Source organism: Streptomyces sp. Act143, assembly GCF_003143935.1.
Classification (GTDB): Bacteria; Actinomycetota; Actinomycetes; order Streptomycetales; family Streptomycetaceae; genus Streptomyces.
Genome location: NZ_QFRX01000001.1, coordinates 7722992 through 7780068 on the forward strand (window position 1 = coordinate 7722992; position 57077 = coordinate 7780068).

Below are 57077 nucleotides of genomic sequence, written 5' to 3' on the forward strand. Positions count from 1 at the left end.
CCCCCCCCCCGCTCCCCGCACTCCGCGAGCCCGCTGACGGCCCCCGGCGTCACCCCGGCACCGGCACACCGCTGCCGGTACCAGGCGGCAGGATCACCCCCGCCCGCCGCACCACATACCTCGCACGGGCCCGCACCCGCCCCTCAGCGCCCCGCCTAGTACGGCGCCCGGAACCCGCTGTACCCCAGCACCACGATGACCACCGCCACGATCCCGAACACGAGCGCCGCGGACCCCCAGCCGGAGCGGGGGCGGGACACGTGGTCCGGGTCGGCGCGGAACGGCTGCGGCTGCGGAGGGTTGTCCTTCCAGCGGGCGGCCAGCATCCGGGCCCGCGCCGAGGGCTCCTTCAGCTCGGCGGCATCGGCCCAGCGGATGTCGAACTCCCGTTCCTCGTCGTCCCGTTCGGGCATGTCCGTGACCCCCGTCAGCTTTCTTCGAACAGTCGTGCCGGAAACCATACGACGGCGCCCCCGCACCTGGAAAACAGGGGCGGGGGCGCCGGGGTGAAGCTCATGCGTGACGCATGGGTCCGATCACACGTCGAAGTAGAGCTCGAACTCGTGCGGGTGCGGACGCAGCTGGAGCGGAGCGATCTCGTTCGCGCGCTTGAAGTCGATCCACGTCTCGATCAGGTCGGACGTGAAGACGTCACCGGCGAGCAGGAACTCGTGGTCGCGCTCCAGGGAGTCGAGGACGGCCGGAAGCGAGGTCGGGACCTGCGCCACGCTCGCGTGCTCCTCGGGAGCCAGCTCGTAGAGGTCCTTGTCGATCGGCTCGGCCGGCTCGATCTTGTTCTTGATGCCGTCCAGGCCCGCGAGCAGCAGCGCCGAGAACGCCAGGTACGGGTTGCCGGAGGAGTCGGGCGCACGGAACTCGACGCGCTTGGCCTTCGGGTTGGAGCCCGTGATCGGGATACGCATGGCCGCGGAGCGGTTGCGCTGCGAGTAGACGAGGTTGATCGGCGCCTCGAAGCCCGGCACCAGACGGTGGTACGAGTTCACCGTCGGGTTGGTGAAGGCGAGCAGCGACGGGGCGTGCTTGAGGATGCCGCCGATGTAGTAGCGGGCGGTGTCCGACAGACCCGCGTAGCCGGCCTCGTCGTAGAACAGCGGGTCGCCGTTGCTCCACAGCGACTGGTGGACGTGCATGCCCGAGCCGTTGTCACCGAAGATCGGCTTCGGCATGAAGGTCGCGGTCTTGCCGTTGCGCCAGGCCACGTTCTTCACGATGTACTTGAAGAGCTGGAGGTCGTCGGCCGCGGCGAGCAGCGTGTTGAACTTGTAGTTGATCTCGGCCTGGCCGGCGGTGCCGACCTCGTGGTGCTGGCGCTCGACCTTCAGGCCGGCCCGGTCCAGCTCCAGGGAGATCTCGGCGCGCAGGTCGGCGAAGTGGTCGACCGGCGGGACCGGGAAGTAGCCCCCCTTGTAGCGGACCTTGTAACCACGGTTGTCCTCCAGCGCGCCCGTGTTCCAGGCACCCGCCTCGGAGTCGATGTGGTAGAAGCTCTCGTTCGCCGAGGTGGCGAAGCGGACGGAGTCGAAGACGTAGAACTCGGCCTCGGGGCCGAAGTACGCGGTGTCGGCGATGCCCGTCGACGCGAGGTAGGCCTCGGCCTTCTTCGCCACGTTGCGCGGGTCACGGGAGTACTGCTCGCCCGTGATCGGGTCGTGGATGAAGAAGTTGATGTTCAGCGTCTTGTCGCGGCGGAAGGGGTCGACCCGGGCGGTCGACAGGTCCGCGCGCAGCGCCATGTCGGACTCGTGGATGGCCTGGAAACCGCGGATCGACGAACCGTCGAACGCGAGCTCCTCGTCCGGGTCGAACGCCTCGACGGGCACCGTGAAGTGCTGCATGACGCCCGGCAGGTCGCAGAAGCGGACGTCGACGAACTTGACGTCCTCGTCCGCGATGAACTTCTTGGCCTCGTCGGCGTTCTGGAACATCCAGCTCCTCCTACTCCCGACGGTTCCGTGCCGGGGTGGTAGTTCGTTCGTGCGGCCAGTGCGGTGGCACACGCTGTTCCCGACCCTAGGGACGGGTGATTTCTCAGGCGTGACCCATTTGTTTCGCACAAGTTAACCGGACACCTTCCGATCCACCCCACCTGTCCGTATCGCGAAACACGGGCAGTACGGTGGACGGGTGGATAAGAGGGAAGCAATCGGATCGTGGCTCTCCGGCCCCCGTGCGGCCGCCGAGGAAGCCGGTGTGGACTTCGGATACCGCGGTCAGCAGCTGGGGCTGCCCGAGGAGGGGCCGGGCTCCGTCGCCCGGCCGGGTCGGCGCCTCGGCGCACTGGCTGTCGACTGGGGGATGAGCATCCTGATTGCATCCCAGTTGATCACTCAGGGCTACGAGACCCCGACGACCTCGAACTGGGCGCTCCTGGTCTTCTTCGCGATGAGCGTCCTCACCGTCGGCACCATCGGCTTCACCCCGGGCAAGCGCATCTTCGGCCTCCGGGTCGTCGAGGTCGGCACCGGTCAGGTCAAGCCCCTGCGGGCCCTGCTGCGCTGCGTCCTGCTGTGCCTCGCCGTCCCGGCCCTGATCTGGGACCGCGACGGCCGCGGCCTGCACGACCGGCTGGCCCGCACGGTCGAGGTACGGATCTGAAGCTCGTACGGCGAAGGGGGCGCCGGGATCAGTCCCGGCGCCCCCTTCCCTGTCGGAGGTCGCTCAGCGCGCCTTCGGCCCGCCCTTCGGCAGCTTCATGCCCTTCGGCATCGGCCCCTTGGGGAGCGGCATGTTGCTCATCAGGTCGCCCATCGCCCGCAGCCGGTCGTTGGTGGCGGTCACCTGGGGGCCGGTCAGCACGCGCGGCAGCTTCAGCATCGAGGTGCGGAGCTTCTTCAGCGGGATCTGGCCCTCGCCCGTGCCGACGATCAGATCGTGCACCGGCACGTCCGCGACGATACGGTTCATCTTCTTCTTCTCGGCGGCCAGCAGGGTCTTCACCCGGTTCGGGTTGCCCTCCGCGACCAGCACGATGCCGGCCTTGCCGACGGCCCGGTGCACCACGTCCTGGCTGCGGTTCATCGCCACCGCGGGCGTCGTCGTCCAGCCCCGGCCGATGTTGTCGAGCACGGCCGCGGCGGCGCCCGGCTGTCCCTCCATCTGACCGAACGCGGCCCGCTCGGCCCGGCGCCCGAACACGATCGCCGTCCCGAGGAAGGCGAGCAGGAGGCCCAGGATGCCGAGGTAGATCGGATGACCGATCAGGAAACCGAACGCGAGAAAGACACCGAGGATCAGGAGGAAGACACCCGCGAGCACCAGACCGATCTTCTTGTCGGCCCTGCGGGTCATCTTGTACGTCAGGGCGATCTGCTTCAGACGCCCGGGGTTTGCGGCATCCGCCGCGCTGTCACTTCTCGCCATGCCACGAAGTCTACGTGGCCCCGGGAGCGCCGACGACGGCAGTCTCCCGACGGCGGCCGGCGTCACGGACGGGAGGCGAGCGCCTTGTCCAGGACCTGCTGGGCCTCGACCCGGTCCTTCGCGCGGCGGCGGTCCTCCAGGACGGACGTCCAGGCGTTGCGGCGGGCGGTGCGCTGGCCGCTGCTCATGAGCAGCGACTCGACGGCACGGAGTGCATCGGTGAATGACGGGATGGCGGTGGCGCGAACGGGCGCGGCCTGCATGATGGAGGTCCCCCCTCAGGGAATGGCGGCTTTGGCGAATGGTGCACGGGCTGTACAGCCAGGGTCACTGATTGGTGTTACCAGGGCGTGACCGACCGGTCAAACACCAATGAAGCCTTGATGCGCGGCCGGAAAACGCTGACGCGGCCCTGACGGCGCCCCCATCTGCGGGGACGCCCGGGGCCGCGTCAATCGGCCACTACCGGGCGGTAGTTGCTTGTGCTCGGATTCACACGATGCGGATGGCACCGAGTGCCATCCAGTCGTTTTCGAGCGGGTCTCAGACCGCCTGCGAGGCGATGAACGAACCGCGCTTCTCGATGGCCATCTGGTACAGCCGCCCGGCGCGGTAGGACGAGCGGACCAGCGGGCCGGACATCACTCCGGAGAACCCGATCTGCTCGGCCTCCTCCTTCAGCTCCACGAACTCCTGCGGCTTCACCCAGCGCTCCACGGGGTGGTGGCGCACGGAGGGCCGCAGGTACTGGGTGATGGTGACGAGCTCGCAGCCCGCGTCGTGCAGCTGCCGGAGCGCCTCGCTGACCTCCTCGCGGGTCTCGCCCATGCCGAGGATCAGGTTGGACTTGGTCACCAGGCCGAAGTCGCGGGCCTCGGTGATGACCTTCAGGGAGCGCTCGTAGCGGAAGCCGGGGCGGATGCGCTTGAAGATGCGGGGGACCGTCTCGACGTTGTGCGCGAAGACCTCGGGGCGCGACTCGAAGACCTCCTTCAGGAGCTCCGGGACGGCGTTGAAGTCCGGGGCGAGCAGCTCGACCTTGGTGTGGCCGCCCTCGCGCTGCGCGGTCTGCCGGTGGATCTGGCGCACGGTCTCGGCGTACAGCCAGGCGCCGCCGTCCTCCAGGTCGTCGCGGGCGACGCCGGTGATGGTGGCGTAGTTCAGGTCCATGGTGACCACGGACTCGCCCACGCGGCGCGGCTCGTCGCGGTCGAGCGCCTCGGGCTTGCCGGTGTCGATCTGGCAGAAGTCGCAGCGCCGGGTGCACTGGTCGCCGCCGATGAGGAAGGTCGCCTCGCGGTCCTCCCAGCACTCGTAAATGTTGGGACAGCCGGCTTCCTGGCAGACGGTGTGCAGACCCTCGCTCTTCACGAGCTTCTGCATGGCCGTGTACTCGGGACCCATTTTCGCCCGGGTCTTGATCCACTCGGGCTTGCGCTCGATGGGGGTCTGGGCGTTCCGGACCTCCAGGCGCAGCATCTTGCGTCCGTCGGGTGTGACTGCGGACACATCGGCTCCCTGCTGATTGGCTTGCGTAGTCTTCGATTCTTCGGCGTACACCAGCGTACGCCCGTGCTTCTACAGCCCCGCTTCCAGGCCAACCCCGCTCACGCGGGACTGATTCCCGGTTCTCAGGCGGTCGCCTTCTCGATCTCCCGCGGTTTCAGCTCCGCGTTCTCCAGTACGTCCCGCAAGTGCCGCTCCACCACCGGCAGCACCTCGTCGATCGTCACGTCCCGGCCCAGCTCGTTGGCGAGCGAGGCGACCCCGGCGTCCCGGATCCCGCACGGGATGATCCGGTCGAACCAGGTGTTGTCCGGGTTCACGTTGAACGCGAAACCGTGCATCGTGACGCCCTTGGCGACCCGGATGCCGATCGCCGCGATCTTGCGGTCCTCGCGCCGCTGCCCGGCGTTGGACGGGGCGTACTCGGGCCCGTTCATCCGCGGGTCGAACTCCTCGTCGGTGAGACGGGGGTCGAAGTCCAGCGACAGCCCGCCGAGGGCCGGACGCTGCTCCACCGGGTCGCCGAGCACCCATACGCCACTGCGGCCCTCGACCCGCGTGGTCTCCAGCCCGAACTCCGCGCAGGTGCGGATCAGGGCCTCCTCGAGGCGTCGTACGTGCGCCACGACGTCCACCGGACGCGGCAGCTTCTGGATGGGGTAGCCCACCAGCTGCCCCGGGCCGTGCCAGGTGATCTTGCCGCCGCGGTCCACGTCGACGACCGGCGTGCCGTCCAGGGGGCGCTCGCTGTCCGCGGTGCGCCGGCCGGCCGTGTACACCGGCGGGTGTTCGAGCAGGAGCACGGTGTCGGGGACCTCGTCCGCGAACCGGGCCGCGTGCACCCGGCGCTGTTCGTCCCACGCCTCCTGGTACTCGACGGCGTCCGCGCCGAACCCCATCCGGACGAACCGCAACTCACTCACGGCAAGCGCCTCCCTAGCACGACCGTCTGTCGTAAGGCACGAAACGTGCCTACGCCACTGTACGACTCGCCGTCACGCGTCAGCCGTGCGGTCAATCCTCACACGATCGGATGAACGAGCGTCGAAGTGTGCGATCGTCTGCTCACTCTCCGCTACATTCACGCCGTTCTATAGAGGCCATAAGGGCTGCCGACAGGCAATCCGGGCAGGAGACACCACCGCAGATGACGGAACGACCCGCGCAGCGCACTCCCAACCGCCAGCTCGCCGCGCTCATCGCAGAAGCGGGGTTCTCCAACGCGGGACTCGCCCGTCGAGTCGACCAGCTCGGTCTCGAACACGGGCTTGATCTGAGATACGACAAGACGTCGGTCACCCGGTGGCTGCGCGGCCAGCAGCCCCGCGGCACCACCCCCGCCCTCATCGCCGAGGTCTTCACCCGCCGCCTCGGCCGCCGCCTGAGCGCCCAGGACCTGGGGCTGGACGCCTGCGCGCCGGTCTACGCGGGCCTGGAGTTCGCGGCCACCCCCGAGGAGGCCGTCGACATCGTCAGCGGGCTGTGGCGCAAGGACTCCGGAAGCCACGCCGAACTCCGCAAGATCGCCTTCACCCCGGCGGGCCTCGTCGTCCCCAGCCGCGACTGGCTGATCGGCCGGGCCGACGACAAGGTGGCCCGGGGCGAGCCCCCGCTCCGGGTGCCCGCTCAGGGCCGGCCCGTCGTACCCCGCCAGCGCGGCGCCGAACGCGGCCCCGGCCAGAAGGTCACCGGCGGCGACATCGCGGCGCTGCGCTCGGTCGGCGAGCTGTTCCGCTCCCTCGACGACATGTACGGCGGCGGTCACGCCCGCCAGGCCCTCGTGCGCTACCTGGAGCACGAGTGCGAGCCGATGCTGCGCGGCACCTACGGCGAGCAGACCGGCCGCCGCCTGTTCGCGGCCGCCGCCGATCTGACCCGGCTCGCGGGCTGGACGTCGTACGACATCGCGGCGCACGGCCTCGCGCAGCGGTACTTCGTGCAGTCGCTGCGGCTCGCGCAGGCCGCGGGGGACCGGGCCTACGGGTCGTACGTGCTGATCACGATGAGCCGCCAGGCGGTCTATCTCGGGCACGGGCGCGAGGCGGTGCAGCTCGCGCGGGTGGCCCAGCAGGGGCTCGGGACCAATGCCCCGCCGGTGGTGCAGGCGCTGCTGCACTCCGTCGAGGCGCGCGGGCACGGGGTGCTCGGCGAGGTGCGCAACTGCACGGCCGCGCTGGTCCGTGCCGAGCGCGCGCTGGAGGCGGCCCGGCCCGGTGACGAGGTCCCGTACTGGGCGCGCTTCTTCGACGAGGCGCAGCTCGCCGACGAGTTCGGGCATGCGCACCGGGACCTTCAGCAGTTCCGCGCGGCGGCGCAGCATGCCGAGCGGTCGTTGCAGCTGCGGGCACCGGCCTACGCCCGCAGCCGCCTGTTCTGCCGGGTCGTGCTGGCCTCCGCCCGCCTGGGCCTGGGCGAACTCGACCAGGCCTGCGCGCTGGGCGCGGAGGCGGCCGGTGCCGCCGCGGAGATGCGGTCGGTGCGGGCGATCGAGTACGTGAAGGATTTCGAGCGGAGGCTGGAGCCGTACAAGGACGCGGCGCCGGTACGGGGGTACCGGGACAAGGTCGCCGTGTTCGGGTAGCGCCGTGGCGCCGGCGGTCGGGTGCCGGGCGCGGGGGTGCTGCGGCTGGTCGCGCAGCTCCCCGCGCCCGGGGGTCTAGGCGGCCTTTGCCGCGGGGAGCGGGTCGGCCCGGTGCATCGAGCCTGCCGCGCCCAGGTCCGCCAGCAGCGCCGACGCGGCCCTGTGCGCCGAATGCAGCGCCCCCTGGACCGTGCTGGTGTCCCGGTGGTCGCCGCACACGTACAGGCCCGCCAGCAGGCGCACCGGGCGGCGCAGGTCGTGCGGGGCGCGCATGGTCGGGACCGCCTCCGGGGTGTGGTGCACGGCGAGGGTCTCCCAGCGGGCCGTCGAGGTGCCGTAGAGGCGGGACAGGTGCATGCGTACGGCGGTCTCGACGTCCGGCGGGGGCGGGCCCAGGACCGTCGACGAGATCAGGGCGCGGCCCGCGGGGGCGCGGCTCGGGTCCACCTGGCTGACCACCGCCGTGTGCGCCACGGGGCCGCCGCGGTCCGCGTCCAGCAGCAGCGCGGTCCCGGTCTCCGGCGGCTCGTCGGTGGTGTGGTGGACCACCGTCACCTGGTGGAAGTCCGGTATGCGCAGGCCCGGCAGCAGCTCCGCGGCGGCGCGCGCGTCGGTCGCCAGGAGCACCGCGCGGCAGCGGAACTCGCCGTGTTCCGCGGTGGTCACCGTGTTCGTCGAGACCGAGGTGACCCGGACGCCGGTGTGCACCGTCCCCGGCGGCAGCGAGCGTGCCAGCAGCTCCGGCAGGACCTCGGCCCCGCCCTCCGGCACACCCAGCCGGCCGCCCGCGAAGGCCCGCAGCGCGAGGTCGGCGCACCGGCTGGACGTCGTCAGTTCCGGGTCGCACAGCAGGGCGGCGAGCAGCGGACGCAGGAACCCGTCGATCGTGCGGGCGGGCAGGCCGCGGGCGGCGAGGGCGCGGGCGGCGGGGAGCTCGGGGCGGGCGAGGAGGCGTTCGACGGGCGCGTTCGCGATCCGGGCCAGGGCGGCGCCGAGACGGGCCTGGTCGACGGCGGTGCCCAGCGGTGCGGTGCCGCTCCGGGGGACCGCCGCCGGGCGGGACGTGGGGCGGGGCGTGGGGCGGGACGTAGGACGGGGGGCGCTCGCCAGGGCGCGTACGGCGTGGAGTGCGCCCCTCGCGCCCCGCGCGCTCCTCGTGCTCCGCATGCTCGGTGCGGCGCTCCTCGTGTTCGCCGGGGTGGCGCCCGCGCGATGGTGGCGTCCGTCGCTGTGCAGCAGGACGCCGGGGGCGAAGGGGCGCAGCACCAGCCCGTCGAGCCCCGGCGTCAGGCGCAGTTCGGGATACGCCGTGGACAGCAGCTGCCCGATGCGGTCGAGCCGGAAGCCGTCGACCTTCTCCGTCGACATACGGCCCCCCACGCCATGGGCGGCCTCCAGAACTGCGGTCGTCACTCCTGCGCTGGTCAGCCGATGCGCCGCGGAGAGCCCGGCGACCCCGGCTCCCACGATCACGACGTCCGCCTGGTACGCGGGCTCAAGCACGTGCCCCTCCTCGAGGTTTGCGCGGCCGGTGCAGACGTCATGCCCCCAACCGGCTCCGGGGATACCCGAGTTCGGCTTGAGGTTAAGGCCGTGATCGGTCAGGGACAGTCGCGCATCGACAGGGCACGGTCGCACAGCGGTCGCATACGGACGTCTTTTGTCAGTGCCGCGCTCCCGGGGTGTTTCACAGGGCGGCTTTCAGCGCCCCCTCGATCTCCGGGAACGCGAAGACGAACCCCGACTCCAACAGCCGCTTCGGCACCACCCGTTGGCTGCCCAGCACATCCCCGGCCATCTCCCCGAGCACGGTCCGCAGCACCGCCTCCGGCACCGGGAAGAGCGTCGGCCGGTGCAGCACGCGCCCCATCGCCTCGGTGATCTCCCGGTTGGTCAGCGGGGTGGGCGCGGTGAGGTTGAACGGTCCCGACAGGCCGTCGGTGTCGATGAGATGCCGGATGGCCGCCACCTCGTCGTGCAGCGCGATGAACGACCAGTACTGCCGCCCGTCGCCCAGCCGCCCCCCGAGCCCGGCCTTGAACAACGGGAACAGCCGCCCCCACGCCCCGCCCCCGCGCGCCACCACCAGCCCGGTCCGGGTGAACACCGTTCGTACGCCTGCCTCCTGGGCCGGAGCCGCCGCACCCTCCCACTCCACGCACACCTCGGGCAGGAAGCCCTCGCCGGGCGGCGCGCTCTCGTCCACGATCCGGTCGCCGGTCTCGCCGTAATAGCCCATCGCGCTGCCGTTGACGAAGACCCGCGGGGGCTCGTCGAGCGAGGCGACCGCCTTCGCGAGCGCCGCCGTGCCGTGCACCCGGCTGGAGCGGATACGGGCCTTGTACGCGTCCGTCCAGCGCCGGTCCCCGACCCCGGCGCCGGCGAGGTTCACCACCGCGTCGCACCCCGCGAGCCCGGCCGTGTCCACCTGCCCGCCCGCGGGGTCCCAGCGGACCTCGTCCTCGTCCCTCGGTGTCCGCCGCACCAGGCGCACCACCTCATGACCGTCCGCCGTCAGTGACTTCACCAGGGCACTGCCGATGAGACCGGACGCCCCGGCGACCGCGATTCGGGAAGGTTGCATGACGCCCATTCTGCGCCCGGCGTGCGCGGAAAACCCGTCGCCGCGGAGTGTTGTCCTCGTCATAGGGTGGCGGCCATGTCCGAGCCGTACATACGCTGCGCCCTGCCCGACGACGACGAGGAGCTGGGGCGTCTCGACCGCGCGACCTGGTCGCCGCTGCACGCGGTCATGCCCGAACCGCAGCCGCCCTACGAGCCGTTCTTCGACGAGCGGCACCGCCCCGACGACCATCTGGTCGCCGAGCTCGACCGCCGCATCGTCGGTTATGTCCGGCTGGGATTCCCCACCTCGCTCGCCGCGAACGCCCACGTCCGCCAGATCCAGGGCCTCGCCGTCGCCGAAGAGGCCCGCGGGCGGGGCGTCGGCCGGGCCCTGATCCGCGCGGTCACCGAAGAGGCCCGCCGCCGCGGCGCCCGCCGCCTCACTCTTCGCGTCCTCGGCCACAACACCCCGGCCCGCAAACTCTACGAGGCCGAGGGCTTCGTGGTGGAGGGCGTGCTGCCGGAGGAGTTCCTGCTGGACGGCGCCTACGTCGACGACGTGTTCATGGGGCGAAGTCTCTGACCTGGTCGGCTTCGGCGGCCGCGCGACGCCTGCGCACGACGCGGAAGAGCACGGCCCCCGCCACCAGCAGGGAGATCAGGAAGAAGACGGGCAGTGTCATGTGCCCAGGGGTACGCCGGTGCGGGCGCCCGGCCATGGCATTGGGCCGTACGAGGGCCCGGTCGGTCCGTCACCGGCCGGGTCGGTCCGTCAACAGGCGCATGCCGCCCATGAGTTCCCGCAGACAGCGCACGGCCAGCCCGGCGGGTGAGCCCGGCCCGGTCACGCCGGCGTCCGTCGCGGCCCAGGTCTCCAGCGCCACCCGGATCGCGTCGGTCGCCGCGGCGGCCGCCAGGCGTACCGCCATCGGGTCCGCGTCCGGCCCCGCGAGCCCGGCGATGATCCCGACGAGCTTCTCCTCCGACTCCTGGTTCACCCGGTACCAGACGGCCCGCAGCGCCGGGTCGGCCACCGCCGCCCGCAGCAGCGCCCGTGTCTGCAGCAGTCCCTCCGCCGCGCGTTCGTCGGACGCCGCCAGCGACTCCTCGACCGCCCGCTCCAGCGCGTCCGGGAGCCCCGCCCCGGGTTCCGACCCCGCCAGCAGCTCCCGCCAGCGGTCCGCGCCGCGCGCGAGCAGCGGCCCCACGGCGTCCTGCTTGTTGCGGAAGTACCGGTAGAAGGTGCGCAGCGCGACCCCGGCCCGCTCGGCGATGTCCTCCGCGGTGGTGTGGTCCGGCCCGCGCTCGGTGAAGAGTTCGGCGGCGGCCCGTGCGATGTCCAGCTGGGTCGCGGCCTTGCGGCGCTCGGTCAGTGAGGGCGGCTTGGTGCTCACCGGGGAAGCGTAGCCGTTGCGCGTTGAACGACAGATTCCGCAGCAATGGCAAAACGTGCCACCAAGGCGTACGGTGCACTCCATGAACCGTTACGAGAACCGACGCGCCCTCATCACCGGCGGCGGCTCCGGCATCGGCCAGGCCACCGTGCTGCGCCTGCTCGCCGAGGGCGGCCGGGTGGTCGCCGCCGACATCAGCGAAGCCGGACTGAAGGACACCGCCGAGAAGGCGGGCGCGCACGCCGGACGGCTGACCACCGTCGTCGTCGACATCGCCGACGAGACGTCGGTACGGGAGGCGGTGGCCCGCGCCGTCGACGCGCTCGGCGGCCTGGACGTGCTCGTCAACGCCGCCGGCATCCTGCGCTCCGCGCACACCCACGAGCAGAGCCTCGCCGACTTCGCCCGGATCGTCGCCGTCAACCTGACCGGCACCTTCCTGATGATCCGGGAGGCGATACCGGCCCTGCTGGCGGGCGACGCCCCGGCGGTCGTCAACTTCAGCTCCACCTCGGCGCAGTTCGCGCACCCGTACATGGCGGCGTACGCGGCCAGCAAGGGCGGCGTCCAGTCCATGACGCACGCCCTGGCCGCCGAGTACGGCAAGCAGGGCATCCGCTTCACCGCCGTGCAGCCCGGCTCCATCTCCTCCGGCATGACGGACGGCTCGGGCGCCAGCGGTCAGAGCGCCGGGCCCGGTCTGCCCGAGGACACCGACTGGAGCCTGTTCACCAAGCTCGCCCCGGCGCTGGGGGAGGGGTTCGCGGGCCCGGAGACCGTCGCGGGCGTGGTCGCGATGCTGGCGAGCGAGGACGGCCGGTTCATCACGGGCACGGAGATCCGCGTCGACGGCGGCACGCACTACTGACGTGCCGCCGCTCAGGAGGTGATCAGCTCACCCGTGTCCACCGGCGCCGTGGCGGTCGCCGCGCGCTCGGCGTCGGAGGCCACCTCGGCGGCGGTCAGGACGTACCCGGTCTCGTCGTCGGACGTCGAGCGGGCGAAGACCACGCCGTACACCTTGCCGTCCGTGGTCAGCAGCGGTCCGCCGGAGTTGCCGGGCCGGACCGTCGACCGGATCGAGTAGATCTCGCGGGTCACGCTCTCGTCGTTGTAGATGTTCTGCCCGTTCGCCCGGACCCGGTTGGCCACGGTGGCCGCCTGGAGGTCCAGGTCGCCGTCCTGCGGATAGCCGGCGACCACCGCGGAGTCGCCGCGCGAGGCACCGTCGTCGAACTTCAGCACCGGCGCCTTCAGGCCGGGCACGTACAGCACGGCCACGTCCTTGTCCGGATCGAAGAGCACGACCTGTGCCTCGTACGACCTGCCGACCCCGCCGATCCGCACGCTCGGCCGGTCGATGCCGGCCACCACGTGGGCGTTGGTCATCACATGCTCCCGGGCGTACACGAACCCGCTGCCCTCGCGGCCCTGGGTGCCGGAGGCGCCCTCGATCTTCACCGTGCTGACCTTGGCGGCGGTCGTGGCGGCGGCGGTCACGCTGTCGCCGGTGGGCTTGGCGACCCGGGCGGTGGACTCGTTCTCGAACGGGTTGAAGACCTGCGGGAAGCCCGCCTCGGTCAGCGCGGACGTGGCCCGCGAGAACCAGCCGGGCGTGGTGTCCGGCATCGCGTCCTGCACCGCGCCCAGCACCCGCGAGTCCCGGATCGAAGAGGTGAGCAGCGCCGACGAGGACGCGCCGAGCACGCTCGCGGCCACCCACGCCACGATCAGCACGGCGACCGAGTTGGCCGCGGCCCCGCCGATCCCGTCGGCGACCCTGAGCGGCCCCCGGTCCAGCTCCCGGCGCAGCCGCAGCGCCAGCCGCCCCGCCAGTTCGTGCCCCACCACGGCCGGGACCAGCACGGTCAGCACCGCGGTCACCGTCGCCGACGTGCTGCCCGGTGCCACCAGGTCCATCATCCAGGGCAGCACCCACACCCCGACGATCGCGCCGCCCACGAAACCGGCGAAGGAGACACAGCCGGCCATGAGGCCGCGCCGGTAACCGGACGCCGCGTAGGCCAGGACGGCCGCCACCAGCACGATGTCGAGCAGATCCACGGAGCCGCCTTTCTCTCGGACCCCTTATTACGGGCGGGACGGGCCCGGTGATCAGCCGCCACGCGCGCGTGGCGCCGGAACAGGCCACGCGTGCGTGCACACGGTGTCCGTGCCTCCGGAGAAACGCCCCGGACCAGGACGATGGTTCCACCGGGTGGCACACCACACATCGCGGACGCGGAAGATCGGGCCGAGAGTGGGACCATGCGTGTCCGAAGAGCACGGGGAATACGACGCCGCCGCCCGGTACGCATACCGGCCCGGCCGCGACGGCGAAGCCGCCGTGTGCCGCTCCCGCTGGCATGCGTGCCCGGCGTCGCGGCCGTGGCCGCCCTGATCCTCTGCGCGACCGGCGTCGACCACCGCCCCGCGGCCCGCCCCGCACACCCCCTCGCGGCCCGCCCGGCCACCCCGCACCGCGCACCGAAGCCGCACATCGTGCCGCGCTCGGCGTGGGCGGCGGGCACGGGCGAGGCGAACACCGCCGCCCGGACCCCGCCCCCCGCGCGGTACGACGACAAGGTCGTCGCCGTCTTCGTCCACCACACCGACTCGCCCAACGGCTACGACTGCGCGGACGCGCCCCGCATCATCCGCTACCTCGCGGCCGGCCAGACCGGCGCCCGCGACTGGGACGACATCGGCTACAACTTCCTCGTCGACCGCTGCGGCACCATCTACGAGGGTCGCGCCGGCGGCGTGGACCGCCCGGTCACCGGCGCCCACACCCAGGGCTTCAACCACCGCACCACCGGCATAGCGGCCCTGGGCACCTTCACGGCGGGCGTGACGGTGCCGCGGGCGATGACGGACGCCATCGCGGCCCTCGCGGCATGGAAGCTGGGCCTGGCGGGCATCGACCCGCGCGCGAGCGTGCGGCTGCTGTCGAGCAACAGCTTCAGCCGCTACGCCGCCGGCACCACCGCCACCCTCCCGGCGGTCGCCGGCCACGACGAGGGCTACATGACCAGCTGCCCCGGTGCCGCCCTCACGGCCGAACTGCCCCGCATCAGGGACGAGGCGGCCCGCCTGCAAGGACGCACGCCCCCGCGTCCCGCCGAGGACGGGGCGGCGCCCCGGCGGGCATGAGACCGGGAAAGAGGGGGGAACGGTTCACAGGCTTCTCGCAGCCGGCTCAACGGCCGGCCCGAGGCAGCCTCCCTACCGTCGACGCACACGCACTGACCGGAGGTGGGGAACATGAACAGCAGTCACACCGGCACCAAGACGTCCCGCGGCCCCTGGGCGGCGCTCTGCGCCGCCGCGGCCGTGGTCCTCGGCCCGGCCGCCGTCACGGCCTCGGCGCTCGACCAGGCCAACGCCGCGCCGATGCACCACGTGGTGCTGAAGGCCGACCAGACGCAGGCGTACCTCCCGACGGACACGGCCCGCCGCAGGACGGCGGCCTGAAGGGACGTCAGCCCCTGAACCGCTCCCACAGCTTGGGATACCGCTCCGCCAGCGCCGCGTCGTTCTCGAAGTCCACCGGCGTCCCCTCCGGCTCGGGCGCCGCCTGGGCGATGCCGAGGTCGGGGGCGACGGCGCCGGTGAGCTGTTCGTAGGCCTCGTCGGCGGCGTAGCCGAGCTCCTCCCCGTCGCCGTCGATCTCCTCGTCGAAGTCGCCGAGCAGGTCGGCCAGGGAGTCGGGCGCGTGCACGGCACCCTCGTACACCTCGCGGCCCTGCCCGATCAGCCAGCACCGGAAGGAGTCGAAGGCGTCGTCGCCGGCCCCGTCCAGGAGCAGCCAGGCGGCGCCCCACAGGTCCCAGGTGTACGCGCGGTTGTAGCGGGCCTCGAAGTGACGGGCGAAGTCCAGGACCATCTCCGGGTCCAGCTGGAGGAGCCGGTCCACGAGCAGGTCGGCCTGCTCCTCGGGGTCGCCCTCGGCGGCCTCGCGGGTGGTGTCCACCAGCTCCCAGAACTCCGTCTCGTCCATCACGGGTCCAGCATCGGCCCTGGACGGGTGGGGCGCACGTGGAGTGGGGCGGATTGTTATGTCCCGTACAGGCGCGCCATCCCGCGCGCGTCCGCCGCGAAACGCGCCCGCAAGCCCTCCGGAGCCAGCACCTCCGCCTCCGCCCCCAGCCCCAGGAGCTGGGAGTGCGCGACCTCCTCGGACTCCACGGGGACGGTCACGGTCACCCAGCCCTCCGCGTCCGGCGCCCCGGACCGGCTCAGCGCCTCCCGCGCGGCGACCCGGTCGAGGACGTGCGGCAGCCCGCGCACCCCAGCCGGGGACAGCCGTACCACCACCTCGGCCCGCAGGATGGCCCGCGCGAACTGCTCGGCCCGCTCCTGCCAGAACCCCGGCAGGTCGAAGTCCTCGTCGCGCGAGAAGCGGTCACCGGAGGGCTCCACCGCCGTGAACCGGTCGATCCGGTACACCCGGAAGGACCCGGTGGCCCCCGGGACCCGCGCGCACAGGTACCAGACCCCGGCCTTCAGCACGAGCCCGTACGGCTCCAGCTCCCGCTCGACCTCCGTCTCGCCCTTGCGATAGCGCGCGACGACCCGCCGGTCGTCCCACACCGCGTCGGCCACGGCGGGCAGCAGCTCGGGGGTCTTCGGCTCGTTCCACCACGCCGGGGCGTCCAGATGGAACCGCTGGGCGGCCGACCGCGAGGCGTCCCGCAACGACGGCAGCAGCGCCGCCGACACCTTCAGCCGGGCCGCCGAGGCCGCGTCCTCCAGCCCCATCTCGCGCAGCGCCCCCGGCAGCCCGGACAGGAACAGCGCCTCCGCCTCGCCGCGGTGCAGCCCGGTCAGCCGCGTCCGGTACCCGCCGATCAGCCGGTACCCACCGGCCCGCCCCCGCTCCGCGTACACCGGCACCCCCGCCTCCGACAGCGCCTGCGCGTCCCGGGTGACGGTCCGCTCCGACACCTCCAGCTCCGCGGCGAGCTCGGCGGCGGTCATGGACGGCCGGGACTGGAGCAGCAGGACCATCTTGATCAGGCGGGCGGCACGCATGGGGCCCATCATGCAACGAGGCCCCCGCCGCGGCGGGGGCCTCGTCACTCACCGAGCTGCTACAGCCCGTACTTCTCGCGCGCTTCCTTCACGGCCGTCGCCTTCACCTCACCGCGCTTGGCGAGCTGCGCCAGCGCCGCGACCACGATCGACTCGGCGTCGACGCCGAAGTGGCGGCGGGCCGCGTCGCGGGTGTCGGAGAGGCCGAAGCCGTCCGCGCCCAGCGACGACCAGTCCTGCTCGACCCACTGCGCGATCTGGTCCGGGACCTGGCGCATGTAGTCGGAGACGGCCAGGACCGGGCCCTCGGCGCCCTGGAGCGCCTGCCGGAGGTACGGCACCCGCTCCTCGCCGCGCAGCAGGGCCGCGTCGGCCTCCAGCGCGTCCCGGCGCAGCTCGGACCAGGACGTCGCCGACCAGACGTCGGCCGCCACGCCCCACTCCTCGGCCAGCATCCGCTGCGCCTTCAGCGCCCAGTGGATCGCCGTGCCGGAGCCCAGCAGCTGGATGCGCGGGGCGTTGGCCGCGGCCACGTTCACGCCCGCCGACTCGGCCGTGTTGAAGCGGTACAGGCCCTTGACGATGCCCTCGTCGATGCCGAGACCGGACGGCTTGGCGGGCTGCGGGAGCGGCTCGTTGTAGACCGTCAGGTAGTAGAAGACGTTCGGGTCCTCGCCCGGGGCCGCCTCGCCGTACATGCGGCGCAGACCGTCCTTGACGATCGTGGCGACCTCGTACGCGAACGCCGGGTCGTACGTCAGCGCCGCCGGGTTGGTCGCCGCGATGACCGGGGAGTGCCCGTCGGCGTGCTGGAGGCCCTCACCCGTCAGGGTCGTACGGCCCGCCGTCGCGCCCACCAGGAAGCCGCGGCCCAGCTGGTCGCCGAGCTGCCACATCTGGTCGGCCGTGCGCTGCCAGCCGAACATCGAGTAGAAGATGTAGAACGGGATCATCGCCTCGCCGTGCGTCGCGTACGCGGTGGACGCGGCGATGAAGTCGGCCATCGAACCGGCCTCGGTGATCCCCTCGTTGAGGATCTGGCCGTTCTTGGCCTCCTTGTAGTACATGAGCTGGTCGCGGTCGACCGGCTCGTACGTCTGGCCCTTCGGCGAGTAGATGCCGAGGGACGGGAAGAGGCTCTCCATGCCGAAGGTGCGCGCCTCGTCGGGGACGATCGGCACCCAGCGCTTGCCCGTCTCCTTGTCGCGGACCAGGTCCTTGATCAGGCGGACGAAGGCCATGGTGGTGGCCACGTTCTGGGAGCCGGAGCCCTTGTCGAAGGAGGCGAACGCCTTCTCGGCGGGGGCGGGCAGCGGGGCCAGGGCGTGCGTGCGGCGGGCCGGGGCCGGGCCGCCGAGGGCCGCGCGGCGCTCCTGGAGGTAACGGACCTCGGGGGAGTCGGCGCCGGGGTGGCCGTAGGGCACGACACCGTCGACGAAGGCGCTGTCCGAGATGGGCAGCTCAAGAAGATCACGCATCGTCTTGAACTCGTCCACCGTCAGCTTCTTCATCTGGTGGTTGGCGTTCTTCGACGCGAAGCCCTCGCCGAGCGTGTGGCCCTTGACCGTCTGGGCCAGGATCACCGTCGGGGCGCCCTTGAACTCGACCGCGGCCTTGTAGGCGGCGTACACCTTGCGCGCCTCGTGGCCACCGCGCGAGAGGTGGAAGCACTCCAGGATCTTGTCGTCGCTCAGCAGCTTCGCCATCTCGACGAGCGCCGGGTCCTTGCCGAAGAAGTCCTGGCGGATGTAGGCGGCGTCGCGGGTCTGGTACGTCTGGACCTGCGCGTCCGGTACCTCACGCAGCCGTCGTACGAGCGCGCCGGTCGTGTCGAGCTGGAACAGCTCGTCCCAGGCCGAGCCCCACAGCGTCTTGATGACGTTCCAGCCGGCGCCGCGGAACTGGGCCTCCAGCTCCTGCACGATCTTGAAGTTCGCGCGGACCGGACCGTCGAGGCGCTGGAGGTTGCAGTTGATGACGAAGGTGAGGTTGTCGAGACCCTCACGCGAGGCCAGTGCGAGTGCCGCCGTCGACTCCGGCTCGTCCATCTCGCCGTCGCCGAGGAAGGCCCAGACGTGGGAGGCGGAGACGTCCTTGATGCCGCGGTTGGTCAGGTAGCGGTTGAAGCGCGCCTGGTAGATCGCGGAGAGCGGGCCGAGGCCCATCGACACCGTCGGGAACTCCCACAGCCAGGGCAGGCGGCGGGGGTGCGGGTACGACGGGAGGCCGTTGCCGCCGGACTCGCGCCGGAAGTTGTCGAGGTGCGCCTCGTTCAGGCGGCCGTCGAGGAAGGCGCGGGCGTAGATGCCGGGGGAGGCGTGGCCCTGGATGTAGAGCTGGTCGCCGGAACCGTCGGCTTCCTTGCCCTTGAAGAAGTGGTTGAAGCCCGTCTCGTAGAGCCAGGCCGCCGAGGCGAAGGTGGCGATGTGGCCGCCGACGCCGTACTTGCTGCCGCGGGTCACCATGGCGGCCGCGTTCCAGCGGTTCCACGCGGTGATCCGGGCCTCCATCGCCGGGTCACCGGGCAGGCCCGGCTCCGCGGCGGTGGGGATGGTGTTGACGTAGTCCGTCTCGAGGAGCTTCGGCAGCGCGATGCCGTTGCCCTCCGCCCTCTCCAGCGTGCGGCGCATCAGGTACGCGGCACGGTGCGGGCCCGCAGCCTTGGCGACCGCGTCCAGGGAGGCCTGCCATTCGGCGGTCTCCTCGGGGTCCCGGTCGTGGAGCTGGTCGAGCTCGCTCGGCTGGATGGCGTTGGGGTCGGTCATGTCGCCGCCTTCCTCAGTCGAAGGGGGTTCCCTCATCTGTAAGGGTTCGGGGGTGCCCTAGGTCTTTGGCAGGACAGGGCTTGAGCCCCGGTAGGGGCTCGTCGGGCCCCGGTGGAGGCCCGTCGGCGACTGTAACTCCCTGATCGATGATCGATCAAAGGGTTGAGGGGCAAAACCTCTTGATTCCGAGAAAGTAGGCACGGGGTGCCTCCGGCGGTGGCACCGGGTGACCTTGTTCGACGCCGGTTTTCGCAGGTGAGCGGGGGGCTGCTCGGGTGGGTTTGGCCGTCGTGCTACGGGTGCGTGGCCGGGTGCGGGAGCGTCGTGGTTGGTCGCGCAGTTCCCCGCGCCCCTGGATATGCCGCCCTACTGCCCCTCATGACGCGGGGCGCAGCCCAGGACATGGGCCTTCACCAACTCCGCGATACGCGGGTCCCGGCGCCGGAACGCCTGCACCAGCTCCTCGTGCTCCTCCGCGTACGACTGCTGCACCGTGCCCAGCCAGCGGATCGACAGGGCCGTGAACACCTCGATGCCGAGGCCCTCCCAGGTGTGCAGGAGCACGGAGTTGCCGGCCGCGCGGACCATCTCCCGGTGGAAGCCCACCGTGTGCCGCACCTGGGCGGTGCCGTCCGACGCCCGGTCCGCCTCGTACAGCGCCGCCACATGCGGCTCAAGCGCCGAGCAGTCGCTCGCCAGCCTCTCCGCCGCCAGCTCCGCCGCGATCGCCTCCAGACCGGCCCGGACCGGGTAGCTCTCCTCCAGGTCGGCCGCGGTCAGATTCCGCACCCGCACGCCCTTGTTCGGCGCCGACTCGATCAGCCGCAGCGACTCCAGCTCGCGCAGCGCCTCCCGCACCGGCGTCTGGCTGACCTCCAGCTCGGTCGCGATCCGCCGCTCGACGATGCGCTCGCCCGGCTTCCAGCGCCCGCTGACGATCCCCTCCACGATGTGCTCGCGGATCTGTTCGCGCAGCGAGTGGACGACGGGCGCGGTCATGAGTGCTCCTTAAGGAGGGGCCGCCCATCGGCCCCGGGGGCGTTTGACGTTTAGACAATAAGGCCGCAAGCGCTTCCCCGAGGGGCGCACGGGGGCGCTTTCCCGCAGGTGAGACGAGACTTACACGCTCCACACGGCGACCCGCCCTGTAAAGACCCGTACCGGAGCGGGTGCGGAGGCGTCACCGCCGTGTCACCGGAGGAACCCCGGCGAGCCGCTTGCCCGTCGCGGTCGGCGTGGGGTGCCCGCGCGGGGCGCCCCCTGCACCATCGGGGGATGGCATGAACAACCGAGGACGGCGCGGAACGCTTCGCTGGACGGCCGCGGCGGCCGTGATCGGCGCGATCGTCGGCATCACCGGCTGCCAGCAGACGGCCACCAGGACGAAGGCGGAGGCCACACCCAGCGGAACCGCCGAGGCGCTCACCCACATGGCCGGCGGCAGCCGGGCGGGCGGCGGTGCCTGTGTCTTCGTCAAGCCGGACGGCGCCCAGAAGTTCGGGCACGTCGGCTGGGGCTTCCGGATCACCGGCACGAACCAGTGGGTCTACGGCGCCGTGGAGAACCCCACCGACAAGCTCTACACCCCGCCGGGCGGCGACATCGGCGCCTGGCACGCGCAGGGATCGTACGACCGCATGCTCAGCGACATGTCCCGGGACGCCCACTACCCCGGCAAGTCCACGCACCCGTACAGCCGTTACCGCTGCGTCGCCTCGTCGACCGGTGACGTGAACTCCGCCCGGGCCATGATCCGCAGCGTCGAGGGCCGCGGCTTCCTCGTCGGCTTCGACCCGAAGAGCGGCGAGCTCACCTCCCGCGACTGCCTCGACGCCACCTACGACGTGCTGCGCGCCTACCGGGCCCGGCACCTGACCTACTCGCCCCGGCTGAACGTCCCGAACGTGTGGGTGGAGACCCTGTGGGACTGGAGCGACCGCACCCTGACGCCCCGGTAGCGGAACACGGCGGTGCCCCGCCCGGAAAGCTCCGGACGGGGCACCGTACTGCTGCTGGAGCGGCTTACAGGCCGAGCTCGACCTCGAACTCGCCCGCCTCCAGGATCGCCTTGACCGCGGTCAGGTAACGGGCCGCGTCGGCGCCGTCCACCAGACGGTGGTCGTAGGAGAGGGTCAGGTAGGTCATGTCGCGGACGCCGATGACCGTGCCCTCCTCGGTCTCGATGACCGCCGGGCGCTTGACCGTGGCACCGATGCCGAGGATCGCGACCTGGCCCGGCGGCACGATGATCGTGTCGAAGAGCGCGCCGCGCGAACCCGTGTTGGAGATGGTGAAGGTCGCGCCGGACAGCTCGTCGGGCGTGATCTTGTTGGCGCGGACCTTGCCGGCCAGCTCCGCCGTGGCCTTCGCGATGCCGGCGATGTTGAGGTCGCCCGCGTGCTTGATGACCGGGGTCATCAGGCCCTTCTCGGAGTCCACCGCGATACCGATGTTCTCGGTGTCGAAGTAGGTGATCGTGCCCTCGGCCTCGTTGATCTTGGCGTTGATGGGCGCGTGCGCCTTCAGCGCCTGGGCCGCGGCCTTGACGAAGAACGGCATCGGGGAGAGCTTGACGCCCTCACGGGCCGCGAACGCGTCCTTGGCCCGGGCGCGCAGCTTCATCAGCCGCGTGACGTCGACCTCGACGACCGAGGACAGCTGCGCCTGCTCGTGCAGCGCCTTGACCATGTTGTCGCCGATGACCTTGCGGATGCGCGGCATCTTGACGGTCTGGCCGCGGAGGGGAGAGGCCTCCAGGCTCGGCGCCTTCTTGGCGGCGGGGGCGGCGGCCGGGGCAGCCGCGGCCGGAGCCGGGGCAGCGGCGGCGGCCTTCGCGGCCTCGGCGGCGGCGACGACGTCCTGCTTGCGGATACGACCGCCGACGCCGGTGCCCTTGACGGCGGCCAGGTCGACGCCGTTCTCGGCGGCGAGCTTGCGCACCAGCGGGGTCACGTAGGCGCCGTCGTCACCGGAGGTGGCGGGCGCCGGGGCGGCCGGGGCAGCGGCCGGGGCGGCCGGAGCCGGGGCGGGGGCAACCGGGGCGGGCGCCGGAGCCGGAGCGGCGGGGGCCGGAGCCGGGGCCGCGGGGGCGGCCGGGGCGGCGGGCGCGGGGGCCGGAGCCGGGGCGGCCGGAGCCGCGGGCGCGGCGGCGGCCGGAGCGGCACCCGGGGCGCCGATGACGGCGAGCTTGGCGCCGACCTCGGCGGTCTCGTCCTCACCGACGACGATCTCCAGCAGCACACCGGAGGTGGGCGCCGGGATCTCGGTGTCCACCTTGTCGGTCGACACCTCCAGCAGCGGCTCGTCGGCCTCGACGGTCTCGCCGACCGCCTTCAGCCAGCGGGTGACGGTGCCCTCGGTGACGGACTCGCCGAGCGCGGGCAGGACGACGTCCGTGCCCTCGGCGGAACCGCCGCCGGTGGCGGCCTCGGCGGTGGGAGCGGGCGCCGGGGCGGCCTGCTCGGTGGACGGGGCGGCAGCGGCCGGCTCCGGAGCCGCGGCGGGCTCGGGCTCGGGCGCGGGCGCGGGCTCGGCGGCCGGGGCCGGGGCGGCAGCGGGGGCACCGGTGCCGTCGTCGATGACGGCCAGCTCGGCGCCGACCTCGACCGTCTCGTCCTCGGCGACCTTGATGGAGGCCAGGATGCCGGCGGCGGGGGAGGGGATCTCGGTGTCGACCTTGTCGGTCGACACCTCGAGCAGCGGCTCGTCGGCCTCTACTCGCTCACCCTCGGCCTTCAGCCAGCGGGTGACAGTGCCCTCGGTGACGCTCTCGCCGAGCGCCGGAAGGGTTACGGAAACCGCCATGGTTTCGGTTGCTCCTTACGAATTGCGGAAGTCTGAGTCGTCGCGTGCGCTTCGTCGACCGAGGGTCAGTCGTGCGCGTGCAGCGGCTTGCCGGCCAGCGCCAGGTGGGCCTCGCCGAGCGCCTCGTTCTGCGTCGGGTGGGCGTGGATGAGCTGGGCGACCTCGGCCGGCAGCGCCTCCCAGTTGTAGATCAGCTGGGCCTCGCCGACCTGCTCGCCCATCCGGTCGCCGACCATGTGGACGCCGACCACGGCACCGTCCTTGACCTGGACGAGCTTGATCTCGCCCGCGGTCTGGAGGATCTTGCTCTTGCCGTTGCCCGCCAGGTTGTACTTCAGAGCGACGACCTTGTCCGCACCGTAGATCTCCTTGGCCTTGGCCTCGGTGATACCGACGGAGGCGACCTCCGGGTGGCAGTAGGTCACGCGGGGGACACCGTCGTAGTCGATCGGGACGGCCTTGAGGCCGGCCAGACGCTCCGCAACCAGGATGCCCTCGGCGAAGCCGACGTGCGCGAGCTGGAGGGTCGGGACCAGGTCGCCGACGGCGGAGATGGTGGGGACGTTCGTCCGCATGTACTCGTCGACCAGGACGTAGCCGCGGTCCATCGCGACGCCCTGCTCCTCGTAGCCGAGACCGGCGGAGACCGGGCCGCGGCCGACCGCGACCAGCAGGACCTCGGCCTCGAACTCCTTGCCGTCGGCCAGGGTGACCTTGACGCCGTCGGCGGTGTACTCGGCCTTCTGGAAGAAGGTGCCCAGGTTGAACTTGATGCCGCGCTTGCGGAACGCGCGCTCAAGAAGCTTGGAGGAGTTCTCGTCCTCGACCGGGACGAGGTGCTTCAGGCCCTCGATGACGGTGACGTCCGCACCGAAGGACTTCCAGGCGGAGGCGAACTCGACGCCGATGACACCGCCGCCCAGGATGATCGCGGACTTCGGCACACGGTCCAGCACGAGGGCGTGGTCCGAGGAGATGATGCGGTTGCCGTCGATCTCCAGGCCCGGCAGCGACTTCGGCACGGAGCCGGTCGCGAGGAGCACGTGGCGGCCCTGGATGCGCTGGCCGTTCACGTCGACGGAGGTGGGGGAGGACAGCCGGCCCTCACCCTCGATGTACGTCACCTTGCGGGAGGCGACGAGACCCTGGAGGCCCTTGTAGAGCCCGGAGATCACGCCGTCCTTGTACTTGTGGACACCGGCGATGTCGATGCCCTCGAAGGTGGCCTTGACACCGAACTGCTCGCTCTCGCGGGCCTGGTCGGCGATCTCGCCCGCGTGCAGCAGGGCCTTCGTGGGGATGCATCCCCGGTGCAGGCAGGTGCCGCCGACCTTGTCCTTCTCGATCAGGGCGACGTCCAGGCCCAGCTGCGCCCCGCGCAGGGCCGCGGCGTAACCGCCACTACCACCGCCGAGGATCACTAGGTCGAAAACGGTGCTGGCGTCGTTCGCCACGTCACGTCCTCCATGCATGTGCGCCTACGCCGGTCTGCGGTGACCGGTCGGCGGCTGGTGTCCGGCCGCTCTTTCTTCGGCCCTGTGGTGGGGCCCTGTCCTGCCGAGCCCCATCTTCGCACTTGTCGGAAGGGAACGAGACGCCGGGCCGGGGTGTGAGACACCACACGCTCACATGTGAGGAGGGCGAGAAGTGAGATGCCTGAGCGTGGCGCACCCAGGGGCGCGGGGGACTGCGCGACCAGCCCCCACGCCCCTTGTGGACGCCGCACCACCGATGGCACCGAGCTATTGGGCGAACATCACCCCAGGTCACCCGAGGCAGTCAGCTCCGCCAGCCGCACCAACGTACGCACAGCGGTACCCGTACCCCCCTTGGGCGTGTACCCGAACGGCCCACCCTCGTTGAACGCGGGCCCCGCGATGTCGAGGTGCGCCCAGGTGATCCCCTCGCCCACGAACTCCCGCAGGAAGAGCCCGGCGACCAGGCCACCACCCATCCGCTCACCCATGTTGGCGATGTCGGCGGTCGGGGAGTCCATCCCCTTGCGCAGGTGCTCCGGCAGCGGCATCGGCCACGCCGGCTCGCCCACCTCTTCCGCCGCCTCGTGCACCGCGGAGCGGAACGCGTCGTCGTTGGCCATGATCCCGAACGTCCGGCTGCCCAGCGCCAGCATCATCGCGCCGGTCAGCGTCGCCACGTCCACGATCGCGTCCGGCTTCTCCTCCGACGCCGCCCACAGCGCGTCGGCCAGCACCAGCCGGCCCTCGGCGTCGGTGTTGAGCACCTCCACCGTCTTGCCGCTGTACATCCGCAGCACGTCACCCGGGCGCACCGCCGAACCCGACGGCATGTTCTCGGCGAGCGCCAGCCACCCGGTGACGTTCACCTCCAGGCCGAGCCGCGCGACCGCGACGACCGCGGCGAAGACCGCCGCCGCACCGCTCATGTCGCACTTCATCGTCTCGTTGTGACCCGCCGGCTTCAGCGAGATGCCGCCCGAGTCGTAGGTGATGCCCTTGCCGACGAGCGCCAGGTGCTTCTTCGCCTTGGAGGAGGTGTACGACAGCTTCACCAGCCGCGGCTTGGCCTCGGAGCCGCCGCCGACGCCCAGGATGCCGCCGTAGCCGCCCTTGACCAGGGCCTTGTCGTCGAGCACCTGCACCTTGATGCCGTGCTCCTTGCCCGCGGCCTGCACGACGGCGGCGAAGGCCTCCGGGTACAGGTCGTTCGGCGGGGTGTTGACCAGGTCGCGAGCGCGGTTCAGCTCCTCCGCGACCGCGAGGGCACGCTCCACGGCCGCCTTGTACGCGCGGTCACGGGGCTTGCCGCCGAGCAGGGCCACCTCGGCGAGCGGCGCCTTGGCCTTCTTCGGGTCCTTGGCGTTCTCCTTGTACGCGTCGAAGGAGTACGCGCCGAGCAGCGCGCCCTCGGCGACCGCGCCGGCGTCGGCGGCGTCCGTGAGGGGCAGGGCGAACGCGGCCTTCTTGGAGCCGTTCAGCGCGCGGGCGGCGGTACCGGCGGCCCGGCGCAGCGCCTCGGCGTCGAAGGAGGAGTCCTTCTCCGGCTCCGGACCGAGGCCCACGGCCACGACGAGCGGGGCCTTGAAACCGGACGGGGCGGGCAGCTTCGTCACCTCGCCCTCGGCGCCGGAGGCACCGAGGGTCTCCAGGACGCCGGCGAGGCTGCCGTCGTAGGCCTTGTCCACGGCCTCGGCGCCCGGTGCGACGACCGGGCCCTTGGCGCCCTTGGCGACACCGATCACGATCGCGTCGGCCCGCAGGCCGGGCGCCGCGGCGGTGCTGAGAGTGAGAGCAGTCACGGTGGTGAAATCTCGCTTCCGATGTGAAGTTCAGTTGGTCGAGCTGGGTGGGTCGACCGGGCCCGACAGCCGACCCTAGATCCGCGTCCAGGGGCGGCATCGACCGGGGCCTTCACCCCGTCGATGAGCACCCGGACCGAGCCTACGCGCGTGGCGCGCTTTCGCTCATTCCTACGGGCGTTCACCTGTGAGTGGCGTCGTGGCCACTTCTCGATCCTCACCACCGGTCACCTCGGTCACACTCCTCGTGTTCCGGTGAGCGACCCGCTCGCCGCTTTGCATGATTTCCACGGATCTTCCTTGAATCCACCACATAGGACTGCTTGGTGCCTCAAGGGGATCTTCTGGGGGGAAGGACACCCAATGGCGCAGAATGCGCTCAGATGGAGGGCCGCGGCCGCCGCCCTGGCGGCCACCGGACTGCTGTCGACGGTCCTCGGAACGCCCGTCGCGTCGGCCGCGGTGACTCCGCGCATCGATCTCAGAGTGCTGGTCGTGGACAACGGCGACAGCCCCGTCCAGGCGATCACCGCCCAGCTCAGGAACACGGGCATCCCGTACACCACCGTCGACCTGAACGACGCGAACCGCTCCACCATCACGGACACGTTCCTCGCCGACACCGTGAACGGCACGCCCCGGGCCAGGTACCAGGGCGTGGTGCTGCCCAACGAGGCCCCCTTCGGAGCCGGGTCGGCGGAGCAGACCGCGCTGGAGACGTACGAGCGGACGTACGGCATCCCGCAGGTCGACGCCTACACCTGGGCGCACCCGGAGGTCGGCCTGGACTACAGCGCGTACTCCGGGACGCTGGACGGCCGGACGGCCGACGTCACCACCGCCGGCCGGGCGGGCTGGTTCGGCTATCTCGACGGGGCGGTCACCTTCGAGGACAACTCGCCCTCGACACAGGAGAGTTACGGCTTCGTCGCCACGCCCCGCACCGGCTTCACCAGCTATGTCGACGTGCCCGTGCCGGGCGGCACCGGCCGGGGCAGCCTGATCGGCGAGTACGCCCACGACGGACGCCGCGAACTGGTCGTGACCTTCGCCTACAACCAGTACCAGCAGCAGTTCCGGGTGCTCGCCCGCGGCATCGTCGAATGGCTGACCCAGGGCATGCACCTGGGGCAGGCCCGCAACTACTTCGCCGTCCACGTCGACGACGTCTTCGCGCCCGACAGCCGCTGGGACACCGAACACAACTGCACGCCGGGCGACTTCACCTGCCCCGGCGGCGACGGCGCGGGAACAGTGCCGATCCGCATGACCGCCGCCGACGCCCAGTACGCGGCGCAATGGCAGCAGGAACACGGCTTCAAGCTCGACATGGTCTACAACGCCGGCTCCGGCGAGGAATGGAAGACCGAGAACGGCGGCACCGACCCGCTCGCCACCCAACTGCTCGCCGACAAGGCCAAGTACCGCTGGATCAACCACACCTACACGCACAAGTTCCTGGGCTGCATCCAGGACACCACCAGCGTGCCGTGGAGCTGCGCGAAGAACGCCGACGGCACCACCCAGTACCTGAGCCGGTCCGAGATCTCCGCCGAGATCAGCAACAACTACAACTGGGGCGTCGCCAAGGGCCTCCCGCTCAACCGCGCCGAACTCGTCACCGGCGAACACTCGGGCCTGAAGACGCTGCCGCAGCAGCCCGACGACAACCCCAATCTCGCCGGCGCGCTCTCCGCGAACGGCATCAAGTGGACCGGCTCCGACAGCTCCCGTGAGCCCGAACAGCGCGCCGTCGGCAGCAGCACCCTCACCGTGCCCCGCTACCCGATGAACGTGTACTACAACACGGGCACCGACGCGGAGATGGCCGACGAGTACAACTGGATCTACACCTCGGCGGCCGACGGCGGCAGCGGCCTGTGCGAGAACAACCCGTCCTCCACCTGCCTGCCCGCACCCCTCGACCAGGCGACGGGTTACCAGTCGTACATCGTCCCGCAGGAGGCCCGCACCGCCCTCGGCCACGCGATCTCGGGCGACCCGCGCCCGCACTACGCGCACCAGTCCAACCTGGCCGAGGACCGCACGCTCTACCCGGTCCTGAACAAGGTGCTGGCCGACTACCAGGCCCTGTTCGCCGACAACACCCCGCTGGAGAACCTCGCCCAGGCCGCCATCGGCACCGAACTCCAGCGCCGCGCCGCATGGCAGGCCGCGCTGGCCTCCGGCAAGGTCACGGCGTACCGGGTGGGCAACACGGTGACGATCACGGCCCCGAGCGGGACCCAGATCCCGGTGACGGCCCCGGAGGGCACGAAGAAGCAGCTGCTGCTGGGGGCGAGCACCTTCGGCACGCAGTACGCGGGCAGGCGCTCGGCATGGACCACGCCGGAGCCGCTGCAGTCGGCAGTGACTTTGAAACTTCCGTAAGCAGCAACGCCCCTCAGGGGCGCGGGGCTGCATTCGATCTGCGGCTACCGCCGCGTGGGCGCGACCGGCCACGACGCGGCGGTGGCCGGGAACCGGACGCAGCCCCCGCACATCATCCGCACAACAGGGGGGAACCGCGCCGCGATGCGCACGGGCCGTCACGTCACCATGCTCACCGAAGGCACCTATCCACATGTCCACGGCGGCGTCAGCACCTGGTGCGACCAGCTGGTCAAGGGCATGCCGGAGGTCGACTTCCACATCCTGTCGCTCACCGGCAGCGGCCGCGAACCCGTGACCTGGGAGCTGCCGCCCAACGTCTACCGGCACACCTCGGTGCCCACCTGGGGCCCGCGACCGGGCCGCAGGGCCGCCCCGTTCGGCAGGGCGAGGCGCCGCTTCCTCGACTCCTACGAACGCCTCCTGCTCTCCTTCCTCGCCCCGGACGCGGACTGCGACTTCGGCGAGGCGTTGTACGACCTGGCCCGGCTCGCCCGCGACGGACGGCTGTCGGCGGCCCTGCGCACGGAGTCCGCGCTGCGCTCACTGATGTGGATCTGGACGATGCCGCACCTCCCCACCGCCGCCGCCCGCCCCACGGTCCACGACGCCCTGACCGCCACCGACCTGCTGGAACACGCCCTGCGCCCGCTGGGCGTCCGCATCCCCGAGGACTCGGTGGCGCACGCGGTCAGCAACGGCCTCGCGACCCTGCCGGCCCTCGCCGCACACACCCTCGACGGTGTGCCGTTCCTCCTCACCGAGCACGGCATCTACCTCCGCGAGCGCTACCTCGGCTACCGCTCGGACGCCCAGCGCTGGCCGGTGAAGGCCTTCATGCTCGGCTTCTACCGGGAGCTCAACTCCCTCGGATACCGGGCCGCCGACCTGATCACCCCCTGCAACCAGTACAACCGCCGCTGGGAGGAGCGCGGCGGCGCCGACGCCGACAAGATCCGCACGGTCTACAACGGCGTCGACCCGGCCGCCTTCCCGCACGCGGGCCCCGAACCCGACGTCCCCACCCTCACCTGGTGCGGCCGCGTCGACCCCATCAAGGACCTGGAGACCCTGATCCGCTCCTACGCCATGGTCCGCGCCGAACTCCCGGAGACCAGGCTGCGGTTGTTCGGCCCGGTGCCCCCCGGCGGCGAGGACTACAAGACCCGCCTGGAGAAACTGGCCGCCGAACTCGGCGTCACCGACGGCCTCACCTTCGAGGGCCGCATCAGCGAGGTCTGGCGCGCCTACGCGGCCGGTCACGTGGTGATGCTCTCCTCCATCTCCGAGGGCTTCCCGTTCTCCATCATCGAGGCCATGTCCTGCGGCCGTACGACGGTGTCCACGGACGTCGGCGGCGTCCGCGAGGCCGTCGGCGACACGGGCATCGTGGTGCCCCCGCGCGAGCCGGAGAAGATGGCGGCGGCGGCCCTGACCCTGCTGAAGGACGACGAACGACGCCTGAAACTCGGCGTGTTGTGCCGGCAGCGGGTGATCGACCGCTTCACCCTGCGCCGCTCGGTGGACGCCTTCCGCACCATCTACCAGGAGCTCGCGGGCCTGCCCGAGGTCTACGAGCCCACGGTCGAGACCGTCGCCGACTGGACCGTCGAACTGCGCGACCCCTGGTACGCGGCGGTCGCGACGGACGGAACCGGCTGGTGAGCGGCTCGCTCCGGCTGCCCCCGGACGCCCGCCCGGACGCCTTCCCCGCCGTGCCCAGGCAACGGACCGCCCCCGGCTGGGCCGGCCCCGACCCCGTCGACGAACTCGCCGTCCGCCTCGACGACTTCGTGGCGGCGGCCGTCCACCCGGACGAGATCGCCGCGCTTCTGGAGTCCGACGGCATGTCGGACGACCAGATACGCGAGCGGTACGGCGTGAAGAACTCCTTCGCGCTGGCCGAGGAACTCTACGAACGCGTCGCCCGCCGCCATCCCGAGCCGGAGACCCCGCTCCACGACCCGTGGCGGGCAAGTCTGCCGGCCTGCCTCCTCCGGGGCGTGCTCTTCGCCCTCCCCGGCTTCGCCTACGTACTGGCCGCCGCAGCCCCGCTTCCCCTCCTGGCGAGCGCCCTGACCGGCTGGACCTGGAACCAGGGCCTGGCCCATCGGGCGTACACCTGGCTGGGCCTGGGGGACGAGAGGGCGGCCCGCAGGACCCTTCTTCTCGGAGCCCCGCTCGGCGCGGTGCTGGGCGCCCTGGTCGCCCTGCTGGTGTCGGGCGAGGCGGACGCGGCGACGGCCTTCGCGGCAGGCCAGTCCGTGTATCTGGGAGCATCGACGATCCTGCTGGTACGGGGCCGTGAACGAGCATTGCTGCTGGCCTTGTCGCCGATGGCGACGGCGGCGGTCCTGCCCCTGCTCCACCCCGTCCCGGACGCGGCGAGGCCCATCCTGCTGCTGGGCTCCCTGCTGGCGGTGACGATCCTGGCGCTGCTCGACGTCATGCCCCGGCGGCACGGGCCCAAGGGGCGCGGGGAACCGCGCGACCAGCCACAACCTGCCGACAGCCGAAAGGCGGCGACGGGCCCCCCGCTCATCTCGTCGTTTCCCTACGCCCTGTTCGGCTTGGCCACCGGCACCCTCGTCCTCCACGCCGCCCTGGAGGACAACCTCACCGCCATCGCCCTGACCCTCAGCATGGGCCCCGCCGAATGGCTCCTGTACCGATTCCGCAGCGCTGCCCTCACCGGCCTGCGGTCGAGCACCACCCCGACTGCCTTCCGGCGCACCACGACCCGCACCGTGCTGAAGGGCCTGACCGCCTACCTCCTCACCCTCCTCGCCCTGGCCGTCACCACCGGCGTCAGCCCGGCACCTCTGCTGATCCTGGGTGCGGTCCTGTGGACCGGCCTGCTGCTCCAGTCCTTCGGCGCGATCCTCGTGACGACAGTGATCTGCTGCACGGCGGCCCTGACCCAGACACTCGCCCTGCTCACCCACACAGGCAGCCCGCACTGGGTCACCCTGACCATCCAGGGCGCGGCGGCCGCGGCCCAAGCCGTCCTCGTCTGCGCCCTGCTGGGGAAAGCGACCGCCCACCGATGACGAACCTCCTGCTCCCGTACTACGAGCACCCGTCCGTCCGCCCCGCGGAATGGGAAGCGATCATCACGGCCGCGCCCCACCTCTACGCGGTCGTCCTCAACCCGGCCAGCGGCCCCGGCGACCAGCCCGACGAGGCCTTCGCCGAGGTCGCGGCAAGGCTGCGAACGGCGGGCGTACGGACCCTCGGCTACGTCGACACCGCCTACGCCCGCCGCCCCCACTCCGACGTCGTCCGCGACCTCGCCCGGCACCGCGACTGGTACGCCACGGACGGCGCCTTCCTCGACCAAGTGGCCACAGGAGAAGCCGAGTTCACGTACTACCGCCGGCTCGCGACAGCCGTCCGGGGCCCCCTCGCCCTGAACCACGGAACCGCGCCGCACCCCTCCTACGCCCGCATCGCCGACGTCCTGGTGACCTTCGAGGGCCCCTGGAAGTCGTACCTCCACCTCGGCCCGCCGACGTGGCAGGGCAGCAGGGACGTACGCGTCTGCCATCTGGTGTACGGCGTCCCGCGTGGCGCGGATCTCCCGGAGTACGGGGCGGACCTGTGCTGCGGGGTGCCGGGCATGGGCGATCATCCTTGGGGTACGTTGCCCCACACTCTGGAGCCCGCTCCGTGAAACGCCTCCTCTGGCTGTTCCCCCTGTTCCTCCTCGCCGCCTGCACCACGGCCCAGGACGGAAAGCCGGACCCCCGCTGGCAGCCGGCCCCCGGCCTGGCCTGGCAGTGGCAGCTGAGCGGCCGGACGATCGACACCTCCGTCGACGTCCCGGTCTACGACATCGACGGCTTCGACCAGCCCGCAGCGACCGTGACCGCCCTGCACCGCAAGGACCGCAAGGTGATCTGCTACCTCTCCACCGGCGCCTGGGAGGACTGGCGGCCCGACGCGAAGAGGTTCCCCGGGTCGGTGCTCGGCCGCGGCAACGGCTGGGAGGGCGAACGCTGGCTGGACATCCGGCAGGTCGACGTCCTCGAACCGCTGATGGCGGCCCGTGTCGACATGTGCCGGGACAAGGGCTTCGACGCGGTGGAGCCGGACAACATGGACGGCTACAAGAACCGCACGGGATTCGACCTCAAGGCGTCCGACCAGCTCCGCTACAACCGTCTGATCGCGAAGCTCGCCCACGACCGGGGCATGGCGGTGGGCCTGAAGAACGACCTGGACCAGATCCCGCAGCTGGTGGACGACTTCGACTTCGCGGTCAACGAGCAGTGCGCCCAGTACGACGAGTGCCGGGCCAACACGCCCTTCATCAAGGCGGGCAAGGCCGTGTTCCACGTGGAGTACGAGCTGCCGACGAGCGCCTTCTGCGCCGAGTCCCGCAGGCTGAAGCTGAGCTCGATGGCGAAGAAGTACGAGCTGGGGGTGTGGCGGCGCCCCTGTTAGACGCCGAAGGTCAGGACGACCAGCGCCGTCGTCGCCGCGGTCTCCGCGAGCCCGCCGAACACGTCCCCGGTGATCCCGCCGAACCGGCGCGTGCAGTGCCGCAGCAGCAGCTCGGATGCGGCCAGGGCGACGACGACGGCGACGACGGCGACGACAGGCCCGTGGCCCCCCACCAGCAGCCCGCTCCCGACCGCCGCCACCAGCACCGCCGCGACGGCCCCGGCCGCGCCCCCCGCCGGCACCACCCCCGCCACCGCCGCCCCCAGCCCCTCCGGCCGGGCGGCCGGCACTCCCGCGCGGGCGGCCAGGGTCAGCGCGAGCCGCGCGACCACGGCCGCGACGACGGCCGCCACCGCACCCCGGGCCCACGAGTCGTCGTAGGCCCGTGCCAGCGCGGCCACCTGGCCGAGCAGGACGAGGACCAGCGTGATGACCCCGAACGGCCCGATGTCCGACTGCTTCATGATCCGCAGGGCGTCCTCGGCGGGCTTGCCGCTGCCGAGGCCGTCGGCGGTGTCGGCGAGGCCGTCGAGGTGCAGGCCCCGGGTCAGCACGGCCGGCACCGCGGCGGAGCCGACCGCGGCGAGCAGCGCACCCGAGCCCAGCCACAGCAGCGCGAGCCCGACCGCCGCCGCGAGCCCGCCGATCACCACACCCACCAGCGGGGCGCACAGCATGCCGCCGCGCGCCGCCACCCGGTCCCAGCGGCTCACCCGGACGGGGAGCACACTCAGGGTGCCGAAGGCGAAGCGGAGGCCGTGGAGCTGCGGGGACGTGGACACGCCCGGAAGAGTAGCCCGGTCGCCGTAGCCGCCGAGCAGCCCACCCCGTCCGGCCGGAAACTGGACCCATGGGCCACTGGCTGCACCGCAACATCGTCGAACCCGGCAAGCTGCCGCTGCTCCTGGCCCTGACCGCGTTCGTCGTCACCTTCCTCGTCACCCGGGTCATCACCCGCCTCATCCGCGCGGGCAAGGGCCCCTTCGGCAACATCAGCTCCGGCGGAGTGCACATCCACCACGTGGTGCCCGGCGTCATCCTGACGGTCCTCGGCGGCTTCGGGGCGGTCGCCAGCGGGCGGCACGGCTTCGGGTCGGCGGTCCTCGCGGTGGTCTTCGGCGTCGGCGCCGGTCTGGTGCTGGACGAGTTCGCGCTGATCCTGCACCTGGACGACGTCTACTGGACGGAGCAGGGAAGAAAGAGCGTCGAGGTCGTCGTGCTCACGGCGGCCCTGGTCGGCCTGGTGCTCTCGGGGTTCTCGCCGTTCGGGGTCAACGACATGACCCAGGAGGAGCTCAAGGACCGCGGGAGCGTCATCACGACCGTCCTGGTCAACTTCCTCTTCGCGCTGGCCGTGCTCCTCAAGGGCAAGACCCGGATGGCGATCTTCAGCGTGGTCGTGCCGTTCCTCGGCGTCATCGGCCTCGTCCGGCTGGCCCGCCCCGGCTCGCCCTGGGCCCGCCGCCTCTACCGCCGCCGCCCTCGCGCCCGCGCCAAGGCCACCCTGCGCGCCTACCGTCACGACCGCCGCTGGTCCGGCCCCCGCCGCCGCTTTCAGGACCTGATCGGCGGCAAGCCCGACCCGGACCCCGCCCCCGACCCTGTCCGCCGGTGACGCAGGGCCGACACCGCGCACAGAGCCAGCACCGCGGCGATCGCCGCCAGATGCTCCTTGCCCGCGAGGTTGTCCTTCAGCAGCACCTCGACCACCATCGCGACGATCACCACGCCCGCGGTGACGTACGCCCGGTAGCGCCACCCCAGGAACACCGCCAGCCCCACCACGGCCGCCGACGGACCGGTGTCGACGACCAGGGAGTCGGAGGCGGGCAGGCCGAGCGGGCTGTCGGGGCCCAGCCAGATGCCCACGCGCGCGTACAACGTGCCGGCGAGCGTGGCGACGTACGCGATGACGAGCGTGCGCCACCAGCCCAGACAGATCTCCGCGATGCCGAAGACCAGCAGGATCTGGCCGAGGGCGCCCCAGACGGGCAGGTCGAGGGCGGGGACGAACAGCGACAGGGGCGTGCGCAGCAGGGCCGGCCACAGCGGGTCCTCGGCGCGTACGGCCCCCACGTCCTCGACGAACCGGAAGCCCCAGGACTGGTTGTGCACGACATGCAGCACCGCCGTCAGGCACACCACCCCGATCGTCATCGGGGCCGCCCGCCATCGCCGCCGCACCAGCGGCCCGCGGACGGCGATGTACAGCGGGCCCCATTCGGCACGGGCCCAGCGGGCGAGTGTCGTCATCCCTGTTTCCCCCAGTGCGTCCGGTGCAGCCCCGGCAGCTCCAGGAAGCCCTCCGCGCGCGCCGAGGCGAGCCCGATGCGCGGCAGGTCCGCGCTCTTCTCGAAGAGCAGGAACCGCGGCTCCCAGATGGGCCGGTACTTGGCGTTGGCGCGGTACAGGGATTCGATCTGCCACCAGCGCGAGAAGAAGCTGAGCAGCGACCTCCACAGCCGCAGCACCGGTCCCGCACCGAGCCGTCCACCACGTTCGAAGACCGACCGGAACATCGCGAAGTTGAGCGAGACCTGCGTGATCCCGATCTCGTGGGCCCGCCGCAGCAGATCGATCACCATGAACTCGACCAGCCCGTTGTCGGAGTCCCGGTCCCGCCGCATGAGATCGAGCGACAGCCCGTGCGGCCCCCACGGCACGAACGACAGCAGCGCCCTCGACTCGCCCCTGGCGTCCGTGCATTCCAGCATCACGCAGCGCCCGTCCCGCGCGTCCCCGAGCCGCCCCAGCGCCATGCTGAACCCGCGCTCGGTGGCCCCGTCCCGCCAGTCGTCGGCACGCTGCACCAGCGTGGCCATCTCCGCGGCCGGGATCTCCTCGTGCCGCCGGATGCGCACCGCGTACCCGGCCCGCCGCACCCGGTTGTACGCCTGCCGCACGGTCCGCATGGCCCGCCCCTCAAGGGTGAACTCGGCGACCTCCACCAGCGCCTCGTCCCCGAGTTCCAGCGCGTCGAGCCCGTGCCGCGCGTACACGGTCCCCGCCTCCTCGCCCGCCCCCATCACGGCCGGGATCCACCCGTGCGCCCGGGCCTCGGCGAGCCACGGTTCGATGGCGCCGGGCCATGCCTCGGGGTCGCCGAGCGGATCACCGGACGCCAGCGAGACACCTCCCACGACGCGATAGGCGACGGCGGCCTTCCCGCTCGGCGACCAGACGACGCTCTTCTCCCGGCGCAGCGCGAAGTAGCCCAGCGAGTCCCGCTCGCCGTGCCGGTCGAGCAGCTCCCGCAGCCGCTTCTCGTCGTCGTCGGTGAGCGGGTCGACGGCCCGGCGGGAGCGGAAGGCGGCATAGAGGACGGCGAGGAGCAGGACCGTGCTGAGCCCGTTGACGGTGACGTCGACCCAGTTGGGCGTGGCGATGCCGGGGGAGCGGAAGTCGGCGATGGAGACCAGGCGCAGGGTGCCGTAGCGCCAGCACGCGGCGAAGGTGGAGTGCCGCTGGTTGGTCACGTCCACCAGCAGCGCCGCGAGCAGGGAGGAGACGAGCAGCCCGCCCGCGCCGACGGCCGCGGCCAGCTTCGGGTTGGCCCGGTCGCCCTTGGCGTAGAACTCCCGCCGGCCGAGCACCAGCGTGCCCACGAAGGCGGCGGTCAGCCCCAGCGACATCCAGTTCTGCGGGTGCCGCCGGATCTCCGGGAACACCATGGCGAACGCCAGCAGCGCGAGGAACGCCCCGCTCAGGCCGAGGTTGAGCAGCCATGCGGCGCGTTTGCGGCGCCGCATGGTGATCGCCAGGAACGCCGTGAAGACCCCGGAGGCGAAGCCGGCGGTCAGCAGGTACGGCGTGAACAGATCCTCCTGGTTGTGCCGCCGCACGTCCTGCCCCGGGGACACCCACACCGCACTGAGGAAGTTGACGAACGCGACGAGCCGGAGGTACCAGACGGCGAATCGGGCGTATCCCATGAGAGGGGATCAAACCATTCCTCCGCCGTGACGACGCTCAACCACGACGGCGCAGCCCGGCGCTGCCGAACCGGCCGGACTAGTCCTCCTCCTTCTCCTCCTCCTGCTCCTCCACGACGGACGGCTTCTCGGGGAGCTCGGCCGCCAACGCCGCCGCGGCCTGCACCAGCGGCAGGGCAAGCAGCCCCCCGGCGCCCTCTCCCACCCGCACCCCGTGGTCGAGCAGCGGCTCAAGGGCCATCCGGTCCAGCGCCTTCGCCTGCCCCGGCTCCCCGGAGTCGTGCGCGGCCAGCCACCAGTCGGGCGCCCGGAACGCGATCCGCTGCCCGACCAGCGCGCAGGCGGCCACGACCACGCCGTCCAGCACCACCGGCAGCTTGCGCACCGCGGCCTGGAGCAGGAACCCGGTGATCGCGGCGAGGTCGGCGCCGCCCACGGTCGCCAGGAGCTGGAGCTGATCGCCCAGCACCGGCCGGGCCCGCCGCAGCGCGTCCCGGATCGCCGTGCACTTGCGCATCCACGCCAGGTCGTCGATCGCGAGCCCGCCGCGCCCGGTCACCACCGAGGCGTCGGTCCCGCACAGCGCGGCGATGAGCACGCCCGCCGCCGTGGTCCCGCCGACGCTCACATCGCCGAGCACCACCAGATCCGTACCGGAGTCGGCCTCCTCGTCGGCCACCGCGATCCCGGCCCGGAACGCGGCCTCCGCCTCGTCCGGGGTCAGCGCGTCCTCGACGTCGATACGCCCGCTGCCGCGCCGCACCCGATACCGGACGACGTCCTCCGGCAGCGACTCCGGGTCGGTGTCCAGGGCCATGTCGACGACCCGCACCGGCACCCCGAGCCGCCGCGCGAGCACCGACACCGGCCGCCCGCCCTCCAGCACCTCGCGCACCAACTCCGCGGCGCTGCCCGCCTTTCGGGCCGAGACGCCGAGCTCGGCGATGCCGTGGTCACCGGCGAAGAGAACCACCCGCGGCCGTTCGACCGGCCGCACCGGCACGGCGGACTGCGCCGCGGCCAGCCACTCACCCAGGTCGTCGAGGCGGCCCAGCGATCCGGGCGGCACGATCTGGCGCTCGCGACGCGCCTCGGCGTCGCGGCGCACCCCGCCGTCGGGGCGCTCGATCAGATCGGAGAAGTCGTCGAGATTAAGCGAGCTCATTCGCCGAACAGTACCGGCACCGGTCGAACAGAGCGCCGCCACAGGGGCACCACGCGCATCGCACGTCGTTGCTCCCAAGATCGAGATCCCTTACGTTCCGTTTTGCAGCGGATTGTCATACGTCTCAGGGAGCCTCCATGAAACGCCTGCGCGCCCGTCTCTCGGACCTCGACCGCAGACGGCGCCACCGCTCCACGGCCCGCGCGATGCTGCGCCTCGACCCCGAACCGGAGAGCTGGCTGGACGTCGGCACGGGCGACGCGCACTTCCCGGCCACGGCCAAGGAGTTGTTCCCCTACACCTCCTTCGACGGCCTCGACACGACCACCGCCGTCCTCGTGGCCCGCGAGGCGGAGCGCGTGGAGGAGGCGCACCTCGGCAACCCCGCCTCCCCGCACCTCGCCAAGGTCCTGACGGCCCGTTACGACGTGATCAGCGTCCTGCACCCCACCGATGACCTCGGCCCGGTCCTGACGTTCCTCCGCCCGGGCGGCCACGTACTGGTGGAGACGGCGGAACCCGCCGACGCCCTGCGCACCGCACTCGAAGCGAGCGGCTGCACGGTCCTCCCGGCCGGCCGTCACCCCGCCCTCGACCGCCTGTCCAGGACGACCCGCGTCATCGCCCGCCGGGCGCCCTCACCCGCGTAGCACCAGCGCCTGCCCCGCCACCACCAGCAGCACGTGCTCGCACTCCGCGGCGAACGCCGCGTTCAGCCGCCCGAGTTCGTCCCGGTACCGCCGCCCGGACGCGGTGGCGGGCACGATCCCCGACCCCACCTCGTTCGACACGGCGACGACGGTCCGCCGGGTCGCCCGCACCGCGTCCGTCAGCTCCCGCACCCGCTTGCGCAGCGCCCGCTCCCCGCCACCGGCCCACTCCGCGTCGTCCCACGCCCCGACGGCGTCCATCGCGTCCGTCAGCCACAGCGACAGACAGTCGATCAGCAGCGGCGGCCCCTCGCCGGCGAGCAGCGGCACCAGGTCGCAGGTCTCCGCCGTGCGCCAGGACCCCGGCCGCCGCTCCCGGTGCGCGGAGACCCGGGCCGCCCACTCGCCGTCCCCGTTGCGCGTCCCGCCCGTGGCCACGTACAGCACCTCGGGGAAGGCCTCCAGGCGCCGCTCGGCCTCCACCGACTTCCCCGACCGCGCCCCGCCCAGCACCAAGGTGCGCCGCGGCACGTCCGGTACGTCCTCATAGGCGCCGACGGCCAGCGTCGTCCCGTCGGGCACGGCCCGCGCGCCCGCCGCCGCGAGCCGGCGCCGCAACTCCGCGCCCGGCGGCACGTCGTGGTCCAGATGCACGGCGACGACATCGGTGGTCGGCCCCACCGCCCCGACCGCCCGCAGCCTGGACAGCACGTCCGGCCGCCCCACGACATCGGCGAGGACCATGTCGTAGACGTCCTCCGGGTTCTCCTCCAGCCCCGCCGGAGCCCCGCCCGGCGGCAGATACAGCAGCCGCTGCCCGTCCGGCCCGGTCACCGCGTACCCGGTGCCGGGCGCGTCCAGCGCCACCGCCCGCACCCGGTGCCCCGTCAGCAGCGCCAACTCCCGCCCGTCCGGCACCCGCCCCGGCTGCGGCAGTCCCGCCGGCACCTCCACGGCCGGCCCGTCGTGCGGATGCGACAGCAGCACCTGCCGCACGCCACCCAGCGAGTGCCCGGCCCGGGCTGCGGCGAACGCGACGCCGGGCGTCAGGTCCAGCATGAGCGCCCCGTCGATCAGCAGCGCGGTGGCTGCACGGGCGTCGGGGCCGAGGGACACCGCGCAGGCGGCGCAAGGGCAGCCGGGGCGGGGGAGCCCGGAGGGAGCGCCGGTACCAAGGAGAGTCAGTTCCACGAGTAGATTTTCGCCGGTCACTGCTGATCTTGCGCGCGCTGGATGCCGTCAAGGGGGCGCGGGGAAGCATGAGATGTGCGGTTACCGTCGCGTGGGCGCGACCGGCCACACGCAACCCGCACCCGACCGACTACCGTATGTTGATCACGGTCCAACCCAGCGGAGCGAGGTGGCGTACATGGCGGCATGGACGTGGCGATTCGAGAAGGCCGACGGGACGGAGGTCCAACCGGCGGTGACGCCTGAGGAGTTCACCACCCAGGGCGACGCCGAGTCCTGGGTCGGCGAGTTCTGGAAGGACCTCCTCGAAGGCGGTGCGGACCAGGTGTACCTCTACGAGGACGGCACGAAGATCTACGGCCCGATGAGCCTGCACGCCGAGGAGGCGTAACCCCCGCGACCCCGCGGAGAGGGGCGGCCGGGGTTTCCGGCCGCCCCTTCTCACTGCCTCACTGCTCGCCCAGCGTCACGTCCGCCGTCTTCCCGGCGCCGTCCCTCGTGTAGGTCACCGTCACCTTGTCGCCCGGCGACTCCGACGCCAGCGCCTCCGACAGGGACGTGATCGTGGTGATGCCGGTGTCGCCGAGCTTGGTGATGATGTCCCCGGCCTCGATGCCGGCCTTGTCGGCCGCCCCGCCGCTCTTGACGTCGACGACCGCGACCCCGGCGGGCCGGAAGCTGTCGTCGACGACCGTGCGGCCGGTGATGCCGAGCGCGGCCCGGCCCGAGTCGGTGACCTTGCCGTTCTCGATGATCTGGTCGGCGACCGTCTTCACCATCGACGAGGGGATCGCGAACCCGATCCCGGGCGCCGCGCTGTCCCCGAGGTTGGGGTCGGTCGCCGCGAGCGTGGGGATGCCGATGACCTGACCGTCGAGATCGACCAGGGCGCCACCGCTGTTGCCGGGGTTGATGGCCGCGGACGTCTGCACCATGTTGGCGATGGTGGCCCCCGTACCGCCGCCCGCACGGCCCTCCGTGACGGTCCGTCCGGTCGCCGAGACGATGCCCTGCGTCACGCTGGACGACAGCCCGAGCGGTGAGCCCATCGCCAGCACGATCTGGCCGACCTCGACCTTCGAGGAGTCCCCGAACGTCGCCGCCTCCAGCCCGTCCGGCACCTTGTCCAGCTTGATGACGGCGAGGTCCTGCTCCGGGTAGGCGTACACGAGCTTCGCCGTCAGGGTGTTCTCGCTGTTTGCGGTCGTCACCCGGAAGGTCTTCTCGTCGCCGACGACATGGGCGTTGGTGACGATGTGTCCCTTGTCGTCGTACACGACCCCCGAGCCGAGATCGCTGGAGGCCTGGATCTGCACGACCGACGGCAGGACCTCCTTGATGACCTTCTTGTAGTCGTCCTGGAGATCGCTGTTCACAGCAGCGGCGGCAGCGGCGGCCTGGGTGGTCGACTCCTGCCGGTCGCCGGAGGAACCGGAGTCGGAACAGCCGGACAGCAGCGCGACGGAACACGCGAACGCGGCGACTGGCACGGCGAGACGAAGGGCACGGTGGCGGAAAGCGTCCATGCCCCGAGTCTCACTTCAGGGTGAATGACCGGCTTGCGGAGTGCACCCGAACGGGCGCCTCAGCCCCGCACGCCGCACAGATGCAGCAGCGCCGCGACCGCCCGGTACGGGTCGGTCCGCCCGGCCCGCTCCTCGGCCGCCAGCAGCGACTCGACGTCGGCCGGGATCTCCGCCCCGTCCACCGCGGTGTCCGTGAAGACCCGTACGCCGTACCAGGCCTGGAGCGGTGCCCCGATCCCGGCGAGCGTCGCGGTGAGCGCGGCGAGCCGGTCGGCGCGGACGTCCAGCCCCAGCCGGTTCCGGTACGCGACCGTGTCGAAGGAGTCGAGCGCCCCCGCCCAGTCACCGGACAGCCCCGGCCGCATGGCCAGCGCGTCGGCGTTGCGCACCAGCAGCGACAGCAGCCCGCCCGGTGCGAGCATCCGCGCCAGCCCCGCCAGCAGGGCGTCCGGCTCCTCCACGTACATCAGCACGCCATGGCAGAGCACCACGTCGAAGCTGCCGGGCAGGAAGTGCACCCCGGTGTCCCGGCCGTCGCTCTGGAGCAGCCGCACCCGTTCCCGGATGCCCTCCGGCTCACCGGCCAGCGCCTCCCGGGCGGCGGCGAGCATCGTCGGGTCCTTCTCGACGCCGGTCACCTGGTGCCCGGCCCGGGCCAGCCGCAGCGCCTGCGTGCCCTGGCCCATGCCCACGTCGAGCACCCGCAGCCGCTGCCCGACCGGGTAACGCCCGGCTATCTGCTCGTCGAGCTGCCGGGCCACCAGCTCCTGTCGTACGACGTCCCGCAGCCCGCCCAGCTTGTTCAGCCAGGCCTGTGCGCCCCCGGTGAACGGCGTTGTGCTCAGGGCCGCTCTCCGCGCTTGACCTGCGGCTTGGGCAGCCGGAGCCGGCGCATCTGGAGGGAGCGCATGAGGGCGTAGGCGACCGCGCCCTTCCGGCTCTGGTCCGGGAAGCGCTCGGCGAGCCGCTTCTTCAGGCGGAAGGCGGTGAGGATCGAGTCGAGCACGATCAGCACGATCACGACGAGCCACAGCAGCAGCGCGATGCTCTGCAGCGAGCCCACCTGCACCATGCTGAGCACGAGGATGACCACGGCCATCGGCAGGAAGAACTCCGCCACGTTGAACCGCGAGTCGACGAAGTCACGCGCGAACTTGCGGACCGGGCCCTTGTCGCGCGCGGGCAGGTATCGCTCGTCACCGCCGGCGAGCGCCTGACGCTGCTTCTCCAGCGCGGCGCGACGCTCCTCGCGCTGCCGCTTGGCGGCGTCCTTGCGCGTCATCGAGGTGTTGGCGACGCTGCGGCGCTGGGACTGGGCCTCACTGCGCTTGGGCGTGGGGCGGCCCTTGGGCGCCTGCGGATCGCGGGGCTGCTTGGAGTCGGTCACCGGGGCCTGGGCGGCGGTGGCCTTCTCTTCCTTGGTGGCACGGCTACGGAACACAAAACCCAAGGGTACGGGGTGCCCGGGGTTGGACCCCAGCCCGGTGGGGAACGATCCGGCAACACCAGACGTCATGTAGGGGGACAGAGGGGACGTCCGGTGACCGACGGCTCACCCTGAAGGTCACCTACTCCTCACGCCGGAGCAAGGCCTGGGGCAGTCGTCCTTGGGGATGAGCGCATCCGTCCCCGAACAGTGCGTCAATGGATGCAGGGCCCGTACTGTGGGTTCTGTCGCAGACCTGTGAGCTGGAGTCCGTCAGAAGGGGGCGCGCGAAGCCCATGAGCGGTGTCATGAAGCGTATGGGGATGATCTTCCGCGCGAAGGCGAACAAGGCCCTTGACCGGGCCGAGGACCCTCGCGAAACCCTCGATTACTCGTACCAGAAGCAGTTGGAGCTGCTCCAGAAGGTCCGCCGCGGGGTGGCCGACGTGGCCACGTCCCGCAAGCGCCTGGAACTCCAGCTCAACCAGCTGCAGTCGCAGTCCTCCAAGCTGGAGGACCAGGGCCGCAAGGCGCTCGCGCTCGGCCGTGAGGACCTCGCCCGTGAGGCGCTGTCCCGCCGGGCCGCCCTCCAGCAGCAGGTCACCGACCTCGAGACCCAGCACGCGACGCTCCAGGGCGAGGAGGAGAAGCTCACCCTGGCGGCCCAGCGACTCCAGGCCAAGGTCGACGCCTTCCGGACGAAGAAGGAGACCATCAAGGCCACCTACACCGCGGCCCAGGCCCAGACCCGGATCGGCGAGGCATTCTCCGGCATCTCCGAGGAGATGGGCGACGTCGGCATGGCGATCCAGCGGGCCGAGGACAAGACCGCCCAGCTGCAGGCTCGCGCGGGCGCGATCGACGAACTCCTCGCCTCCGGCGCTCTCGACGACCAGTCCGGCATGCACAAGGACGACATCCAGGCCGAGCTGGACCGGCTCTCCGGTGGTACGGATGTAGAGCTGGAACTGCAGCGCATGAAGGCGGAGCTGGCCGGAGGCACCTCCGGGCAGCAGGCCATCGAGGGTGGCACGAGCCAGTCGCAGTCCCAGCAGCAGCCGCAGGACACCCCGCGCTTCGACAAGCAGTGACCGACAGCGCGGCCCACGCCTAGGAGGGCGACGTGATCGTACGGATCATGGGGGAGGGGCAGGTGAGGCTGGCGGACAGCCACCTCACCGAGCTGAACAAGCTGGACGACGAGCTGTTGGCCGAGATGGAGAACGGCGACGGCCCCGGCTTCCGCCGCACCTTCGACGCCCTCCTGGCCAAGGTCAGGGAACTGGGCGAACCGCTCCCGGACGACTCCCTGGAACCCTCGGAACTGATCCTGCCGTCCCCGGACGCGACGCTGGAGGAGGTCCGGGAGATGCTCAGCGACGACGGACTGATTCCGGGGTGACCTCTCGACCAACCGAGTCTGGTGGAGGGTGGGCACAGGCCGGGGGTCCGAGGGCCGAGCCCCCAGGGACGTAAGCCCCGACCTACCCGTACCTTGTCAGACGTGAGTACCGTCGACCGCATCCGGCACCAGCTGAAGGCGCACCCCATGGCGCTGGACGCCATCCTCGCGGCCGGCGTCCTCGTCTGCATGGTGGCCGGCTCGTTCGTCGACCCGCACGGCCCCGACGGTGTCACCTGGGGCATCCGCACCCCGGACCCGCTCAGCCTCGTCCTCATCGCCCTCGGCGCCACCGCACTCGTCCTCCGCCGCCGCGCCCCCATCACGGTGCTCGCCCTCACCGGCACCTTCTCGGTCGTCGAGTGCGTCACCGGCGACCCCCGCGCCCCCGTCGCCATGGCCGCGGTCATCGCCCTCTACACGGTCGCCTCGGCCACCGACCGCCCCACCACCTGGCGCGTCGGCCTGCTCACCATGACGGTGCTGACCGCCGCCGCCATGCTCGGCGGCCCGCTGCCCTGGTACGCCCAGGAGAACCTCGCGATCTTCGCCTGGACCGGCATCGGCGCCACCGCGGGCGACGCCGTCCGCAGCCGCCGCGCCTTCGTGCAGGCCATCCAGGACCGTGCCGAGAAGGCCGAACGCACCCGCGAGGAGGAGGCCCGCCGCCGCGTCGCCGAGGAGCGCCTGCGGATCGCCCGTGACCTGCACGACGTCGTCGCCCACCACATCGCGCTGGTCAACGTCCAGGCGGGCGTGGCCGCGCACGTCATGGACAAGCGGCCCGACCAGGCCAAGGAGGCCCTCGCCCACGTCCGCGAGGCCAGCCGCTCCGCGCTCAACGAACTCCGGGCCACCGTCGGCCTCCTCAGACAGTCCGGCGACCCCGAGGCACCGACCGAGCCCGCTCCCGGCCTCGACCGGCTCGACGAACTCGTCGGCACCTTCCGCAGCGCCGGCCTCCAGGTGGAGGTCGCCCGCGCCGACGCCGGCACCGCCCTGCCCGCCGCCGTCGACCTGGCGGCCTACCGGGTCATCCAGGAAGCCCTCACCAACGTCCGCAAGCATGCCGGCGGTGAGGCGAAGGCCGAGGTCAGCGTGGTAAGCGTGGGGCCGAACATCGAGATCACCGTCCTCGACAACGGCGCCGGCGACGGCGACGGCCCCGTGGACAGCGGCGGACACGGCCTGCTCGGCATGCGGGAGCGTGTCACCGCCCTGCGCGGCACCCTCACCACCGGTCCCCGTTACGGCGGCGGCTTCCGCGTCCATGCGATCCTGCCGGTCAAAACCCGCGGTCGCGCGGCCGACGACACCGTATGACCGCCTGAATGCCGACGCCGCGGAACTCGGGCGCACCCCGCGGCAGTTGTCGTGACAGCAGCCCGCCCCCTGCCGCAGAGGACCCCGTATGACCATCCGCGTCCTGCTCGCCGACGACCAGGCCCTGCTCCGCAGCGCCTTCCGGGTGCTCGTGGACTCCGAGGCCGACATGGAGGTCGTGGGGGAGGCCTCGGACGGGGCGCAGGCGGTGCGGCTGGCCAAGGAGGAACGGGCCGACGTCGTCCTGATGGACATCCGGATGCCCGGCACGGACGGCCTCGCCGCCACCCGCATGATCAGCGAGGACCCCTCCTTGGCCCATGTCCGGGTGGTCATCCTGACGACCTTCGAGGTCGACGACTACGTGGTCCAGTCGCTGCGGGCCGGGGCCTCCGGCTTCCTCGGCAAGGGCAGTGAACCGGAGGAGCTGCTCAGCGCGATCCGGATCGCGGCCGACGGAGAGGCACTGCTGTCCCCGGCCGCCACCAAGGGCCTCATCGCCCGCTTCCTCGCCCAGGGCGACGGCGCCGACCAGGCCGCCGACCCCGCCCGCACCGCCCGCCTGGAGGCACTGACCGTCCGGGAGCGGGAGGTCCTCGTCCAGGTCGCCGGCGGGCACTCCAACGACGAGATCGCCGAGCGGCTCGAAGTCAGCCCGCTGACCGTGAAGACGCACGTCAACCGGGCCATGGCCAAGCTCGGCGCCCGGGACCGGGCGCAGCTGGTGGTGATCGCTTACGAGTCGGGGCTGGTACGTCCGAGGGTGGAGTGAGCTCCACTTGTCGTACTGCGGCCGGAGTATGCGCCGGACAAGGAAATGGACCTGGGGGCTACGGAACAGCGGTCTCACAGGACACAGGGTGTAGGGGCCGCTTCTGCCGCTCACAGAATTGAGATCCCTGACCCATGTCCTGGCTGTCGAGATTCAGCCTCGCGCAACGTGCCCTCATCGGCCTGATGTCCATCATCGCGCTCGCCTTCGGAGCGATCGCGATCCCCCAGCTCAAGCAGCAGTTGCTGCCGTCCATCGAGCTGCCCATGGTGTCCGTGCTGGCCCCCTACCAGGGCGCTTCCCCGGATGTCGTGGAAAAGCAGGTCGTGGAGCCCATCGAGGACAGCCTCGAAGCCGTCGACGGCATCGAGGGCGTCACCTCGACGGCCAGTGAGGGCAACGCCGTGATCATGGCGTCCTTCGACTACGGCCCGGACACCAAGCAGCTCGTCGCCGACGTCCAGCAGGCCGTCAACCGGGCCCGCGTCCAGCTCCCGGACTCCGTGGACCCGCAGGTCATCGCCGGTTCCACGGACGACATGCCGACCGTCGTCCTCGCCGTCACCTCCGACAAGGACCAGCAGGCCCTGGCCGACCAGCTCGACAAGACGGTCGTGCCGGAGCTGAAGTCCGTGGACGGCGTCGGCCAGGTCACCGTGGACGGCGTCCGTGACCTCCAGGTCACCGTCACGCCCGACGACGCGAAGCTCGCCAGGGCCGGTCTCACCTCGGCCGCCCTCGCCCAGGCCCTCCAGGCGGGCGGGGCGACCGTCCCGGCCGGCTCCTTCGACGAGGACGGAGCCAACCGCACCGTCCAGGTCGGCGGCGGTTTCACCTCCGTCGCGCAGATCCAGGACCTGATGGTGACCGGCCCCGCCGGGAAGAAGCCCGTACGCCTCGGGGACGTGGCCGACGTGCGGCAGGAGGAGGCCGCCGCCGACTCCATCACCCGCACCGACGGCAGGCCCAGCCTCGCCGTGATGGTCACCATGGACAAGGACGGCAGCGCGGTCTCCATCTCCGACGCCGTCGAGGACAAGCTGCCCGCGCTGCGCAAGGACCTCGGCAGCGGCTCCGAGATCACCGTCGTCAGCGACCAGGGCCCCGCGGTCGCCAAGGCCATCGAGGGCCTGACCACCGAGGGCGCGCTCGGCCTGCTCTTCGCGGTCCTCGTCATCCTGGTCTTCCTGGCGTCCGTCCGCTCCACCCTCGTCACCGCGGTGTCCATCCCGCTGTCGGTGGTGCTGGCGCTGATCGTGCTGTGGACGCGCGACCTGTCCCTGAACATGCTGACGCTGGGCGCGCTGACCATCGCCATCGGCCGGGTCGTCGACGACTCGATCGTGGTCCTGGAGAACATCAAGCGCCATCTCGGCTACGGCGAGGAGCGCCAGGACGCCATCCTCAAGGCGGTCCGCGAGGTGGCCGGAGCGGTCACCTCCTCCACCCTCACCACGGTCGCCGTGTTCCTGCCGATCGGCCTGGTCGGCGGCATGGTGGGCGAGCTGTTCGGCTCCTTCAGCCTCACCGTCACGGCCGCGCTGCTCGCGTCGCTCGTGGTCTCGCTGACGGTCGTCCCGGTCCTGTCGTACTGGTTCCTGCGCGCCCCGAAGAACACCCCCGAGGACGCGGAGGAGGCCCGCCGCCTCGCCGAGGAGAAGGAGGCGAGGAGCAGGCTCCAGCGGCTCTACGTCCCCGTCCTGCGGTTCGCCACCCGGCGGCGCCTGACCAGCGTGCTGATCGCGGTCGTCATCCTCATCGGCACGTTCGGCATGTCCGGGCTGCTGAAGACGAACTTCTTCGACCAGGGCGAGCAGGAAGTCCTCACCGTCAAGCAGGAGCTGAAGCCCGGCACCAGCCTGGCCGCCACCGACGAGCAGGCGAAGAAGGTCGAGCAGCTGCTCGCCGACACCAAGGGCGTCAAGGACTACCAGGTCACCATCGGCTCCTCCGGCTTCATGGCGGCCTTCGGCGGCGGCACCGACACCAACCAGGCCTCCTACTCGGTGATGCTGGACGACTCGGCCTCCTCCGACGACGTCCAGGACCGCATCGAGGCCGGCCTGAAGAAGCTCGACGGCATCGGCACGACGACCATCGCGGCCGGCGACGGTTTCGGCAGCCAGGACCTGAGCGTCGTCGTGAAGGCGGCCGACGCGAACGTGCTGCGCGAGGCGTCCGAGGAAGTACGCAAGACCGTCGCGGGCCTGGACGACGTCACCGACGTCACCAGCAACCTCGCGGAGAGCGTCCCGCGTATCTCGGTGAAGGCCAACTCCAGGGCCGCGGCGGCCGGTTTCGACGACCAGACGCTCGGCGCGGCCGTCGCCCAGGCGGTCAAGGGCACCACCGCCGCCAAGGCGGTCCTCGACGACACCGAGCGGGACGTCGTCATCAAGTCGGCGAAGCCCGCGCAGACCCTGGACGAACTCAGGAACCTGAAGCTCGGCCCGGTGAAGCTCGGTGACATCGCCACCGTCAAGCTGGTGGACGGCCCGGTCTCGATGACCCGGATCGACGGTCAGCGCGCCGCCACGATCACGGCGAAGCCGACCGGCGACAACACGGGCGCGGTGAGCCAGGACCTCACGTCCGAGCTCGACGCGCTGAAGCTCCCGGCGGGCGCCACGGCCGAGATCGGCGGGGTCACCTCCGACCAGGACTCCGCGTTCAAGAACCTGGGCCTGGCGATGCTCGCGGCGATCGCGATCGTCTTCATGCTGCTGGTGGCGACCTTCCGGTCGCTGGCCCAGCCGCTGATCCTGCTGGTCTCCATCCCGTTCGCGGCGACCGGCGCGATCGGCCTGCTGATCCTCACCGGCACCCCGATGGGCGTCCCCGCGATGATCGGCATGCTGATGCTCATCGGCATCGTGGTGACCAACGCGATCGTGCTGATCGACCTGATCAACCAGTACCGCAGGCAGGGCTACTCGACGGTCGACGCCGTCATCGAGGGCGGCCGGCACCGGCTGCGCCCCATCCTGATGACGGCCCTGGCGACGATCTTCGCCCTCCTCCCGATGGCGCTCGGCGTCACCGGCGAGGGCGGCTTCATCGCCCAGCCGCTGGCCGTGGTCGTGATCGGCGGCCTGATCACCTCGACGCTGCTGACCCTGCTCCTGGTCCCGACGCTCTACACGATGCTGGAGCTCCGCAAGGAGCGCCGCGCGAAGAAGCGGGCCCTGAAGCGGGAGAAGAAGGCGGAGGTGCCGGCCCAGCCGGAAACCGCGGGCGTGTGACGGTTCCTGAACCGAACAAGGGCGGCCGGGTCACCCGGCCGCCCTTGTCCCTGTTCCGGGAAGGGTTACGGCAGCGCCAGCATCCGCTCCAGCGCCAGCTTCGCGAACGCCTCGGTCTCCTTGTCGACCTCGATGCGGTTGACGAGGTTGCCCTCGGCGAGGGACTCCAGCGTCCACACCAGGTGGGGGAGGTCGATGCGGTTCATGGTCGAGCAGAAGCAGACCGTCTTGTCGAGGAAGACGATCTCCTTGCCCTCCGGCGCGAAACGGTTCGCGAGCCGGCGTACGAGATTCAGCTCGGTGCCGATGGCCCACTTGGAGCCCGCCGGAGCGGCCTCCAGCGCCTTGATGATGTACTCCGTCGAGCCGACGTAGTCCGCCGCGGCCACGACCTCGTGCTTGCACTCGGGGTGGACCAGGACGTTGACGCCCGGGATGCGTTCGCGCACGTCGTTGACCGAGTCCAGCGAGAACCGGCCGTGCACCGAGCAGTGGCCGCGCCACAGGATCATCTTGGCGGCGCGCAGCTCGTCGGCGGTCAGCCCGCCGTTCGGCTTGTGCGGGTTGTAGACGACACAGTCCTCCAGGGACATGCCCATGTTCCGGACGGCGGTGTTGCGTCCCAGGTGCTGGTCGGGGAGGAACAGCACCTTCTCGCCCTGCTCGAAGGCCCAGTCCAGGGCGCGCTCGGCATTCGACGACGTGCAGATCAGGCCGCCGTGCTTGCCGGTGAACGCCTTGATGTCGGCCGACGAGTTCATGTACGACACCGGCACGACCTGGTCGGCTATCCCGGCCTCGGTCAGCACGTCCCAGCACTCGGCGACCTGCTCGGCGGTGGCCATGTCGGCCATCGAACAGCCGGCGGCGAGGTCGGGGAGGACCACCTTCTGGTCGTCGGACGTCAGGATGTCCGCCGACTCCGCCATGAAGTGCACACCGCAGAACACGATGTACTCGGCCTCCGGGCGCGCGGCCGCGTCCCGGGCCAGCTTGAAGGAGTCGCCCGTGACGTCGGCGAACTGGACGACCTCGTCGCGCTGGTAGTGGTGGCCGAGGACGAAGACCTTGTCCCCGAGCTTCTCCTTGGCCGCGCGGGCCCGCTCCACCAGGTCCGGGTCGGACGGGGACGGCAGGTCGCCGGGGCATTCGACGCCCCGCTCACTCTTCGGGTCGGCTTCGCGGCCGAGCAGCAGCAGGGCGAGCGGAGTCGGCTGTACGTCGAGCTCCGGGGTCTGGGCGGTGGTCACGACACGCACCCTTTCTACTTTTCGTCGAACTGACGTTATCTATCATAACCCGGTTCACGTCACTTTGACGATGGTCATTGCGTCGATGTGACATGAATCCCGATCGGGAATCGAGGGGGAATACCGGCTGCCGGTCAGATGCGGCATTTTCGGCTGCCTGTCAGGTGTGCGAGCATGAAGAAGACGCCGTAAAGGCGGCGCCCGGCCCGGAATGAATCCGCGGCCTTGCCGGTTGCACCTGTCGGCAAGCAGTCTCCGTACAACCCGGGAGAGATGTAGATGTCCGTATCGGACGAGACCAGCACCGTCACCGACGGCATCATCCTGTCCGACGCCGCCGCGGCGAAGGTCAAGGCCCTGCTCGAGCAGGAAGGCCGTGACGACCTGGCCCTGCGCGTCGCCGTTCAGCCCGGCGGCTGCTCCGGCCTGCGCTACCAGCTCTTCTTCGACGAGCGTTCCCTCGACGGCGACGTCGTCAAGGACTTCGACGGCGTCAAGGTCGTCACCGACCGCATGAGCGCCCCCTACCTGGGCGGCGCGTCCATCGACTTCGTCGACACCATCGAGAAGCAGGGCTTCACGATCGACAACCCGAACGCGACGGGCTCCTGCGCCTGCGGCGACTCCTTCAGCTGAGCCCACACGCCCCGGCTGAAGAACTGAACACGCGCGAAGGCGGCGGCCCCCTCCGACAGGGCCGCCGCCTTCAGCCGCGCTCCGGGACGTCCGCGCCTACCGCGCCCCGGACGTCTCCGGCAGCCGCGCCCCCGCCTTCTCCAGCGGGATCTCCTTGCCGTCCGAGCCCACGACCTTGCGGTCGCCCAGCGGCTCGTCGAGCTGCACGCTCTGGTGGTACACCTTGGCGATCATGATGCAGACCTTGTCGGGCCAGGGCGTCTCGGTGACCGTGACGGTCACCGTGTCCGAGCTCTCGACGGCCGCCGTCCTGTAGTCGGCGCAGACGCCGCCCGTGAAGCTCACCGTCAGCTCGTTCCCGTCGGTGGTGTAGCCGTCCACCCGCACGTCCCGGGTGGCCGGTGCCGCGGTCGGCTCGTCGGAACCCGGCCCGGTCGGCCGCGGGCTCGGCGGGGCGGTCGGCTCGCCGCTCGGCTCCGAGGACGGCGTGGCCGAGGCGATGTACTTCGGGTCCACCGCCGGATACGTCACCGTGAAGGGGTCCTGCGCCCCGGCCGCCTTCACCTCGAACAACCAGGACGGCACCAGCGTCTGCCGCGCGTCCACGTACTGCGCGGCCAGCCCGAACACGGCCTTCTCGACGGTGATCGTGTCCTGCTTCGGAGGTACCGGAGTACCTGCCTCCGGCCCCCCGGACGAGGACCCGCACGGCGCCTCCAGCCGGTCCTTCAGCGGTACGGGACTGGCGCAGCCGCCGATCCCCATCCGATGGCCGTCCGCGGGCCGCCCGTTGAGCAGCTCCAGCGCCTTCTCCGCGCCCACGACCGGATACGTGTCCCCCTTCACCGGCGCCTTCAGCAGACCGCTGCCGCCGACCACCTCACCCTGCGCGCTGACGGTGACGCCGGTCGTCCAGCCGTGCGTCGGCAGCCCGCCGACCACCGGATCGGCGTTCACCACCCGCTGCGCCCCCATGACCTGGCTCGCGTCGGTCTTCGCGTCGTCCTGCCCGACCGCCTTCAGGATCGGCGCCGCCGCCTTCTCGGCGACGTCCTCGCTCACCGGGTCGCCGGCCGGGGCGGCGGGGTCGCCGGCGCACACGGTCTCGCTCTTGCAGTCGTCGGTGCCGGGCGCGTACCGGTGGAAGGTCCAGGTTCCCGGCGCGAGCTGGTTCACCTGGAGGCTCGGCCCGGCGGCGTCCTGCCCGCCGACCTTCCAGGCCTTGCCCTCCAGCACCGGCGTCCCGGTCACGCCGAGGGCGGCGGCCAGCCGGGCCACCTCGTCCTTGGTGACCTCGCCGGTCGCCCGGTACACGGGCGCGGAGTCCGGACCGTCCGGGAGTGTGCCGTCGGCCCGGTAGGTCACGCCGTACGGGTTGGGCTCTCCGGGGGCGATGCCGTTGGTGCCGCCGCCGTCGGTGTAGCCGTCCAGGTGCAGCGGCGGGGGAGTGCCGTCGCCGGGCGACCCGGAGGCCGTACCGCCGCCCGACCCGCCGGTCGCGGTGGCGGCGAGATACGCCCCGCCGCCCCCGACGAGCAGCACGGCGGCGGCGACGGCGGCGATGAGCGCGGGGGAGCGGCGCCGGGCGGGGTGCTCGTCCTCGTCGCCCTCCCGGGCCGCCGCGACGACCGGTTCCTGACCGTCCCCGGTCTCCCGGCCGGTCTCCTCGGCAGCCCCGGCTCCCTGCGAGGTGCCGGCCTCCTCGGCAGCCTCGTCGGCGCCCGTGTCCCTGCCGACGACCTCGGCGTCGTCGTCGTTGTCGGGTCGCTCGGTGTTCACCGCATCGCTCCTTCGGCCGCGCAGTTGTCCCTATGACCCTGACCCGGCCCTGTCAAAACGGCCGGCCGGAGGGTCGTATCCCGCATCCCCTTTACGGGGGACAGCGATGGGACGCAGCGGGGGAGCGCACGGTTCCCCTGGGAGCGCCTGTTTCAGTCGCCGTAGTCCGACATGGCGTCCAGCAGCCGGGCGGACTTCGTCGGCACCGTCACCCCGTGGATGAGCGAGGGGGAGACCGGGAGGGCGGCGACCCGGTCGGGGGCGGCCCAGTGCGGGACCATCCGGGCGCAGTCACCGCGCAGCGACGCGAGATCGCCGTCGAGGTCGGCCGGAGCGGGGGCAGGGGCCTTCAGGTTCGTCATGACGGCACCGTATGCACGTCGACGCCCGCGAAGAAAGATCTACTATCGGGTAGTTTTGGCTGCTTCAGAGCCCCGCGCGGACCGGGTAGCGTGAACTGTCAATCCAGTTTCTCCCCACAGGAGAGTCCACGCCGTGCGCATCGCAGTCACCGGCTCCATCGCCACCGACCACCTCATGACCTTCCCCGGCCGCTTCGCCGACCAGTTCGTCGCGGACCAGTTGCACACGGTCTCGCTCTCCTTCCTGGTCGACAACCTCGACGTCCGCCGCGGCGGCGTCGGCGCGAACATCGCCTTCGGCATGGGACAGCTGGGCACCGAGCCGATCCTGGTCGGCGCCGCGGGCTTCGACTTCGACGAGTACCGGGCATGGCTGGACCGCCACGGCGTCGACACCGCCTCGGTCCGCATCTCCGAGACCCTGCACACCGCCCGGTTCGTCTGCACCACCGACGCCGACCACAACCAGATCGGCTCCTTCTACACCGGCGCGATGAGCGAGGCCCGCCTCATCGAGCTCAAGACCGTCGCCGACCGCGTCGGCGGCCTCGACCTGGTCCTCATCGGCGCCGACGACCCCGAGGCGATGCTCCGCCACACGGAGGAGTGCCGCTCCCGCGCCATCCCCTTCGCCGCGGACTTCTCCCAGCAGATCGCCCGGATGAACGGCGACGAGATCCGGGTCCTGCTGGAGGGCGCCACGTACCTCTTCTCCAACGAGTACGAGAAGGGCCTCATCGAGTCCAAGACCGGCTGGACGGACGCCGAGATCCTCACGAAGGTCGGCCACCGGGTCACCACCCTCGGCTCGCGCGGCGTGCAAATCGAGAAGGCCGGCGAGGAGCCGATCGTCGTCGGCTGCCCGGAGGAGGACCGCAAGGCCGACCCGACCGGCGTCGGCGACGCCTTCCGCGCCGGGTTCCTGTCCGGCCTGGCCTGGGGCGTCTCGCTGGAGCGGGCGGCCCAGGTGGGCTGCATGCTGGCGACCCTCGTCATCGAGACCGTGGGCACGCAGGAGTACCAGCTGCGCCGCGGCCACTTCATGGAGCGCTTCACCAAGGCGTACGGCGACGAGGCCGCGGCCGAGGTCCAGAAGCACCTGGCGTAGGTCCTATGAGGTCCGGCGGACGAGGTAGGCAGTTCCCTGGTCCGCCGGCTCCTCACCCACGTACTCCTGCTCCCGCATCTCGCACCACGCGGGGATGTCGAGGCGTGCGGCCTCGTCGTCCGACAACACCCGGACCAGGCCGCCCACCGGCACCGCGCCGATCACCTTGGCGAGCTCGATGACCGGGACGGGGCAGCGCTTGCCGAGGGCGTCGACGAGGAGTTCGTCCTCGCGCACGACCCCGGCCGGCCCGGGCACGGGCGCGCCCAGCTTCTCCCGCACGCCGGTCACCACCCCCGGCAGCACGGCGAGGAACCTGTCGACGTCCTCCGCAGCCGTCCCCGCCGGCAACGACACCCGCACATTCCCCTCACTCAGCACCCCCATCGCCTTCAGCACATGGCTGGGCGTCAGCGTGCTGCTGGTGCAGGACGAACCGGAGGAGACCGAGAACCCCTCCCGGTCCAGCTCGTGCAGCAGTGTCTCCCCGTCGACATAGAGACAGGAGAAGGTGACGATCCCCGGCAGCCGCCGCTCCGGATCGCCCACCACCTCCACGTCCGCGACCAGCTCCGGCACCCGCGCCCGGATCCGCTCCGTCAGCTCCCGCAGCCGTACCGCCTCTTGGGCGGCCTCCGCACGCACGGCCCGCAGGGAGGCCGCCGCCGCGACGACCGCCGGGATGTTCTCGAAGCCGTATCCCCGTTCGTCCACGGGCCCTTGAGCCGCGAACCGCACCCCCTTGCGGACGACGAGCAGCCCGACTCCAGCGGGTCCGCCCCATTTGTGCGCGCTTCCGGTGAGCAACGACCACGCGCCCTCGACCGGCCCCCAGGCGAGTGACTGAGCCGCGTCCACCAGCAACGGCACCCCGGCGGCCTGACAGATGTCGGCAACGTCCGCGACCGGCTGCTCGGTGCCCACCTCATGGTTGGCCGACTGAAGACAGGCCAGCGCGGTGTCCGGCCGGAGTGCGGCGGCGTAGGCGGACGGATCGACGCGTCCCCCGCGGTCGACCGTCACCCGGGTGACCGAACCCCCCTCTTTCTCGTGCAGTTCGGCCGAATGGAGCACGGAGGAATGTTCAACCGCTGACACGATCAGGTGACGCCCGACGCGCCGCCGTCCACCCAACGCCCCCGCGATACCGGCGTGCACGGCCGCAGTACCGGACGGGGTGAACCTGAGCTCGTCCGCCCTGCACCCGACGCTTTCGGCAGCGGCCTCTCTCGCGGCATCCAGCAGCATCCGAGCCCTACGTCCTTCCCGGTACAACCGCGAAGGATCAGCCCACCCTTCCTCCAGAGAGGCCAACAGCGCCTGACGGGCAACGGGATGAAGAGGAGCACCGGAGGCGGCATCGAAGTAGGACATGCGGCAACGCTAGTACCGGCAGGGGCGCGCGGCTGTACCCATCAGCGGCTCCGCCGCGGGGCGCGATCGGCCCAAACCGACCCGCAGCCGCCAATCCAGCGAACCACCCTGCCCACTAGGCCCCCCTCCCCGCGACCCCCAAGAACGCGTCGGCTAGGGTTTGGTCCGCATAAACATCCAAACCCCTGCCCGACGCAGGGCGGCGACCGACCACCGAGTAAGGCAGGCCGCAGCCAATCCGCGCGGGCGAGACTCTCGGGAAGGCGCTACGTGAGTCCCAACGGCTCCGACCGCTCGCCGCGGCGCCCGATGCGGCGGAAGCTGCTGCAGGCAATGACCGCGGGCCTGGTCCTGGCGACCGCCACCGGTTGCACATACAAGGACTTCCCCCGCCTTGGCATGCCCACCCCGACCACGGAAGAGGCTCCGCGGATCCTCTCCCTGTGGCAGGGCTCCTGGGCTGCCGCGCTGGCCACCGGCGTGCTGGTGTGGGGCCTGATCCTGTGGAGTGCTTTCTTCCACCGGCGCAGCCGCACGAAGGTCGAAGTTCCTCCGCAGACCCGGTACAACATGCCCATCGAGGCGCTGTACACCGTGGTCCCGCTCATCATCGTCTCGGTCCTGTTCTACTTCACGGCCCGCGACGAGTCGAAGCTCCTCAGCCTCGAGAAGAAGCCCGACGTCACTGTCAACGTGGTCGGCTTCCAGTGGAGCTGGGGCTTCAACTACATCGAGAACGTCGACGGTTCCTCCGGCGACGCGAAGACCGACAAGAACCTGGACGCGATCCCGGAC

Annotated in this window: 52 protein-coding genes (1 of these 52 cut by a window edge); 23 read left to right on the plus strand and 29 right to left on the minus strand. The window is 71.6% G+C overall.

What is annotated here, in order from left to right; translation table 11 throughout:
- Positions 1-155 precede the first annotated feature (155 nt).
- Entirely contained in the window at positions 156-413 is a 258-nt protein-coding gene (locus DI272_RS35255; protein WP_109499232.1) for a hypothetical protein, read from the minus strand.
- A gap of 123 nt (positions 414-536) precedes the next feature.
- Complete coding sequence (glnA, locus tag DI272_RS35260; RefSeq protein ID WP_109499233.1) at positions 537-1946, minus strand: type I glutamate--ammonia ligase; 1410 nt, start codon at positions 1944-1946, stop codon at positions 537-539.
- Between the two features lie 199 nt (positions 1947-2145).
- On the opposite strand from glnA, the gene DI272_RS35265 reads away from it, so the two are divergent.
- Entirely contained in the window at positions 2146-2616 is a 471-nt protein-coding gene (locus DI272_RS35265; RefSeq protein WP_109499234.1) for an RDD family protein, read from the plus strand.
- A 63-nt stretch (positions 2617-2679) separates the two neighbouring features.
- Here DI272_RS35265 and DI272_RS35270 read toward each other — a convergent pair whose 3' ends face one another.
- The 4 genes from DI272_RS35270 to lipB form a co-directional block, all read right to left on the minus strand.
- Positions 2680-3381 (minus strand): DUF4191 domain-containing protein, encoded by a 702-nt coding sequence (locus DI272_RS35270; protein WP_109499235.1) that lies wholly within the window; start codon positions 3379-3381, stop codon positions 2680-2682.
- Between the two features lie 62 nt (positions 3382-3443).
- The gene (locus DI272_RS35275) at positions 3444-3644 is read right to left on the minus strand and encodes a hypothetical protein (RefSeq protein ID WP_109499236.1); all 201 of its coding nucleotides are present in this window, start codon (positions 3642-3644) and stop codon (positions 3444-3446) included.
- 280 nt (positions 3645-3924) lie between these two features.
- Positions 3925-4890 (minus strand): lipoyl synthase, encoded by a 966-nt coding sequence (gene lipA, locus DI272_RS35280; RefSeq protein ID WP_109499237.1) that lies wholly within the window; start codon positions 4888-4890, stop codon positions 3925-3927.
- A 122-nt stretch (positions 4891-5012) separates the two neighbouring features.
- Positions 5013-5810: a lipoyl(octanoyl) transferase LipB gene (gene lipB, locus DI272_RS35285; protein WP_109499238.1), complete on the minus strand. Its 798-nt coding sequence runs from the start codon at positions 5808-5810 to the stop codon at positions 5013-5015.
- A gap of 224 nt (positions 5811-6034) precedes the next feature.
- Between lipB and DI272_RS35290 the strand changes: the two genes are divergently transcribed.
- Positions 6035-7468 (plus strand): regulator, encoded by a 1434-nt coding sequence (locus DI272_RS35290; protein WP_109499239.1) that lies wholly within the window; start codon positions 6035-6037, stop codon positions 7466-7468.
- 75 nt (positions 7469-7543) lie between these two features.
- Here the strand turns inward: DI272_RS35290 and DI272_RS35295 are convergent, their stop codons facing one another.
- Together DI272_RS35295 and DI272_RS35300 are read right to left on the minus strand one after the other, a co-directional pair.
- Positions 7544-8971 carry an NAD(P)/FAD-dependent oxidoreductase gene (locus DI272_RS35295; RefSeq protein WP_109499240.1) on the minus strand — a complete coding sequence of 476 codons (1428 nt, stop codon included), beginning with the start codon at positions 8969-8971 and terminating at the stop codon, positions 7544-7546.
- 184 nt (positions 8972-9155) lie between these two features.
- Positions 9156-10052 (minus strand): TIGR01777 family oxidoreductase, encoded by an 897-nt coding sequence (locus DI272_RS35300; RefSeq protein ID WP_109501223.1) that lies wholly within the window; start codon positions 10050-10052, stop codon positions 9156-9158.
- A 75-nt stretch (positions 10053-10127) separates the two neighbouring features.
- On the opposite strand from DI272_RS35300, the gene DI272_RS35305 reads away from it, so the two are divergent.
- Complete coding sequence (locus tag DI272_RS35305; RefSeq protein ID WP_109499241.1) at positions 10128-10616, plus strand: GNAT family N-acetyltransferase; 489 nt, start codon at positions 10128-10130, stop codon at positions 10614-10616.
- A 169-nt stretch (positions 10617-10785) separates the two neighbouring features.
- Here DI272_RS35305 and DI272_RS35310 read toward each other — a convergent pair whose 3' ends face one another.
- Positions 10786-11427, minus strand: a complete 642-nt coding sequence (locus tag DI272_RS35310; protein ID WP_258314780.1) for a TetR/AcrR family transcriptional regulator — start codon at positions 11425-11427, stop codon at positions 10786-10788.
- 82 nt (positions 11428-11509) lie between these two features.
- On the opposite strand from DI272_RS35310, the gene DI272_RS35315 reads away from it, so the two are divergent.
- The gene (locus tag DI272_RS35315; protein WP_109499243.1) at positions 11510-12295 is read left to right on the plus strand and encodes an SDR family NAD(P)-dependent oxidoreductase; all 786 of its coding nucleotides are present in this window, start codon (positions 11510-11512) and stop codon (positions 12293-12295) included.
- 11 nt (positions 12296-12306) lie between these two features.
- Here the strand turns inward: DI272_RS35315 and DI272_RS35320 are convergent, their stop codons facing one another.
- Complete coding sequence (locus DI272_RS35320) at positions 12307-13491, minus strand: MarP family serine protease (protein WP_109499244.1); 1185 nt, start codon at positions 13489-13491, stop codon at positions 12307-12309.
- A 141-nt stretch (positions 13492-13632) separates the two neighbouring features.
- On the opposite strand from DI272_RS35320, the gene DI272_RS35325 reads away from it, so the two are divergent.
- Both DI272_RS35325 and DI272_RS35330 read left to right on the plus strand, forming a co-directional pair.
- Complete coding sequence (locus DI272_RS35325) at positions 13633-14580, plus strand: peptidoglycan recognition protein (protein WP_181387424.1); 948 nt, start codon at positions 13633-13635, stop codon at positions 14578-14580.
- Positions 14581-14691: 111 nt separating this feature from the next.
- Positions 14692-14901 (plus strand): hypothetical protein, encoded by a 210-nt coding sequence (locus DI272_RS35330; RefSeq protein WP_109499246.1) that lies wholly within the window; start codon positions 14692-14694, stop codon positions 14899-14901.
- Positions 14902-14908: 7 nt separating this feature from the next.
- On the opposite strand, the gene DI272_RS35335 is transcribed toward DI272_RS35330, so the two are convergent.
- The 4 genes from DI272_RS35335 to DI272_RS35350 all read right to left on the minus strand — a co-directional run bounded on the left by DI272_RS35335 (position 14909) and on the right by DI272_RS35350 (position 20225).
- Positions 14909-15427 carry a DUF4240 domain-containing protein gene (locus DI272_RS35335; RefSeq protein ID WP_109499247.1) on the minus strand — a complete coding sequence of 173 codons (519 nt, stop codon included), beginning with the start codon at positions 15425-15427 and terminating at the stop codon, positions 14909-14911.
- Positions 15428-15483: 56 nt separating this feature from the next.
- Complete coding sequence (locus tag DI272_RS35340) at positions 15484-16461, minus strand: YafY family protein (protein WP_109499248.1); 978 nt, start codon at positions 16459-16461, stop codon at positions 15484-15486.
- Positions 16462-16520: 59 nt separating this feature from the next.
- Positions 16521-19226: a pyruvate dehydrogenase (acetyl-transferring), homodimeric type gene (gene aceE / locus DI272_RS35345; protein ID WP_109499249.1), complete on the minus strand. Its 2706-nt coding sequence runs from the start codon at positions 19224-19226 to the stop codon at positions 16521-16523.
- A gap of 366 nt (positions 19227-19592) precedes the next feature.
- Positions 19593-20225 carry a GntR family transcriptional regulator gene (locus DI272_RS35350; protein WP_109499250.1) on the minus strand — a complete coding sequence of 211 codons (633 nt, stop codon included), beginning with the start codon at positions 20223-20225 and terminating at the stop codon, positions 19593-19595.
- 281 nt (positions 20226-20506) lie between these two features.
- Here DI272_RS35350 and DI272_RS35355 point away from each other — a divergent pair, with 281 nt between their 5' ends.
- Positions 20507-21184 (plus strand): hypothetical protein, encoded by a 678-nt coding sequence (locus DI272_RS35355; protein WP_109499251.1) that lies wholly within the window; start codon positions 20507-20509, stop codon positions 21182-21184.
- A gap of 64 nt (positions 21185-21248) precedes the next feature.
- Here DI272_RS35355 and sucB read toward each other — a convergent pair whose 3' ends face one another.
- The 3 genes from sucB to DI272_RS35370 form a co-directional block, all read right to left on the minus strand.
- Positions 21249-23030: a 2-oxoglutarate dehydrogenase, E2 component, dihydrolipoamide succinyltransferase gene (gene sucB, locus DI272_RS35360; protein ID WP_109499252.1), complete on the minus strand. Its 1782-nt coding sequence runs from the start codon at positions 23028-23030 to the stop codon at positions 21249-21251.
- 65 nt (positions 23031-23095) lie between these two features.
- Positions 23096-24484 carry a dihydrolipoyl dehydrogenase gene (gene lpdA / locus DI272_RS35365; RefSeq protein WP_181387425.1) on the minus strand — a complete coding sequence of 463 codons (1389 nt, stop codon included), beginning with the start codon at positions 24482-24484 and terminating at the stop codon, positions 23096-23098.
- A 302-nt stretch (positions 24485-24786) separates the two neighbouring features.
- On the minus strand, positions 24787-26307 hold the full coding sequence (locus DI272_RS35370) for a leucyl aminopeptidase (RefSeq protein ID WP_109499254.1): 1521 nt from the start codon (positions 26305-26307) through the stop codon (positions 24787-24789).
- 363 nt (positions 26308-26670) lie between these two features.
- Between DI272_RS35370 and DI272_RS35375 the strand changes: the two genes are divergently transcribed.
- The 5 genes from DI272_RS35375 (at position 26671) to DI272_RS35395 (ending at position 33144) form a co-directional block, all read left to right on the plus strand.
- On the plus strand, positions 26671-28698 hold the full coding sequence (locus tag DI272_RS35375; protein WP_109499255.1) for a hypothetical protein: 2028 nt from the start codon (positions 26671-26673) through the stop codon (positions 28696-28698).
- Between the two features lie 144 nt (positions 28699-28842).
- On the plus strand, positions 28843-30363 hold the full coding sequence (gene pelF, locus DI272_RS35380) for a GT4 family glycosyltransferase PelF (protein WP_109499256.1): 1521 nt from the start codon (positions 28843-28845) through the stop codon (positions 30361-30363).
- Positions 30360-31748: a hypothetical protein gene (locus DI272_RS35385; RefSeq protein ID WP_109499257.1), complete on the plus strand. Its 1389-nt coding sequence runs from the start codon at positions 30360-30362 to the stop codon at positions 31746-31748. Before pelF ends, DI272_RS35385 begins: the two co-directional genes overlap by 4 nt.
- Positions 31745-32371, plus strand: coding sequence for a spherulation-specific family 4 protein (locus DI272_RS35390; protein ID WP_109499258.1), 627 nt, complete (start codon positions 31745-31747; stop codon positions 32369-32371). The genes DI272_RS35385 and DI272_RS35390 overlap by 4 nt, the downstream gene beginning before the upstream one ends.
- Positions 32368-33144 carry an endo alpha-1,4 polygalactosaminidase gene (locus DI272_RS35395; RefSeq protein ID WP_109499259.1) on the plus strand — a complete coding sequence of 259 codons (777 nt, stop codon included), beginning with the start codon at positions 32368-32370 and terminating at the stop codon, positions 33142-33144. Before DI272_RS35390 ends, DI272_RS35395 begins: the two co-directional genes overlap by 4 nt.
- Here DI272_RS35395 and DI272_RS35400 read toward each other — a convergent pair.
- On the minus strand, positions 33141-33926 hold the full coding sequence (locus DI272_RS35400) for an adenosylcobinamide-GDP ribazoletransferase (protein ID WP_109499260.1): 786 nt from the start codon (positions 33924-33926) through the stop codon (positions 33141-33143). The genes DI272_RS35395 and DI272_RS35400 overlap by 4 nt on opposite strands.
- A gap of 68 nt (positions 33927-33994) precedes the next feature.
- On the opposite strand from DI272_RS35400, the gene DI272_RS35405 reads away from it, so the two are divergent.
- Positions 33995-34759, plus strand: coding sequence for a hypothetical protein (locus DI272_RS35405; RefSeq protein ID WP_109499261.1), 765 nt, complete (start codon positions 33995-33997; stop codon positions 34757-34759).
- On the opposite strand, the gene DI272_RS44745 is transcribed toward DI272_RS35405, so the two are convergent.
- The 3 genes from DI272_RS44745 to cobT all read right to left on the minus strand — a co-directional run bounded on the left by DI272_RS44745 (position 34699) and on the right by cobT (position 38241).
- Positions 34699-35397: a hypothetical protein gene (locus tag DI272_RS44745; protein ID WP_181387426.1), complete on the minus strand. Its 699-nt coding sequence runs from the start codon at positions 35395-35397 to the stop codon at positions 34699-34701. The genes DI272_RS35405 and DI272_RS44745 overlap by 61 nt on opposite strands.
- A complete protein-coding gene (locus DI272_RS35415) occupies positions 35394-37076 on the minus strand; it encodes a phosphatidylglycerol lysyltransferase domain-containing protein (RefSeq protein ID WP_109499262.1) in 1683 nt (560 codons plus the stop codon). The genes DI272_RS44745 and DI272_RS35415 overlap by 4 nt, the downstream gene beginning before the upstream one ends.
- A 79-nt stretch (positions 37077-37155) precedes the next feature.
- Positions 37156-38241, minus strand: a complete 1086-nt coding sequence (cobT, locus tag DI272_RS35420) for a nicotinate-nucleotide--dimethylbenzimidazole phosphoribosyltransferase (protein ID WP_109499263.1) — start codon at positions 38239-38241, stop codon at positions 37156-37158.
- A 137-nt stretch (positions 38242-38378) separates the two neighbouring features.
- Here cobT and DI272_RS35425 point away from each other — a divergent pair, with 137 nt between their 5' ends.
- Complete coding sequence (locus DI272_RS35425) at positions 38379-38891, plus strand: methyltransferase domain-containing protein (RefSeq protein ID WP_109499264.1); 513 nt, start codon at positions 38379-38381, stop codon at positions 38889-38891.
- Here the strand turns inward: DI272_RS35425 and DI272_RS35430 are convergent.
- The gene (locus tag DI272_RS35430) at positions 38880-40082 is read right to left on the minus strand and encodes a bifunctional adenosylcobinamide kinase/adenosylcobinamide-phosphate guanylyltransferase (RefSeq protein ID WP_109499265.1); all 1203 of its coding nucleotides are present in this window, start codon (positions 40080-40082) and stop codon (positions 38880-38882) included. The genes DI272_RS35425 and DI272_RS35430 overlap by 12 nt on opposite strands.
- 178 nt (positions 40083-40260) lie before the next feature.
- On the opposite strand from DI272_RS35430, the gene DI272_RS35435 reads away from it, so the two are divergent.
- Positions 40261-40473, plus strand: coding sequence for a hypothetical protein (locus DI272_RS35435; protein WP_109501224.1), 213 nt, complete (start codon positions 40261-40263; stop codon positions 40471-40473).
- 58 nt (positions 40474-40531) lie between these two features.
- Here the strand turns inward: DI272_RS35435 and DI272_RS35440 are convergent, their stop codons facing one another.
- The 3 genes from DI272_RS35440 to DI272_RS35450 form a co-directional block, all read right to left on the minus strand.
- On the minus strand, positions 40532-41608 hold the full coding sequence (locus DI272_RS35440; protein WP_109499266.1) for a S1C family serine protease: 1077 nt from the start codon (positions 41606-41608) through the stop codon (positions 40532-40534).
- 59 nt (positions 41609-41667) lie between these two features.
- Positions 41668-42369: a bifunctional 2-polyprenyl-6-hydroxyphenol methylase/3-demethylubiquinol 3-O-methyltransferase UbiG gene (locus DI272_RS35445; protein WP_109499267.1), complete on the minus strand. Its 702-nt coding sequence runs from the start codon at positions 42367-42369 to the stop codon at positions 41668-41670.
- Between the two features lie 80 nt (positions 42370-42449).
- A complete protein-coding gene (locus tag DI272_RS35450) occupies positions 42450-43124 on the minus strand; it encodes a DUF3043 domain-containing protein (protein ID WP_109499268.1) in 675 nt (224 codons plus the stop codon).
- A 206-nt stretch (positions 43125-43330) separates the two neighbouring features.
- On the opposite strand from DI272_RS35450, the gene DI272_RS35455 reads away from it, so the two are divergent.
- The 5 genes from DI272_RS35455 to DI272_RS35475 all read left to right on the plus strand — a co-directional run bounded on the left by DI272_RS35455 (position 43331) and on the right by DI272_RS35475 (position 49773).
- Positions 43331-44125: a PspA/IM30 family protein gene (locus tag DI272_RS35455; protein ID WP_109499269.1), complete on the plus strand. Its 795-nt coding sequence runs from the start codon at positions 43331-43333 to the stop codon at positions 44123-44125.
- Positions 44126-44157: 32 nt separating this feature from the next.
- A complete protein-coding gene (locus tag DI272_RS35460; RefSeq protein ID WP_109499270.1) occupies positions 44158-44436 on the plus strand; it encodes a hypothetical protein in 279 nt (92 codons plus the stop codon).
- A gap of 102 nt (positions 44437-44538) precedes the next feature.
- Positions 44539-45759 (plus strand): sensor histidine kinase, encoded by a 1221-nt coding sequence (locus DI272_RS35465; protein ID WP_109499271.1) that lies wholly within the window; start codon positions 44539-44541, stop codon positions 45757-45759.
- Positions 45760-45847: 88 nt separating this feature from the next.
- Positions 45848-46531, plus strand: a complete 684-nt coding sequence (locus DI272_RS35470) for a response regulator transcription factor (protein ID WP_109499272.1) — start codon at positions 45848-45850, stop codon at positions 46529-46531.
- Between the two features lie 134 nt (positions 46532-46665).
- Positions 46666-49773: an efflux RND transporter permease subunit gene (locus DI272_RS35475; protein WP_109499273.1), complete on the plus strand. Its 3108-nt coding sequence runs from the start codon at positions 46666-46668 to the stop codon at positions 49771-49773.
- Positions 49774-49838: 65 nt separating this feature from the next.
- Here DI272_RS35475 and nadA read toward each other — a convergent pair whose 3' ends face one another.
- The gene (gene nadA / locus DI272_RS35480; protein ID WP_109501225.1) at positions 49839-51023 is read right to left on the minus strand and encodes a quinolinate synthase NadA; all 1185 of its coding nucleotides are present in this window, start codon (positions 51021-51023) and stop codon (positions 49839-49841) included.
- Between the two features lie 279 nt (positions 51024-51302).
- Between nadA and erpA the strand changes: the two genes are divergently transcribed.
- Positions 51303-51659 carry an iron-sulfur cluster insertion protein ErpA gene (erpA, locus tag DI272_RS35490; protein ID WP_109499275.1) on the plus strand — a complete coding sequence of 119 codons (357 nt, stop codon included), beginning with the start codon at positions 51303-51305 and terminating at the stop codon, positions 51657-51659.
- Between the two features lie 96 nt (positions 51660-51755).
- Here erpA and DI272_RS35495 read toward each other — a convergent pair whose 3' ends face one another.
- Both DI272_RS35495 and DI272_RS35500 read right to left on the minus strand, forming a co-directional pair.
- A complete protein-coding gene (locus DI272_RS35495) occupies positions 51756-53438 on the minus strand; it encodes a hypothetical protein (protein WP_109499276.1) in 1683 nt (560 codons plus the stop codon).
- 152 nt (positions 53439-53590) lie between these two features.
- Positions 53591-53800 (minus strand): hypothetical protein, encoded by a 210-nt coding sequence (locus tag DI272_RS35500; protein ID WP_109499277.1) that lies wholly within the window; start codon positions 53798-53800, stop codon positions 53591-53593.
- Between the two features lie 133 nt (positions 53801-53933).
- Here DI272_RS35500 and DI272_RS35505 point away from each other — a divergent pair, with 133 nt between their 5' ends.
- Positions 53934-54908, plus strand: coding sequence for a carbohydrate kinase family protein (locus DI272_RS35505; RefSeq protein WP_109499278.1), 975 nt, complete (start codon positions 53934-53936; stop codon positions 54906-54908).
- 3 nt (positions 54909-54911) lie between these two features.
- Here DI272_RS35505 and DI272_RS35510 read toward each other — a convergent pair whose 3' ends face one another.
- The gene (locus DI272_RS35510; protein WP_109499279.1) at positions 54912-56282 is read right to left on the minus strand and encodes a cysteine desulfurase/sulfurtransferase TusA family protein; all 1371 of its coding nucleotides are present in this window, start codon (positions 56280-56282) and stop codon (positions 54912-54914) included.
- A gap of 270 nt (positions 56283-56552) precedes the next feature.
- Here DI272_RS35510 and coxB point away from each other — a divergent pair, with 270 nt between their 5' ends.
- Positions 56553-57077 carry the 5' portion of a cytochrome c oxidase subunit II gene (coxB, locus tag DI272_RS35515; RefSeq protein WP_109499280.1) on the plus strand. Its footprint extends 435 nt past the window's final position, so the window shows 525 of its 960 coding nt (coding positions 1-525); its start codon is at positions 56553-56555; the stop codon falls past the right edge of the window.

Coding starts and splice junctions, on each gene's coding strand:
- DI272_RS35255 (WP_109499232.1), bottom strand. CDS start 413: ATGCCCGAACGGGACGACGAGGAACGGGAGTTCGACATCCGCTGGGCC.
- glnA (WP_109499233.1), bottom strand. CDS start 1,946: ATGTTCCAGAACGCCGACGAGGCCAAGAAGTTCATCGCGGACGAGGAC.
- DI272_RS35270 (WP_109499235.1), bottom strand. CDS start 3,381: ATGGCGAGAAGTGACAGCGCGGCGGATGCCGCAAACCCCGGGCGTCTG.
- DI272_RS35275 (WP_109499236.1), bottom strand. CDS start 3,644: ATGCAGGCCGCGCCCGTTCGCGCCACCGCCATCCCGTCATTCACCGAT.
- DI272_RS35290 (WP_109499239.1), top strand. CDS start 6,035: ATGACGGAACGACCCGCGCAGCGCACTCCCAACCGCCAGCTCGCCGCG.
- DI272_RS35300 (WP_109501223.1), bottom strand. CDS start 10,052: ATGCAACCTTCCCGAATCGCGGTCGCCGGGGCGTCCGGTCTCATCGGC.
- DI272_RS35305 (WP_109499241.1), top strand. CDS start 10,128: ATGTCCGAGCCGTACATACGCTGCGCCCTGCCCGACGACGACGAGGAG.
- DI272_RS35315 (WP_109499243.1), top strand. CDS start 11,510: ATGAACCGTTACGAGAACCGACGCGCCCTCATCACCGGCGGCGGCTCC.
- DI272_RS35325 (WP_181387424.1), top strand. CDS start 13,633: ATGGTTCCACCGGGTGGCACACCACACATCGCGGACGCGGAAGATCGG.
- DI272_RS35330 (WP_109499246.1), top strand. CDS start 14,692: ATGAACAGCAGTCACACCGGCACCAAGACGTCCCGCGGCCCCTGGGCG.
- DI272_RS35335 (WP_109499247.1), bottom strand. CDS start 15,427: ATGGACGAGACGGAGTTCTGGGAGCTGGTGGACACCACCCGCGAGGCC.
- DI272_RS35340 (WP_109499248.1), bottom strand. CDS start 16,461: ATGCGTGCCGCCCGCCTGATCAAGATGGTCCTGCTGCTCCAGTCCCGG.
- aceE (WP_109499249.1), bottom strand. CDS start 19,226: ATGACCGACCCCAACGCCATCCAGCCGAGCGAGCTCGACCAGCTCCAC.
- DI272_RS35350 (WP_109499250.1), bottom strand. CDS start 20,225: ATGACCGCGCCCGTCGTCCACTCGCTGCGCGAACAGATCCGCGAGCAC.
- DI272_RS35355 (WP_109499251.1), top strand. CDS start 20,507: ATGAACAACCGAGGACGGCGCGGAACGCTTCGCTGGACGGCCGCGGCG.
- sucB (WP_109499252.1), bottom strand. CDS start 23,030: ATGGCGGTTTCCGTAACCCTTCCGGCGCTCGGCGAGAGCGTCACCGAG.
- DI272_RS35375 (WP_109499255.1), top strand. CDS start 26,671: ATGGCGCAGAATGCGCTCAGATGGAGGGCCGCGGCCGCCGCCCTGGCG.
- pelF (WP_109499256.1), top strand. CDS start 28,843: ATGCGCACGGGCCGTCACGTCACCATGCTCACCGAAGGCACCTATCCA.
- DI272_RS35390 (WP_109499258.1), top strand. CDS start 31,745: ATGACGAACCTCCTGCTCCCGTACTACGAGCACCCGTCCGTCCGCCCC.
- DI272_RS35405 (WP_109499261.1), top strand. CDS start 33,995: ATGGGCCACTGGCTGCACCGCAACATCGTCGAACCCGGCAAGCTGCCG.
- DI272_RS44745 (WP_181387426.1), bottom strand. CDS start 35,397: ATGACGACACTCGCCCGCTGGGCCCGTGCCGAATGGGGCCCGCTGTAC.
- DI272_RS35415 (WP_109499262.1), bottom strand. CDS start 37,076: ATGGGATACGCCCGATTCGCCGTCTGGTACCTCCGGCTCGTCGCGTTC.
- cobT (WP_109499263.1), bottom strand. CDS start 38,241: ATGAGCTCGCTTAATCTCGACGACTTCTCCGATCTGATCGAGCGCCCC.
- DI272_RS35425 (WP_109499264.1), top strand. CDS start 38,379: ATGAAACGCCTGCGCGCCCGTCTCTCGGACCTCGACCGCAGACGGCGC.
- DI272_RS35435 (WP_109501224.1), top strand. CDS start 40,261: ATGGCGGCATGGACGTGGCGATTCGAGAAGGCCGACGGGACGGAGGTC.
- DI272_RS35440 (WP_109499266.1), bottom strand. CDS start 41,608: ATGGACGCTTTCCGCCACCGTGCCCTTCGTCTCGCCGTGCCAGTCGCC.
- DI272_RS35450 (WP_109499268.1), bottom strand. CDS start 43,124: ATGACGTCTGGTGTTGCCGGATCGTTCCCCACCGGGCTGGGGTCCAAC.
- DI272_RS35455 (WP_109499269.1), top strand. CDS start 43,331: ATGAGCGGTGTCATGAAGCGTATGGGGATGATCTTCCGCGCGAAGGCG.
- DI272_RS35470 (WP_109499272.1), top strand. CDS start 45,848: ATGACCATCCGCGTCCTGCTCGCCGACGACCAGGCCCTGCTCCGCAGC.
- DI272_RS35475 (WP_109499273.1), top strand. CDS start 46,666: ATGTCCTGGCTGTCGAGATTCAGCCTCGCGCAACGTGCCCTCATCGGC.
- erpA (WP_109499275.1), top strand. CDS start 51,303: ATGTCCGTATCGGACGAGACCAGCACCGTCACCGACGGCATCATCCTG.
- DI272_RS35500 (WP_109499277.1), bottom strand. CDS start 53,800: ATGACGAACCTGAAGGCCCCTGCCCCCGCTCCGGCCGACCTCGACGGC.
- DI272_RS35510 (WP_109499279.1), bottom strand. CDS start 56,282: ATGTCCTACTTCGATGCCGCCTCCGGTGCTCCTCTTCATCCCGTTGCC.